General features: G+C 65.8%; 55 protein-coding genes (2 of these 55 cut by a window edge). 31 read left to right on the top strand and 24 right to left on the bottom strand.

The features are described from left to right. Positions 1 to 742, bottom strand: partial view of a transketolase gene (gene tkt, locus B059_RS0109930; protein WP_018078100.1) — the 5' end (the start) only. It extends 1,310 nt beyond the left edge of the window; the window shows 742 of its 2,052 coding nt (coding positions 1–742); it begins with the start codon at positions 740 to 742; the stop codon falls past the left edge of the window. 330 nt (positions 743 to 1,072) lie between these two features. Here tkt and glyQ point away from each other — a divergent pair, with 330 nt between their 5' ends. Genes glyQ through gloA form a run of 6 tightly spaced genes read left to right on the top strand, consistent with a single transcriptional unit; the run spans position 1,073 to position 6,514 of the window. Then, positions 1,073 to 1,996 (top strand): glycine--tRNA ligase subunit alpha, encoded by a 924-nt coding sequence (glyQ, locus tag B059_RS0109925; protein WP_018078099.1) that lies wholly within the window; start codon positions 1,073 to 1,075, stop codon positions 1,994 to 1,996. Continuing rightward, positions 1,993 to 4,116: a glycine--tRNA ligase subunit beta gene (gene glyS / locus B059_RS0109920; protein WP_018078098.1), complete on the top strand. Its 2,124-nt coding sequence runs from the start codon at positions 1,993 to 1,995 to the stop codon at positions 4,114 to 4,116. The genes glyQ and glyS overlap by 4 nt, the downstream gene beginning before the upstream one ends. Before the next feature lie 30 nt (positions 4,117 to 4,146). Beyond that, positions 4,147 to 4,689 carry a D-glycero-beta-D-manno-heptose 1,7-bisphosphate 7-phosphatase gene (gene gmhB, locus B059_RS0109915; protein ID WP_018078097.1) on the top strand — a complete coding sequence of 181 codons (543 nt, stop codon included), beginning with the start codon at positions 4,147 to 4,149 and terminating at the stop codon, positions 4,687 to 4,689. Continuing rightward, positions 4,686 to 5,408 (top strand): lysophospholipid acyltransferase family protein, encoded by a 723-nt coding sequence (locus B059_RS0109910; protein ID WP_018078096.1) that lies wholly within the window; start codon positions 4,686 to 4,688, stop codon positions 5,406 to 5,408. Before gmhB ends, B059_RS0109910 begins: the two co-directional genes overlap by 4 nt. A gap of 4 nt (positions 5,409 to 5,412) precedes the next feature. Continuing rightward, the gene (locus tag B059_RS0109905; RefSeq protein WP_018078095.1) at positions 5,413 to 6,096 is read left to right on the top strand and encodes a M48 family metallopeptidase; all 684 of its coding nucleotides are present in this window, start codon (positions 5,413 to 5,415) and stop codon (positions 6,094 to 6,096) included. A gap of 4 nt (positions 6,097 to 6,100) precedes the next feature. After that, positions 6,101 to 6,514 carry a lactoylglutathione lyase gene (gene gloA / locus B059_RS0109900; RefSeq protein WP_018078094.1) on the top strand — a complete coding sequence of 138 codons (414 nt, stop codon included), beginning with the start codon at positions 6,101 to 6,103 and terminating at the stop codon, positions 6,512 to 6,514. Between the two features lie 22 nt (positions 6,515 to 6,536). Here gloA and B059_RS0109895 read toward each other — a convergent pair whose 3' ends face one another. Then, a complete protein-coding gene (locus B059_RS0109895) occupies positions 6,537 to 7,130 on the bottom strand; it encodes a DUF4202 domain-containing protein (RefSeq protein ID WP_018078093.1) in 594 nt (197 codons plus the stop codon). Positions 7,131 to 7,373: 243 nt separating this feature from the next. Here B059_RS0109895 and B059_RS0109890 point away from each other — a divergent pair, with 243 nt between their 5' ends. Then, positions 7,374 to 8,453 carry an alkene reductase gene (locus B059_RS0109890; protein WP_018078092.1) on the top strand — a complete coding sequence of 360 codons (1,080 nt, stop codon included), beginning with the start codon at positions 7,374 to 7,376 and terminating at the stop codon, positions 8,451 to 8,453. Between the two features lie 40 nt (positions 8,454 to 8,493). Here the strand turns inward: B059_RS0109890 and B059_RS18920 are convergent, their stop codons facing one another. The 5 genes from B059_RS18920 to B059_RS0109865 form a co-directional block, all read right to left on the bottom strand. Then, complete coding sequence (locus B059_RS18920; protein WP_081601607.1) at positions 8,494 to 10,236, bottom strand: putative bifunctional diguanylate cyclase/phosphodiesterase; 1,743 nt, start codon at positions 10,234 to 10,236, stop codon at positions 8,494 to 8,496. A gap of 98 nt (positions 10,237 to 10,334) precedes the next feature. Continuing rightward, complete coding sequence (rsmA, locus tag B059_RS0109880) at positions 10,335 to 11,114, bottom strand: 16S rRNA (adenine(1518)-N(6)/adenine(1519)-N(6))-dimethyltransferase RsmA (RefSeq protein ID WP_018078090.1); 780 nt, start codon at positions 11,112 to 11,114, stop codon at positions 10,335 to 10,337. 2 nt (positions 11,115 to 11,116) lie between these two features. After that, a complete protein-coding gene (gene pdxA / locus B059_RS0109875; protein ID WP_018078089.1) occupies positions 11,117 to 12,184 on the bottom strand; it encodes a 4-hydroxythreonine-4-phosphate dehydrogenase PdxA in 1,068 nt (355 codons plus the stop codon). Between the two features lie 16 nt (positions 12,185 to 12,200). Then, entirely contained in the window at positions 12,201 to 13,511 is a 1,311-nt protein-coding gene (locus B059_RS0109870; RefSeq protein ID WP_018078088.1) for a peptidylprolyl isomerase, read from the bottom strand. After that, on the bottom strand, positions 13,489 to 15,681 hold the full coding sequence (locus B059_RS0109865) for an LPS-assembly protein LptD (protein WP_018078087.1): 2,193 nt from the start codon (positions 15,679 to 15,681) through the stop codon (positions 13,489 to 13,491). Before B059_RS0109865 ends, B059_RS0109870 begins: the two co-directional genes overlap by 23 nt. Positions 15,682 to 15,724: 43 nt before the next feature. Between B059_RS0109865 and B059_RS0109860 the strand changes: the two genes are divergently transcribed. From B059_RS0109860 to B059_RS0109835, 6 genes are all read left to right on the top strand, one after another. Continuing rightward, on the top strand, positions 15,725 to 16,732 hold the full coding sequence (locus B059_RS0109860) for an aminoglycoside phosphotransferase family protein (protein WP_018078086.1): 1,008 nt from the start codon (positions 15,725 to 15,727) through the stop codon (positions 16,730 to 16,732). A 144-nt stretch (positions 16,733 to 16,876) separates the two neighbouring features. Then, the gene (gene murU, locus B059_RS0109855) at positions 16,877 to 17,563 is read left to right on the top strand and encodes an N-acetylmuramate alpha-1-phosphate uridylyltransferase MurU (protein ID WP_026177428.1); all 687 of its coding nucleotides are present in this window, start codon (positions 16,877 to 16,879) and stop codon (positions 17,561 to 17,563) included. Further along, a complete protein-coding gene (locus B059_RS0109850; RefSeq protein WP_018078084.1) occupies positions 17,556 to 18,854 on the top strand; it encodes an aminopeptidase P N-terminal domain-containing protein in 1,299 nt (432 codons plus the stop codon). Before murU ends, B059_RS0109850 begins: the two co-directional genes overlap by 8 nt. Then, entirely contained in the window at positions 18,839 to 20,041 is a 1,203-nt protein-coding gene (locus tag B059_RS0109845; RefSeq protein WP_018078083.1) for an FAD-dependent monooxygenase, read from the top strand. Before B059_RS0109850 ends, B059_RS0109845 begins: the two co-directional genes overlap by 16 nt. Further along, positions 20,038 to 21,195: a UbiH/UbiF family hydroxylase gene (locus tag B059_RS0109840; protein ID WP_018078082.1), complete on the top strand. Its 1,158-nt coding sequence runs from the start codon at positions 20,038 to 20,040 to the stop codon at positions 21,193 to 21,195. The genes B059_RS0109845 and B059_RS0109840 overlap by 4 nt, the downstream gene beginning before the upstream one ends. 24 nt (positions 21,196 to 21,219) lie before the next feature. Next, positions 21,220 to 21,930: a DsbC family protein gene (locus B059_RS0109835; RefSeq protein ID WP_018078081.1), complete on the top strand. Its 711-nt coding sequence runs from the start codon at positions 21,220 to 21,222 to the stop codon at positions 21,928 to 21,930. 107 nt (positions 21,931 to 22,037) lie between these two features. Here B059_RS0109835 and B059_RS0109830 read toward each other — a convergent pair whose 3' ends face one another. Continuing rightward, positions 22,038 to 22,880: a LysR family transcriptional regulator gene (locus tag B059_RS0109830; protein WP_018078080.1), complete on the bottom strand. Its 843-nt coding sequence runs from the start codon at positions 22,878 to 22,880 to the stop codon at positions 22,038 to 22,040. Positions 22,881 to 22,982: 102 nt separating this feature from the next. On the opposite strand from B059_RS0109830, the gene B059_RS0109825 reads away from it, so the two are divergent. From B059_RS0109825 to B059_RS0109815, 3 genes are all read left to right on the top strand, one after another. Beyond that, a complete protein-coding gene (locus B059_RS0109825; protein WP_018078079.1) occupies positions 22,983 to 23,330 on the top strand; it encodes a TusE/DsrC/DsvC family sulfur relay protein in 348 nt (115 codons plus the stop codon). Between the two features lie 18 nt (positions 23,331 to 23,348). Beyond that, positions 23,349 to 24,152: an HPP family protein gene (locus B059_RS0109820; protein ID WP_157273666.1), complete on the top strand. Its 804-nt coding sequence runs from the start codon at positions 23,349 to 23,351 to the stop codon at positions 24,150 to 24,152. A gap of 93 nt (positions 24,153 to 24,245) precedes the next feature. Next, a complete protein-coding gene (locus B059_RS0109815) occupies positions 24,246 to 26,615 on the top strand; it encodes a glycoside hydrolase family 15 protein (RefSeq protein ID WP_081601606.1) in 2,370 nt (789 codons plus the stop codon). An 11-nt stretch (positions 26,616 to 26,626) separates the two neighbouring features. On the opposite strand, the gene B059_RS0109810 is transcribed toward B059_RS0109815, so the two are convergent. From B059_RS0109810 to B059_RS20795, 3 genes are read right to left on the bottom strand one after another with little or no spacing between them, the layout of a single operon-like run. Continuing rightward, positions 26,627 to 27,184, bottom strand: a complete 558-nt coding sequence (locus B059_RS0109810) for a ferritin-like domain-containing protein (protein WP_018078076.1) — start codon at positions 27,182 to 27,184, stop codon at positions 26,627 to 26,629. 28 nt (positions 27,185 to 27,212) lie between these two features. Further along, positions 27,213 to 28,130 carry a ZIP family metal transporter gene (locus B059_RS0109805; protein ID WP_018078075.1) on the bottom strand — a complete coding sequence of 306 codons (918 nt, stop codon included), beginning with the start codon at positions 28,128 to 28,130 and terminating at the stop codon, positions 27,213 to 27,215. Further along, the gene (locus tag B059_RS20795; RefSeq protein WP_157273665.1) at positions 28,127 to 28,423 is read right to left on the bottom strand and encodes a hypothetical protein; all 297 of its coding nucleotides are present in this window, start codon (positions 28,421 to 28,423) and stop codon (positions 28,127 to 28,129) included. The genes B059_RS0109805 and B059_RS20795 overlap by 4 nt, the downstream gene beginning before the upstream one ends. A 119-nt stretch (positions 28,424 to 28,542) precedes the next feature. On the opposite strand from B059_RS20795, the gene B059_RS0109800 reads away from it, so the two are divergent. After that, on the top strand, positions 28,543 to 29,457 hold the full coding sequence (locus B059_RS0109800) for a hydrogen peroxide-inducible genes activator (RefSeq protein ID WP_018078074.1): 915 nt from the start codon (positions 28,543 to 28,545) through the stop codon (positions 29,455 to 29,457). Positions 29,458 to 29,459: 2 nt separating this feature from the next. Continuing rightward, entirely contained in the window at positions 29,460 to 29,825 is a 366-nt protein-coding gene (locus B059_RS0109795; RefSeq protein WP_018078073.1) for a YidH family protein, read from the top strand. Between the two features lie 12 nt (positions 29,826 to 29,837). On the opposite strand, the gene modC is transcribed toward B059_RS0109795, so the two are convergent. The 5 genes from modC to B059_RS0109770 all read right to left on the bottom strand — a co-directional run bounded on the left by modC (position 29,838) and on the right by B059_RS0109770 (position 33,825). Next, the gene (gene modC, locus B059_RS0109790) at positions 29,838 to 30,902 is read right to left on the bottom strand and encodes a molybdenum ABC transporter ATP-binding protein (protein ID WP_018078072.1); all 1,065 of its coding nucleotides are present in this window, start codon (positions 30,900 to 30,902) and stop codon (positions 29,838 to 29,840) included. Beyond that, complete coding sequence (modB, locus tag B059_RS0109785) at positions 30,899 to 31,582, bottom strand: molybdate ABC transporter permease subunit (protein WP_018078071.1); 684 nt, start codon at positions 31,580 to 31,582, stop codon at positions 30,899 to 30,901. Before modB ends, modC begins: the two co-directional genes overlap by 4 nt. A 3-nt stretch (positions 31,583 to 31,585) precedes the next feature. Continuing rightward, positions 31,586 to 32,338 (bottom strand): molybdate ABC transporter substrate-binding protein, encoded by a 753-nt coding sequence (gene modA / locus B059_RS0109780; protein WP_018078070.1) that lies wholly within the window; start codon positions 32,336 to 32,338, stop codon positions 31,586 to 31,588. 207 nt (positions 32,339 to 32,545) lie between these two features. Then, positions 32,546 to 32,893, bottom strand: a complete 348-nt coding sequence (locus B059_RS0109775; RefSeq protein WP_018078069.1) for a winged helix-turn-helix domain-containing protein — start codon at positions 32,891 to 32,893, stop codon at positions 32,546 to 32,548. Beyond that, the gene (locus B059_RS0109770) at positions 32,890 to 33,825 is read right to left on the bottom strand and encodes a LysR family transcriptional regulator (protein ID WP_026177424.1); all 936 of its coding nucleotides are present in this window, start codon (positions 33,823 to 33,825) and stop codon (positions 32,890 to 32,892) included. Before B059_RS0109770 ends, B059_RS0109775 begins: the two co-directional genes overlap by 4 nt. An 80-nt stretch (positions 33,826 to 33,905) precedes the next feature. On the opposite strand from B059_RS0109770, the gene metE reads away from it, so the two are divergent. From metE to B059_RS0109750, 4 genes are all read left to right on the top strand, one after another. After that, positions 33,906 to 36,188 carry a 5-methyltetrahydropteroyltriglutamate--homocysteine S-methyltransferase gene (gene metE, locus B059_RS0109765; RefSeq protein WP_018078067.1) on the top strand — a complete coding sequence of 761 codons (2,283 nt, stop codon included), beginning with the start codon at positions 33,906 to 33,908 and terminating at the stop codon, positions 36,186 to 36,188. Positions 36,189 to 36,506: 318 nt separating this feature from the next. Further along, positions 36,507 to 37,907: a TolC family protein gene (locus tag B059_RS0109760; RefSeq protein ID WP_245538771.1), complete on the top strand. Its 1,401-nt coding sequence runs from the start codon at positions 36,507 to 36,509 to the stop codon at positions 37,905 to 37,907. Then, positions 37,904 to 39,016, top strand: a complete 1,113-nt coding sequence (locus B059_RS0109755; protein WP_018078065.1) for an efflux RND transporter periplasmic adaptor subunit — start codon at positions 37,904 to 37,906, stop codon at positions 39,014 to 39,016. Before B059_RS0109760 ends, B059_RS0109755 begins: the two co-directional genes overlap by 4 nt. Beyond that, positions 39,013 to 42,084, top strand: a complete 3,072-nt coding sequence (locus tag B059_RS0109750; protein WP_018078064.1) for an efflux RND transporter permease subunit — start codon at positions 39,013 to 39,015, stop codon at positions 42,082 to 42,084. Before B059_RS0109755 ends, B059_RS0109750 begins: the two co-directional genes overlap by 4 nt. Here the strand turns inward: B059_RS0109750 and B059_RS0109745 are convergent, their stop codons facing one another. Next, positions 42,085 to 42,489, bottom strand: a complete 405-nt coding sequence (locus B059_RS0109745; RefSeq protein ID WP_018078063.1) for a YqaA family protein — start codon at positions 42,487 to 42,489, stop codon at positions 42,085 to 42,087. It lies immediately after the preceding gene. 244 nt (positions 42,490 to 42,733) lie between these two features. Here B059_RS0109745 and B059_RS0109740 point away from each other — a divergent pair, with 244 nt between their 5' ends. The 3 genes from B059_RS0109740 to B059_RS0109730 are packed head-to-tail and all read left to right on the top strand — an operon-like array spanning position 42,734 to position 44,618. Continuing rightward, positions 42,734 to 43,207, top strand: a complete 474-nt coding sequence (locus B059_RS0109740; RefSeq protein WP_018078062.1) for a rubrerythrin family protein — start codon at positions 42,734 to 42,736, stop codon at positions 43,205 to 43,207. Between the two features lie 41 nt (positions 43,208 to 43,248). Then, a complete protein-coding gene (locus B059_RS0109735) occupies positions 43,249 to 43,422 on the top strand; it encodes a rubredoxin (RefSeq protein ID WP_018078061.1) in 174 nt (57 codons plus the stop codon). A gap of 59 nt (positions 43,423 to 43,481) precedes the next feature. After that, entirely contained in the window at positions 43,482 to 44,618 is a 1,137-nt protein-coding gene (locus tag B059_RS0109730) for an FAD-dependent oxidoreductase (RefSeq protein WP_018078060.1), read from the top strand. A gap of 67 nt (positions 44,619 to 44,685) precedes the next feature. Here the strand turns inward: B059_RS0109730 and B059_RS18915 are convergent, their stop codons facing one another. Beyond that, positions 44,686 to 45,045 (bottom strand): MerR family transcriptional regulator, encoded by a 360-nt coding sequence (locus B059_RS18915; RefSeq protein ID WP_462724073.1) that lies wholly within the window; start codon positions 45,043 to 45,045, stop codon positions 44,686 to 44,688. Positions 45,046 to 45,168: 123 nt separating this feature from the next. Here B059_RS18915 and B059_RS21440 point away from each other — a divergent pair, with 123 nt between their 5' ends. Further along, positions 45,169 to 45,432, top strand: a complete 264-nt coding sequence (locus B059_RS21440; protein WP_081601605.1) for a GDCCVxC domain-containing (seleno)protein — start codon at positions 45,169 to 45,171, stop codon at positions 45,430 to 45,432. A gap of 31 nt (positions 45,433 to 45,463) precedes the next feature. Next, positions 45,464 to 45,817, top strand: a complete 354-nt coding sequence (gene queD, locus B059_RS0109720) for a 6-carboxytetrahydropterin synthase QueD (RefSeq protein ID WP_018078059.1) — start codon at positions 45,464 to 45,466, stop codon at positions 45,815 to 45,817. Positions 45,818 to 45,881: 64 nt separating this feature from the next. On the opposite strand, the gene B059_RS0109715 is transcribed toward queD, so the two are convergent. The 5 genes from B059_RS0109715 to B059_RS0109695 are packed head-to-tail and all read right to left on the bottom strand — an operon-like array spanning position 45,882 to position 50,553. Further along, on the bottom strand, positions 45,882 to 47,285 hold the full coding sequence (locus B059_RS0109715) for a 4Fe-4S binding protein (protein WP_018078058.1): 1,404 nt from the start codon (positions 47,283 to 47,285) through the stop codon (positions 45,882 to 45,884). Continuing rightward, on the bottom strand, positions 47,282 to 48,097 hold the full coding sequence (locus tag B059_RS0109710; protein WP_018078057.1) for an FTR1 family iron permease: 816 nt from the start codon (positions 48,095 to 48,097) through the stop codon (positions 47,282 to 47,284). The genes B059_RS0109715 and B059_RS0109710 overlap by 4 nt, the downstream gene beginning before the upstream one ends. Before the next feature lie 13 nt (positions 48,098 to 48,110). Next, on the bottom strand, positions 48,111 to 48,464 hold the full coding sequence (locus tag B059_RS0109705) for a cupredoxin domain-containing protein (protein WP_018078056.1): 354 nt from the start codon (positions 48,462 to 48,464) through the stop codon (positions 48,111 to 48,113). Positions 48,465 to 48,471: 7 nt separating this feature from the next. Beyond that, positions 48,472 to 50,004 carry a carbohydrate porin gene (locus B059_RS0109700; RefSeq protein ID WP_018078055.1) on the bottom strand — a complete coding sequence of 511 codons (1,533 nt, stop codon included), beginning with the start codon at positions 50,002 to 50,004 and terminating at the stop codon, positions 48,472 to 48,474. Between the two features lie 3 nt (positions 50,005 to 50,007). After that, a complete protein-coding gene (locus B059_RS0109695) occupies positions 50,008 to 50,553 on the bottom strand; it encodes an iron transporter (protein ID WP_018078054.1) in 546 nt (181 codons plus the stop codon). A gap of 346 nt (positions 50,554 to 50,899) precedes the next feature. On the opposite strand from B059_RS0109695, the gene B059_RS0109690 reads away from it, so the two are divergent. The 4 genes from B059_RS0109690 to B059_RS0109675 all read left to right on the top strand — a co-directional run bounded on the left by B059_RS0109690 (position 50,900) and on the right by B059_RS0109675 (position 54,979). After that, a complete protein-coding gene (locus B059_RS0109690) occupies positions 50,900 to 51,556 on the top strand; it encodes an ArsR/SmtB family transcription factor (RefSeq protein WP_018078053.1) in 657 nt (218 codons plus the stop codon). Positions 51,557 to 51,616: 60 nt separating this feature from the next. Then, a complete protein-coding gene (locus B059_RS0109685) occupies positions 51,617 to 52,363 on the top strand; it encodes an MBL fold metallo-hydrolase (RefSeq protein ID WP_018078052.1) in 747 nt (248 codons plus the stop codon). 2 nt (positions 52,364 to 52,365) lie between these two features. Beyond that, the gene (locus tag B059_RS0109680) at positions 52,366 to 53,673 is read left to right on the top strand and encodes an MFS transporter (protein WP_018078051.1); all 1,308 of its coding nucleotides are present in this window, start codon (positions 52,366 to 52,368) and stop codon (positions 53,671 to 53,673) included. Between the two features lie 73 nt (positions 53,674 to 53,746). Then, positions 53,747 to 54,979: an MFS transporter gene (locus B059_RS0109675; RefSeq protein WP_018078050.1), complete on the top strand. Its 1,233-nt coding sequence runs from the start codon at positions 53,747 to 53,749 to the stop codon at positions 54,977 to 54,979. A gap of 31 nt (positions 54,980 to 55,010) precedes the next feature. On the opposite strand, the gene B059_RS0109670 is transcribed toward B059_RS0109675, so the two are convergent. Beyond that, positions 55,011 to 55,324 carry the 3' end of a hemolysin family protein gene (locus B059_RS0109670; RefSeq protein ID WP_018078049.1) on the bottom strand. 1,018 nt of this gene lie beyond the right edge of the window, so the window shows 314 of its 1,332 coding nt (coding positions 1,019–1,332); its start codon lies off the right edge, out of view — the gene reads right to left on this strand; the stop codon is at positions 55,011 to 55,013.

Below are 55,324 nucleotides of genomic sequence, written 5' to 3'. Positions count from 1 at the left end.
GGGTGCGTACCAGGATCAGCGATGGCCGCGCGGTGTCGGCACGGGCGGTGTCGAGCGCCGCATTGATCGCGGCGACGTCGTTGCCGTCGGCCACGTGGAGGATCTGCCAGCCATAGGCGTCGAAGCGTTGGGCGCAATCTTCCGAAAACGTGATGTCGGTAGCGGCCGACAGCGTGACGCTGTTGTCGTCGTAGAGGCAGATCAGCTTGCCGAGTTGCAGGTGCCCGGCCAGCGAGGCGGCCTCGGAGGCGATCCCTTCCATCAGGTCGCCGTCGCTGACGATGGCCCAGGTATGGTGGTCGATCACCGTGTGGCCGTCGCGGTTATAGCGCGCCGCCAGATGGGCTTCGCCGATCGCCAGGCCGACTGCATTCGCCAACCCTTGCCCGAGTGGGCCGGTGGTCACCTCGACGCCGGGCGTGTGGCCGCGCTCGGGGTGCCCCGGCGCCTTGCTTCCCCATTGGCGAAACTGCCGGATGTCATCCAGCGACAGGTCGTAGCCAGTCAGATGCAGCAGGCTGTAGAGGAGCGCGGAGCCGTGTCCGGCCGACAGCACGAAGCGGTCGCGGTCGGCCCAGAGCGGATTGGCCGGGTGGTGCTTGAGCTGGCGCGTCCACAGCGCGTAGGCCATCGGCGCGGCGCCGAGCGGCAGGCCCGGATGGCCGCTATTGGCGTGCTGCACCATGTCCACCGCGAGGAAGCGCAGCGTATCGATGCATAGCGAGTCGAGCTGATCGGACATGAAGACCCCTCTATTCAATCAAGGATGGATGGACGTCACGACCACGACGCCTGGCGTTTCTTCAGGATAGTTTGCATTTGGCCGATTTCGTTTCCCTCAAACCTGCCAGATCGTTCCGTTGTGGCGGGCTTTCATCGCCGGATTCGTTGCAATCCCGGCGGTATTTGAAACTCCGGACCCGTTCGAGAATCTTGTCGGCAAGGATTCGGGATGCGGATTAACCCGGGATTGGCGGTCTGGGAGGCGAGCCGGCTCCCGCCCATCGGGCACTGCCGAAACCCCCGCCAACCACGCTAAAATGCCGCTTTGCCGAAAAGCCGCTGACCCGCCGTGAACCCCACCTTCCAGGACATCATCCTCACCCTGCAACGCTACTGGGCCGAGCGCGGCTGTGCGCTGCTGCAGCCCTACGACATGGAAGTCGGTGCGGGCACCTCGCACACCGCGACCTTTCTGCGCTCGCTCGGTCCCGAGCCGTGGAAAGCGGCCTACGTGCAGCCGAGCCGCCGGCCGAAGGATGGCCGTTACGGCGACAACCCCAACCGGCTGCAGCACTACTATCAGTTTCAGGTGGTGTTGAAACCGGCGCCGGCCGACATTCTGGAGCTGTATCTCGGTTCACTCGAAGCGCTGGGGTTCGACCTCAAGAAGAACGACGTGCGCTTCGTCGAGGACGACTGGGAAAACCCGACGCTCGGCGCCTGGGGGCTGGGCTGGGAGGTGTGGCTGAACGGCATGGAAGTCACCCAGTTCACCTATTTCCAGCAGGTCGGCGGCATCGACTGCAAGCCGATTACCGGCGAGATCACCTACGGCCTGGAGCGGCTGGCCATGTATCTGCAGGGCGTCGAGAGCGTGTTCGACCTGGTGTGGACCGAGGGGCTCACCTACCGCGACGTCTACCACCAGAACGAAGTCGAGCAGAGCGCCTACAATTTCGAGCATAGCGACGTCGATTTTCTGCTCACCGCGTTTGCCGCGCACGAGAAGAAGGCGCAGGAACTGATGGCGGCGCAGCTCGCACTGCCGGCCTATGAACAGGTGCTGAAAGCCGCGCACACCTTCAACCTGCTCGACGCGCGCGGTGCGATCTCGGTGACCGAGCGCGCTGCCTACATCGGCCGCATCCGCAACCTGGCGCGGACGGTGGCCAGAAGCTACCTCGACAGCCGCGCGCGGCTCGGCTTTCCGATGGCGCCGAGGGCGTGGGCGGACGAAGTCATCGCACAATTCGACAAGAAGGCGGCAGCATGAGCGCGCGGAATCTGCTGGTTGAACTGTTCGTCGAAGAACTGCCGCCCAAGGCGCTGAAAAAACTGGGCGAGACGTTTGCCGCTGTGTTGGCCGAAAACCTGGTGACGCAAGGGCTGGTCGATGCGAATACTCTGAAGGACACACGTGCCACCGTCACGCATTTCGCTTCGCCGCGCCGACTTGGCGCGCATGTCGCAAATGTGCTGGCGTGTGCCGCCGACAAGCCGGTGTCGACCAAGCTCATGCCTGTCAATGTGGGTCTGGATGCGGCGGGTAACGCAACACCCGCGCTACTGAAGCGGCTGGCCGCGCTGGGTGCGGACGAGTCCGCGGTCAACCGGCTGCGCCGTGCCGCCGACGGCAAGAACGAAGTCCTGTTCCACGACAGCATCGCGCCCGGTACGCTCTTGGCTGATGGCCTGCAGCGTGCGCTCGAAGCCGCACTGGAAAAACTGCCCATTCCCAAGGTCATGACCTATCCCGATCCGTCAGGCGAAGGCTGGGAAACAGTCAATTTCGTGCGCCCCGCACATGGCTTGATTGCGCTGCACGGCGCGGAAGTCGTGCCGGTTTCGGTGCTCGGCCTTGAGGCCGGCCGGGAAACGCAGGGCCATCGCTTCGAGGCGCGCGTCAGTCCGGTGTCGATCACCAACGCCGACTGCTATGCCCCGCAGATGGCTGACGAGGGTGCGGTGATCGCGAGCTTCGCCGAGCGCCGCGTCGAGATCGCCCGCCAGTTGCAGGCCGCCGCCGCGCCGCTTGGCCTGAAGCCGATCGAGGATGATGCCCTGCTGGACGAAGTCACCGCGCTGGTCGAACGCCCCAATGTACTGGTCGGCATGTTCGAGGAGGCTTTCCTCGAAGTGCCGCAGGAATGCCTGATCCTCACCATGAAGGCGAACCAGAAATACTTCCCGTTGTTGGACACGGCGGGCAAGCTGACCAACCAGTTCCTCATCGTTTCCAACATCTCGCCCGACGATGCGTCTTCCGTGATCCAGGGCAATGAACGCGTGGTGCGTCCGCGGCTGGCCGATGCCAAGTTCTTCTTCGACCAGGATCGCAAGAAAAAACTGGCAGACCGTGTGCCGGGGTTGGCGAAGGTGGTGTATCACAATAAATTGGGTAGCCAGGGCGAGCGCAGTAACAAGGTCGAGCTGATTGCAGTCGGAATTGCAGCGATGCTCGGAATCGAGAAACTCGAATCATCGGTCAGCAACGCTGCGAAGCTGGCCAAAGCTGATCTACTTACTGACATGGTAGGTGAGTTTCCTGAACTGCAGGGCAGCATGGGGCGTTATTACGCGCAACACGATGGCCTGTCGGACGATATCGCCTTTGCCATCGAAGACCACTACAAGCCGCGTTTTGCCGGCGATGAATTGCCGCGCAGTGATGTTGGCGTGTGCGTGGCGCTGGCCGACAAACTCGAAACGCTGGTTGGACTGTTTGGCATCGGTGAAAAGCCGACTGGGGACAAGGATCCGTTCGCACTGCGTCGTCATGCGTTGGGTGTGATCCGTATGCTGATCGAGCGCGATCTGCCATTGAACCTTGATGCGCTGCTTTTCGTGGCGGCCGGTATTCGCGGCTTCTCCGAAGATGTCGCGGGCCAAGTCGAGACCTTTATGTTCGAGCGCCTGTCCGGGATGTTGCGTGAACAAGGTTACTCAGCACAGGAAGTCGATGCAGTCGTTGGCCTAAAACCTCAACGCCTGGGCGAAATACCCAAGCGACTCGCTGCGGTGCGGGCCTTTGCCGGGTTGCCCGAAGCCCCCGCGCTCGCCGCCGCCAACAAGCGCGTCGGCAACATCCTGAAGAAGGCCGAAGGCGGCGTCGGTGCCGTGGCCGACTCCGCCCACTTTGTCGAGGCGGCGGAAAAGGCGCTCTTCGCCGCTCTGGGCGAGATTGGGCCGCGTGCCGACGCCGCCTTCGCCGCCGGCGACTACACCGCCTCGCTGCAGGCGCTGGCTGCGCTCAAAATCCCGGTCGATGCCTTCTTCGATGGCGTGATGGTCAACGCCGACGATCCCGCACTCAAGGCCAACCGCCTGGCGCTGCTGAACCAGCTGCACCGGACCATGAACCGGGTTGCGGACTTGTCGCGTCTGGCGGCGTAATATAAGCCCGGTAAAGGTAGGGGTTGGACCATGAAGCTCATCATTCTCGACCGCGACGGCGTCATCAATTTCGGCTCCGCCCAGTTCATCAAGTCTCCGGAAGAGTGGAAGCCCATTCCCGGCAGCCTGGAAGCGATCGCGCGGCTGACGCGCGAGGGCTGGCGAGTGGTGGTGGCCACCAATCAATCCGGGCTGGCTCGCGGGCTATTCGAAATGGCCACGCTGAATGCCATCCATGCCAAGATGCACAAGGCAGTGGCGCAGGTGGGGGGACGCATCGAGGCGGTGTTTTACTGCCCGCATTCGGCTGACATGGAGTGCAGTTGCCGCAAGCCCAAGCCGGGGCTGTTCGACGAGATCGCCGCACGCTACGGCCAGGATCTGCAGGATGTGCCCGCCATCGGCGATTCGCTGCGCGACCTGCTGGCGGCGGCCAGCGTGGGCGCCCGTCCGTTGCTGGTGCGAACCGGCAAGGGCGAAAAAACCCTGGCGGCAGGCAACCTGCCCGAGAACACGCCGGTATTTGCCAACCTGAGCGAGGTCGTCGATTACCTGCTCAAGGTGGCGGCATGAATTTGCTCCGTTCGCTGATTTTCATGGTTCTGCAAACCGTGCTGACGGTTTTCTTCAGCCTGGTTGCCTTGCTCAGTTTTCCGTTTTCGGCGCATACGCGTTACCGGATGATTACCGGCTACAACCGCATCGTGATCTGGCTGGCGCGCTGGGTGCTCGGCATCCGCTATGTGGTGAAGGGGGCTGAAAACCTGCCGGAACAGCCTGCCGTCATTCTCGCCAAGCACCAGTCGGCGTGGGAAACCGTGGCGTTTCTGTTCCTGTTTCCGCCGGTCTCGCCGGTCATCAAGCAGGAGCTGCTGAACGTGCCGTTTTTTGGCTGGGCATTCCGGATGCTTTCTCCCATCGCCATCGACCGCGGTGCCGGGCGCGAAGCGCTCAAGCAGATCGTCGCCCGAGGCAAGGAAAAAATCGCGCAGGGATTCTGGGTGCTGGTGTTTCCCGAAGGCACGCGCGTCGCTCCCGGTGAAAAAGGCCGCTATGGCATAGGCGGCGGCTGGCTGGCGGCGGAAAGCGGCGCCCCCATCGTGCCGGTGGCGCACAACGCGGGCGAGGTGTGGCCAAAAAATGCCTTCATCAAATGTCCCGGCACCATCACCGTCAGCATCGGCCCGGCCATTGCCACGGCGGGCAAAAGTGCGGCCGAACTCACCCGCGCGGTCGAGGCCTGGATCGAGGCCGAAATGGCGAGGCTGCCCCCTGCTGCCGCACGCCAATAACGGGGTGTTGCAGCTCGGCGGCATCGCGGTGCCGTTTGCGCTCAAGCGCTCGCGCCGCCGCCGCACGCTCGGCCTGACGGTGACTTCGTGCGAAGTGCGCATTCATGCGCCGAGCTGGACGCCGCGCGCCGAGATCGAGCGTTATGTCACGCTGCAACACGGCTGGCTCGCCCGCGCCTGGGCACGGATGCAGGCGCGCGCATCGCAACCCGGGACGCTCGCCGCGAACGAAGTGCGTTACCTGGGGCGCGTCCTTGCACTCGATATCCGGCCTTCATTGTTCAGCGAGGTGCGCCGCCATGGTGGCACGCTGCGCATCCATGCGCCGTACGATGCCGACGCCGGAACCTTGATCCGCGACTGGCTGCAACTTCGCGCCGAGCGTCTGCTGGCCTGGCGGCTCGCGCGTATCGCCCGCAAACTGGGACGCGCACCCCGCCGTTTTGCCCTGTCCGACGCGCAAACCCAATGGGGCAGCTGCACCCGGAACGGCCACATCCGCCTCAACTGGCGACTGGTGCAGGCACCGCTCGCCCATATCGACTACGTTGCGGCGCATGAACTCGCCCACCTCGTCCACCTCGACCATTCGCCGCGCTTCTGGGCGCAGGTCGCGGCGCTCTGCCCGGACGCGCTTGCGCGGCGCGCCGAGTTGCGCACAATGGGAGCTTCTCTTTTTCGGGTCTGAAACCATGCGAATCCTGCACACCATGCTGCGCGTCGGCGACCTCGACCGTTCGATCGATTTCTACACCAGCGTGCTCGGCATGAAACTGCTGCGCCGCAAGGATTATCCGGGCGGAAAGTTCACGCTCGCCTTCGTCGGCTACGACACGGAAGACCGCACGGCAGTGCTTGAGCTGACCTACAACTGGGGCGTCGACAAATACGAAGCCGGCAGCGGCTACGGCCACATCGCCATCGAGGTCGACGACACCTACGCCGCGTGCGACGCCGTCGCAGCCAGGGGCGGCAAGGTGCTGCGCCCGGCCGGGCCGATGTCGCATGGCACCACGGTGATCGCGTTCATCGAAGATCCCGACGGCTACCCGATCGAATTCATCCAGAAGGGAACCGCCGGGTGGGTGAAGGAATGGGCGGAGTAACCGGCCCAGGCCGCAGCGCTTGCTAACCGATTGCCTTGGTGATCAGCGGTAACAGCGGCTCGGGCAGCTTGATTTTTCCGGACAGTGCGAAGGCCTGGGCGGCCTTCGACATCTTCTGCCATGTCTTGCGGATGATATCCAGCCATTTCGCCTCGTCGTAGTCGGGCTTGCTCTGGGCGAAGGCCAGTATGTAATGCTCGATGAAGACAAGATCGGCGATGTCTTCCAGCAGTTGCGTTTCCGGATTGCTCTTGATGCCGCGCTTGCTCACCGCCTTCTTGACGCGTTCGATCATTGCGTCGTCGTAGCCGGCCTGGCGCATCAGCTCGCCCGCCGTATCGGCGTGAAACGTGTAAAGCCCGGTGCGCCACGCGTGATAGCCCTCCTTGTTCATCGGATAACTGCTGCGCGGCACCTTCCAGCGCTGGATGTGCTGGGCGCGCACGGCCAGTTGCGCCACTTCGGAGGCTTCCGGTGCAAAGCGGGCGATCATGTCCGACATGCGACGGCCGTAAAGCAGTTCCTTGGGCTGGCCTTCATCCTGATTGGGGTCTTCCGCATTGGCGGCATCAAACAGTGCCACCGCTCGGCTGAAGCGTTCCTGATTCTCGATCATGATTCAATTCCTAGGTTTGGAGTAGGCTATTCCATGGCCCTTTCCTGGATGTGCCGGGATGGTTTCCGCAAGCAGCACGACCAGTATCGGGCTCCATTTCCAATTATCTCAAACATCCGCGCCATCGACCCTGCTATCCCATCGATCGACGCCAGCGAAGCTTGCATTTCCGGATCTGACCCCAAGGTACGTTGAATGTGTTTCATCAACCCTGCCTGCAACTAGACCCAGAGGAATCCCGACGTGACCGATCTCTTTTCACCTGCCCGCTTCGGCGCCATCGAGCTTGCCAACCGCGTGGTGATGTCGTCGCTGACGCGCAACCGCGCCGGCACGGGCAACGTGCCGACGCTGCGGGTGGCCGAATACTATCGCCAGCGCGCCTCGGCCGGGCTCATCCTGACCGAGGCTTCGCCGATCTGCGCGGCGGGCCACGGCTATCCCCGCACACCCGGCATCCATACGCCCGAACAGATCGCGGGCTGGAAGCAGGTAACCGATGCGGTGCATGGCGCCGGCGGGAAGATCGCGTTGCAACTGTGGCATGTGGGGCGGATTTCGCATCCCGATCTGCAGCCGGGCGGCGCGTTGCCGGTCGCACCGTCGGCGATCCGTCCGTCCGGCCAGGTGTTCACCGGGCAGGGGATGAAGGATTTCGTCACGCCGCGCGCGCTCGACCTTGCGGAAATCCCCGCCCTGGTCGCTGATTTCGGGCAGGCCGCGCGCAATGCCATCGACGCGGGTTTCGACGGCGTGGAAATCCACGCCGGCAATGGTTATCTACTGGATCAGTTCCTGCGCTCGTCCACCAACCGGCGCACCGATGCCTACGGCGGCAGCAAGGAAAACCGGGCGCGTCTGCTGCTGGAAGTGATGGATGCCGTGTGCAGGGAAATCGGCAGCGACCGCACCGGCCTGCGGCTGTCTCCCGTGACGCCATTCAACGACATCAGCGACGACGATCCGCAGGATACGTTCGATTACGTTGTCGGACAGCTCAATCCGCTGCAACTCGCTTTCCTGGACGTGTTGCAGGGAGCCGGTGGCGCGCCCCGGGGACAGTGGCCGCCATTCGATTACGACAGGCTGCGTGCGCTGTATTCGGGCAATCTGATCCTCAACAACGGCTACGACTTCGCAACCGCGCAGGCTGCAGTGACGTCGGGCGCCGCCGATGCGATTGCGTTCGGCCGCCTGCTGCTGGCCAACCCCGATCTGGTGGAACGGTTCCGCCGCGGCGTGGCCTTGAATCCGCCCGATTACGCAACGTTCTACACCGGGGAAGAGAAAGGGTATACCGACTACCCCTTTATGCCGGACTGAACTGCCCCCGCTTGTCGCGGTGGAGCGTACGGTTGCGGCTTCAGGCGGGACCCGATTCGCCGAACAATGGCTGGGGACGGTGGATGGCGTAGCCCTGGGCATAGTCGACGCCGATTTCGCGTAGCCGCCGCAGCGCCGCCTCGCTCTCGACGAACTCGGCGATCGTCTTCAGCCCGAGCGCAGCGCCGACGCGGTTGATGGCCTCGACCATGGCGAAATCGGCGGCATCCTCGACGATATGCCGCACCAGGGTGCCGTCGATCTTGAGATAGTCCACCGGCAGGTTCTTCAGGTAGCTGAACGAAGACATGCCGCTGCCAAAGTCATCCAGTGCGAACCGGCAGCCGAACTGCTTGATGGCGTGCATCACTTCGCGGGTGCGTCCGAAATGGGTCACCGCCACGGTCTCGGTGATTTCGAAACACAACCGATCTCCCGCCAGCGTTGTGCGGCGCAGCGCGTCTTCCAGGAAGGCCATGAACATGTCGTCATTGAGACTGGCGCCGGACAGGTTGATGGCGCAATGCGTGGCCGAGGTGCGCGCCATTTCCGCCTGCAGCCCCCCGTGTTGCTCGTCCAGCAGCAGATGCTGGACGACCCAGCGGTCGATGGCAGGCATCAGCCCGTAGCGTTCGGCCGCCGGGAAAAACCGGTCTGGCGCGACGATCGCTCCGTCCTCGCCGATCAGGCGCAGCAGCATTTCGACATGCCCGGCGCCCTCCCCTGGAGCGCGTCTCAGGTCGAGAATCTGCTGCTGCCATATCTGAAAGCGGTTTTCGTCCAGCGCCTTCTGCAGGCGTGCCACCCATTGCATTTCCTGGCGCCTGCCGGTGCAGGCGGTACCGCCGAGATACAACTGGACGCGGTTGCGCCCCTGATCCTTGGCAACATAGCAGGCGGCATCGGCCGCGCTCAACGCGTCTTCCGCGGAAACCGTGTCGTCGCCGACGGCACACAGGCCGACGCTGGCCGTCACCTCGAAGCTGCGTCCATCCCAGGCGAAGCGATAGCCGGCCATGGCGGTGCGCAAGGCTTCTGCCACCCGCATGCCTTCTTCAATCGGCCGGTCGTATAGCAGTAGCCCGAATTCATCGCCTCCGAGGCGAGCGACCACGTCGCGCCGGTTCGTCAGCTGCTTCAGCTGCTGCCCCAGCAGGCGCAGCAGCTCGTCGCCGGCCAGGTGGCCGCAGGTGTCGTTGACCAGCTTGAACTGGTCGAGGTCGATATAGGCCAGGACATGCGATCCGCGGTTGGTTTTCACGCTGTCGACCAGCGCCTGCAGGCGTTGCTGGAATTCGCGCCGGTTGACCAGTCCAGTCAGATCGTCGTGGCTTACATGGTGCTGCAACGTGGTTTGCAGCATCCTGCGCTCGGTGACGTCGCGCAGGATGCCGATCACCAGTTCGCCGTTATTCAGGCGTACGCGGTTCATGCTGATTTCAACCCAGCGCGGTTCGCCGCGCGGCGGATTGATCTCCATTTCGAAACGCGTTGCCCGTCCCTCAAGCGCGGTGCGGAAATGTTCGCGGAACAGGGCCTCGGTCTCGGTCGGGCCCAGTAGCTCGGTGATCGGCATGCGCTGCCCATGCGCGGTCAGCTCGGTTTCGCTGATCCCGATCCAGGTGGCCATGAGCGGATTGGCGACATGGAATTTCATCTCGTCGCAGACGACAAAAATGCCGTCGTTGGCGCTGTCGATATAGGCGCGTAGCAACTCCCGCTCGATTTCGGGCTCCAGGCTCGGCGGAGAAGCTGAGAGTGGGTACGGGGTGTGGGTGTCCATAAGGTTCGGGCAGGCGACTACCTGAGTATCGGACTTCGGCTATCAAGCTTGAGCCGCCAGTCCGTTTCGCTCGTCTTGCCCTGCCTGGAGGTGGGGTTTTACGCCGCGCGGTCTTGTCCGGCCAGATGCCGGGTGATGGCTTCGTAGTCGGCGACGGCGAGATTTTCCGCACGCTTGCCGGCGTCGATTCCGAGCGCGGCCAAGTCGCCGGACTTGAGCAGGCTGCCGAGCGTGTTCTTCAGGGTCTTGCGCCGCTGCGAAAACGCGGCAGCGACGACGCGCGCAAACAGCGCCTCATCGAGCGGGACGATTTCAGCCGGTGTTTTGGGGATCAGGCGGACGACCGCGGAATCGACCTTGGGCGGCGGATTGAAGGCGGCAGGCGGGACGTCGAGCAGCCATTCCAGGTGAAAGCGGCGCTGCAGCATGATCGACAGGCGCCCGTAATCGGGGGTCGAAGGCGCGGCGACCATGCGTTCGACGACCTCCTTCTGCAGCATGAAGGTCATGTCGCGGATGTGCTCGGCGAACGCCATCAAGTGAAACAGCAGCGGCGTGGAAATGTTGTAGGGCAGGTTGCCGACGATGCGCAGATCATGGCCCAGCGCGCTGAAATCGAATTTCAGCGCGTCGCCGCCGTGCACGCTGAGCCGCTCGGCCGGCCAGGTTCTTTGCAGGCGCGCGACGATGTCGCGGTCGAGCTCGACGGCATGCAGATGCGGCAGGCGTTCGAGCAGGGGCCGCGTCAGCGCGCCGAGGCCGGGGCCGATCTCGACCACGATGTCGGACGCCTGCGGGTGGATGGCGTTGACGATGGCATGGACGATGCTGTCGTCGACGAGGAAATTCTGGCCGAAGCGTTTGCGGGGGGTATGCATGGCTAGGGGCTGGAGGCTGGGGGCTCGTTAAATTTCGCGGCCTTCGGTTGCTCATCCCCTAAATCCTGGTCCCCGCATCCTGTCCCCTTTGCCTTCAGCATCTCCAGCGCCACTTCGATCGCGGCGATCAGGCTGCCCACTTCCGCGCGTCCCGTGCCGGCGAGGTCGAGCGCGGTGCCGTGGTCGACCGAGGTGCGGATGAACGGCAGACCGAGCGTGATGTTCACGCCGGCGCCGAAGCTGGCGTATTTGAGCACCGGCAGGCCCTGGTCGTGATACATCGCCAGCACGGCGTCGCAGCGGTCGTGGCGGATGCGCGAGAACAGCGTGTCGGCGGGCAGCGGGCCGACGAGCGTCATGCCTTCGCCACGCAGGCGATCGAGCGTGGGCTCGATGACGTCGATCTCCTCGCGCCCGAGGTGGCCGGATTCGCCGGCATGCGGATTGAGCCCGGCCACCAGGATGTGCGGCCGGGCGATGCCGAACTTGCTTTGCAGGTCGGCGTGCAGGATGCGGATCACCGCATCGAGCAGCGCAGGGGTAATGGCGTCGGCCACCTCGCGCAAAGGCAGATGGGTGGTGGCGAGCGCGACGCGCAGGCCGCCGCCGGCAAGCATCATCACGACTTTTTCGGTGCCGCTGCGGTCGGCCAGGTATTCGGTGTGGCCGGTGAAGGCAAAGCCGGCATCGTTGATGATGCCCTTGTGTACCGGCGCGGTGACGACGGCGCCATAGCTGCCGTTCATGCAGCCGGCGACGGCGGCGTCGAGCAGGGCGAGCACGTGGGCGCTGTTGGCGGGGTCGAGCACGCCTGCGGCGACCGGGGCCGCAACCGGAATGTGGCGCACATGCAGACGGCCCTGCCGGTGCGCGGGAACGGCGTCGCCGCTGACGAAATCGGGCGCGATGCCGAGCCGGGCGGCGCGCGCGCGCAGCACCCCGATATCGCCCAGCACCGAGAGGCGGCATGGCAGCGCCTGCTGCGACAGCGCGATGCAGAGGTCGGGCCCGATTCCGGCGGGTTCGCCGGCAGTGAGGGCGAGAACGGGCAGATTCGCGGCTTCGCTCACCCTCGGGATACCCGGATCAATTGAGCGGGCGCAGTTCGACGTAGGCCGAGTCGCGAATCTGCCGCACCCAGTCCTGGAAGGCTTCTTCCGCCTTGCGTTCGCGGATGGCCTGGCGCGCCAGCAGTTTCTGGCGTTCCTGCGTGACGTCCTGCTCGCGGCGCTCCAGCACCTGGATCAAGTGCCAGCCGAAGGGCGACTGGATCGGCGCGCTGACCTCACCGGGTTGCAGGGCGTTCATCGCTTTCTCGAAATCGGGCACGGTGTCGCCGGGATTGATCCAGCCGAGGTCGCCACCCTTGGAAGCGCTGGCGTCCTCGGAGTGCAGGCGTGCGAGCTCGTCGAATTTCACGCCGTTGTCGATACGCTCTTTCAGTTGCAGCAGGCGGTTGCGGGCATCCGATTCCGAGGTGAGCTCGTTGGTCTTGATGAGGATGTGGCGGGCGTGCGTCTGCGTGACGTTGAGTGCCACGTCCAGCCCGCGCTTGTCGTTGAGCTTGAGGATGTGAAAGCCGTTGCTGCTTTTCAGCAGCGGGGCGATCTGGCCCGGTTGCAGCGGTTTCAGCGCATCGGCGAACAGGGCCGGCATCTTGCCGCTGGCGCGCCAGCCGAAAGCGCCGCCCTGCAGCGCGTTGGGGGCGTCGGAATGGCTGGCCGACAGCTGGGCGAAGTCGGCGCCCCTGGCGAGCTGGGCGAGGATGTCCTCGGCGCGGTCGCGGCGCGCCTGGATTTGTTCGGGAGACGCGTTCTCCGGCACGGTAACGAGAATGTGGGCGAAGTTGTATTCCGTCTCCACGCCCTGCTGTGCCTGGGTTTGCAGATAGCCTTCGATCTCGGCGTCGCTGACGGCGATGCGGTTGTCGACGTCGCGTTCGCGGGCGCGTGCAATAAGGATTTCATTGCGGATGGTGGTGCGCATGTGGTCGAGGCTCTGGCCGTCCTTTTCCAGTGCGGCCTGCAATCCGGCCATGTCGAGCTTGTTCTGCGCGGCGATGCGCTGCAGGGCGCGCTCGACCTGCGTCGGGTCGACCCGCACGCCGGTGCTGCGGGCGTGCTGCTGCAAGGCGAGTTCGGTGACCATGCGCTCGAGCAGCTGTTTTTCCAGTATCTCGCGCGACGGCAGCGGGGTGTTCTGCCGCGACAGGTTGCGCACGACTTCGTCGTAACGCTTGACGAGCTCCTGATGGGTAATGACTTCGTCGTTGACGACGGCAACGATATGATCGAGCGGCTGAACCGCGGCGTGGGCCGGCAGCAGGGTCGAGGCGGCGATCAGCAGCACCAGTACCCAGTGCGGGCGGTGCCATTCAGGGCGTTTGAAGAATTTCATTGCTTGGCCTGTATCCGGGAACACTTTGTTTCAAAACGTCGAGCGGGTTGGCGCCCAGGCGCCCCATGCCGCTCAACTCGAGCTGGAAGAACAGTGCATCGGTGGACTGGTCTTCCTTGGTGGCCAGACGCTGGAACACCGCGCGCACCGCCCAGCAACCGCCATTGTATTCAAGCCCGGCCAGCCCTTCGACCAGCTTGTCGTCCTGGAACGAATAGTTGTAGCGGAACATGCCGTACCAGCGCCTGGCCAGCGGCCATTGCGCGGACAGATCGACCTGCTCGGTGGTTTGGTCGATGAAACGGTAGCCAAAGTTCAATGCGCGACCGGGGCCGGGACGATAGGAGGCGCCGAGGTTCTGGCGGATGGTGGTGCCATTCTGGGTATCGAACTGCCAGGCAGTATCGATGCGCCAGTCGCGCGTGATCTGCCCGCTGACGGCGGCGAGCAGGTCGGTGGCGCTGCTGGTGCGCGGGGGCACGCCGGGCAGGCGGACCTGCTGCGCGCTGAAGTAATAGCGCTGGCCAAGGGTGACCTGCAGCCGTTCCAGGCCGCTTTCGGCCTCGATGAAGCGGCTGGTGACGGCGAGCGTCAGCTGGTTGGCGTCGTTGACGCGGTCGCCGCCGATGAACTGGTTCTCGGTGAACATCTGTGCGTAGCTGAAATCGAGCAGCGCGGTGTCGAACACCGGGATTGCATCCTGATTGCGATACGGCGCGTATACGTAGTAGGCGCGCGGTTCCAGCGTCTGCTCGAAATCGTGGCCGGCAAAGCGGAACGGGCGGTCGAAGGTAACGCCGCTGTCGAGGCTGAGGATGGGCACATTGCGCGAGATGCGCTGTTTGTCCACGCTGTCGTCCAGGTCGTAATAGCTGCTGTGCCAGCCGATCTGCGGAGTAAAAAAGCCGAACGAGTTGGCCAGCGGCAAGCGCAGCGTCGGGTAGGCCAGCGCGCGGGTGCCTTCGGTCTGCGTGGGGTGGGCAAAGCGGGTGGCTTCGCTGTCCAGCCTGAACTCAAGCCCGTTCTCGAAGGTTTTCGTCATGCCCAGGCGGGCCTGTGGCAGCCGTGCGTAAGGTTCGAGAATGTGGATGGTCGAGGTGGAGTCCTGCAACGTCTGGTAGCTTTGCGCGCGCAATTCGGCACGCCAGTTGGCGTGTTGCGTGGTCAGCCAGGCCTCGCGATTGAGATGGGTAAGCGAGGTGATGGAAATGAGATTGGACAGGTCGCGGAAATAATCGTCGTCGGACACGCGATTGAACACCATGCCGGCCTGGGTGTTCGCGTTCAGGATGGTTTCGTTCTTCAGCGCCACGCTCCAGCGCGAGCGCTCGGCCTCGCTGTCGTTCGGCAGGTATTCGAGGCGATTCTCGCCGCGGGCGCCTGCCAGCAGGTAGCGGAATTCACCGCCCAGCTGCACCCCGCGCTTGGACAGCAGGCGCGGGTAGAGTGTGGCGTCGTAGTTGGGTGCGAGATTGAGGTAATACGGCAACAGGATATCGAGGCCGCTGCGCTCGGTGGTGCCGAAAGTGGGCGCCAGCATGCCGGTCTTGCGTGCATCGCTGAGCGGGAAATCCACCCACGGCGTGTACAGGATGGGCACACCGAGAAACTGCAGGGAAGCGTGGCGCGCCGTGCCCACGCTGCGGGTCCTGTCGATGTCGAGGTCGCCCACCTTGAGGAACCAGTCGTCGTTGTCCACCGAACAGGTGGTATAGGTGGCGTCCTGCAGCTTGAAATGGTTTTCGTCGATGAACTCGATGCGGTCGGCGTTGCCGCGCCCCTGCTGCGCCGGGAACCGGTATACCGGCTGGGTGAGCTCGCCGCTGTAGTCATCGAGGTTGAATTTGAGGGTGTCTCCGGCTACCTGCAGCGTGGTCTGCTCCAGCCGTACCTGGCCGCGTGCTTCCACCTGGCTCAGCGTGGTGTCGTAGCGCAGCCAGTTGGCGAAGAAGTTCTGCCCGGCCTGGCGGGCTTCCACATGGCCGCTGGCTTCGATGACGTTGGCGGTGGTCGATTCGATGCGATCGGCCGTCACGAACAGCGGCCCCGCCTTGCCTGCCGCAGCCGAGCCGGCGAGCTCGACGTCTTTTTTCAGTGCGAGCCCGTTCGCCGCCGCCGGAACAGCGGTCAGCAACAACACGACAAGCGCAAAGCCGGGCAGGGTGGACAAGCGATGTAAAATCCGGAAGTTCGTTATTCGGAGCAGTGTGGCTGTGGAACGTTTGCAAGCATTACAAGGCTGGGCCGCCCGTCAATTGGGGGGGGATGCGCTGGACATCGCCCCGGCGTCGGCGGACGCCAGCTTTCGCCGTTATTTTCGCGTGACTGCCAAAGGCCGCGATTATATCGTGATGGACGCGCCGCCGGCGCACGAGGATTGCCGCCCGTTCGTCGCGGTGGCGCGGCTGTTCGGCGATGCCGGCGTGCACGTGCCGCAGGTGCTGGCGCAGGATCTGGAACAGGGTTTTCTGCTGCTGACCGATCTGGGCAACGTCACCTACCTGTCGGCGCTCGACGAAGCCGCACTCGATCGGGATGTGGCGCGCGAGCTGTATCTGGCGTCGAACGATGCGCTGATCCGCATCCAGCATGCGAGCCGCCCGGGGGTGCTGCCGGAATACGACCGCGCGCTGCTGATCCGCGAGCTGATGCTGTTCCCCGAGTGGTATGTGGCGAAACATCTCGGCGTCGCCATGAAGGGCGAACAGAAAACCATCCTCGACACCGTGTTCGAGCGCCTGCTCGCCAACAACCTGGCGCAGCCGCAGGTGTACGTGCACCGCGACTGGCATTCGCGCAACCTGATGGTGAGCGACCCCAACCCCGGCATCCTCGACTTCCAGGACGCGGTGTACGGCCCCATCACCTACGACCTCGCCTCGATCTACCGCGATGCCTACATCCAGTGGGACGAGGAGCAGCAGCTCGACTGGGTGATCCGCTACTGGGAAAAGGCGCGCGCGGCCCGCCTGCCGGTGCGCGAGGACTTCGGCGAATTCTGGCGCGATTTCGAATGGATGGGCGCGCAGCGCCAGATCAAGGTACTCGGCATTTTTGCCCGCCTGTACCACCGCGACGGCAAGGACGGTTATCTGAAGGACATGCCGCGGGTGATGCATTACCTGCGCAAGACCTGCGAGCGCTACGACGAGCTGAAGCCGCTGCTGTTCCTGCTCGATGCGCTGCAGGACAGGGCGCCGCAGGTGGGGTATACGTTTTAGGTTCAAGGTTCAAGGTTCAAGGTTCAAGGTTCAAGGTTCAAGGTTCAAGGTTCAAGGTTCAAGGTTCAAGGTTCAAGGTTCAAGGTTCAAGGTTCAAGGTTCAAGGAGCAAGCGGGTGGGCAAGGGGTGAATACGAGTACGGCGATGATCCTGGCGGCCGGCCGCGGCGAGCGCATGCGCCCGCTTACCGACCACACACCGAAGCCCTTGCTGCCGGTTGGCGGCAAGCCGCTCGTCATATGGCACATCGAGCGCCTGCGTGCGGCGGGGTTCGGCCGCATCGTCATCAATCACGCCCATCTCGGCCAGCAGATCGAGGCCGCGCTGGGGAACGGCGCGGCGCTCGGCGTGGTGATCGAGTATTCGCGCGAGGCCAGCGCGCTGGAGACCGCGGGCGGCATCGCCACCGCGCTGCCTTTGATCGAAAGCGAGGTCTTCCCGGTGGTGAATGGCGACATCTACTGCGAATACGATTTTTCCCGCCTGGCCGAACCGCTGGCGCGGCTCGCCGCCGGCCACGACCGGGCGCACCTGGTGCTGGTCGATAATCCGCCGCATCATCCGCAGGGTGATTTCGTGCTCGACGACGGGCGGGTGCAGAACGCTGATTCCCCGCACGCCTTGCGCCTCACTTTCTGCGGCATCGGCGTCTATCACCGTGCGCTGTTCGCCCGCACGCCCGCCGGCGAGAAAGCGCCGCTGGCGCCGCTGCTGCGGCAGGCGATCGACGCCCGACGCGTCTCCGGTGAACATTTCGTCGGCCGCTGGGTCGATGTGGGAACACCCGAACGCTTGCACCAACTCGACCAAAGCCTGCACACCCATGTTTGACGCCTCCATTTACGCCAACCGCCGCGCGCGGCTGGCCGCCGCCCTCGGCGACGGCATCGCCATCGCCACCACCGCCCCCGAGGTGGCGCGCAACCGCGACACCCACTATCCCTACCGGCATGACAGCTATTTCTACTGGCTGACCGGCTTCGCCGAGCCCGAGGCAGTGGTGGTGCTGGTCGGCGGCGCGGAGCCGCAATCGATCCTGTTCTGCCGCGACAAGGACGAGACACGCGAGATCTGGGACGGCTTCCGCCACGGCCCGGCGGCGGCGCGGGAACAGTTCGGTTTCGATGCAGCCTGGTCGGTCACTGAACTCGATGCCAGGCTGCCCGAGCTGATGGGCAACCGCGCGCGCCTCGCCTACGCGGTGGGGCAGGATCCGGCATGGGATGCGCGCGTGATCGGCTGGCTCAACGCGGTGCGCGCAAAGACGCGGCAGGGCATCGTCGCACCGGGCGAGATCGTCGACGTGCGGCATGCGCTCGACGAGATGCGCCTCATCAAGGATGCCCACGAACTGGCCCTGATGCGCCGTGCCGCCGAGATATCCACCCGTGCACATGGCATCGCCATGCGCGCGACCCGGCCGGGCCGCCACGAATACGAGATCGAGGCCGAGCTGCTCTGCGCCTTCCGCAGCGGCGGCGCCGAGGCGCCGGCCTATACCTCCATCGTCGCCAGCGGCGCCAACGCCTGCGTGCTGCACTACGTCTTCAACAACCAGCCGCTCGCCGATGGCGATCTGCTGCTGATCGACGCCGCAGCCGAGTTCGGTAGCTATGCCGCCGACATCACCCGAACCTTCCCGGTCAATGGCCGCTTCTCGGCGGCGCAGAAGGACGCCTACGAACTGGTTCTGGCGGCGCAAGCGGCGGCCATCGGCGAGGTCCGTCCGGGCAGCCCCTGGAACGCCCCACACGAGGCGGCGGTGCGCGTGCTGACGCAGGGAATGGTCGATCTCGGCCTGCTCGCCGGCAGCGTCGACGGCCTGATCGAGTCGAATGCCTACAACCGCTTCTACATGCACCGCACCGGCCATTGGCTGGGCATGGACGTGCACGATGCCGGCGAATACAAGCTGCATGGCGAATGGCGGCCGCTGGTGCCGGGCATGACCCTGACCGTCGAACCGGGCCTGTATATCCGCCCGGCGGACGACGTGCCCGAAGCCTTCTGGAACATCGGCATCCGCATCGAGGACGATGTGGCGGTGACCACGAGCGGCTGCGAGGTGATGACTTCGCCGCCGAAGACGATCGCGGAGATCGAGGCATGGATGAAGGCTTGAACGACATCCTCATCGTCGGCGCCGGTCCGGTCGGCGCGGTGTGCGCACTGGCGCTGCAGCAGCAGGGCGTCGTCGCCCGGGTGCTCGAAGCGCAGGGTGCGGATGTCCGTGCCGACACCCGCACCCTGGCGCTGTCGCATGGCGCGCGGCAGATCCTCGACCGCCTTGGCGTGTGGGCGCGGCTCGATGGCGTCACCCCGATCACCCGCATCCATATCTCGCAGCGCGGCGCACTCGGCGTGGCGCGGCTGTCGGCCGACGAACTCGGCGTGCCGGCGCTGGGCTATGTGCTGCCCTACGCCGTGCTGACCGCCGTGCTGCAGCAGGCACTGGCTGAATCGTGCATCGACGTCGAATACGGCGCGGCGGTGGCGCGTATCGAGCCCGGCGTTGCGTGCGCCACCGTGCATACGGCGGGGGGCCGTGCATTGACCGCACCGCTGGTGGTGGTGGCCGACGGCGGACGTGGCGACACGGCCCCTGTACCCAGATTCGAGCGCGACTACGACCAGACGGCGGTGGTGTGCGAGGTACAGACCGAACTGCCGCACGCCAACCAGGCATTCGAGCGTTTCACGCCGGAAGGCCCCGCCGCGCTGCTGCCGAAAGGCGGCCGTTATGCCCCACAAGGGGACTCCGACTTTCTACGGGCTGAAGCCCGTGAAAGATCGTATGCCCTGGTATGGACTGCGCGCAACGTCGACGCCCAGCGCATTGCCGCGTTGCCCGACGACGCATTCCTCGCGGCCTTGTACCGTCACTTCGGCGGGCGCCAGGGGCTGTTTCTGCACGCCGGCCCGCGCAAGACCTTCCCGCTGAAACTCGCCTGGACCGGCAGCGAGGCCGCCGCCCGCGTGGTGCGCATCGGCAACGCGGCGCAGACGCTGCACCCGGTCGCGGGCCAGGGCTTCAATATCGGCCTGCGCGACGCCTGGGAGCTGGCAAGCCTGTGCGGCGACACCCTCGCGGACGAGATTGGCGATACAGCGATGCTGGCCGCCTACGCGCGCGGGCGGCGTCTGGACGTGCTGGGCGGAGCCGGGTTCACCGATTTCCTGGTGCGCGTGTTCTCCAACGACAGCGCACCGCTGCGCCAAGCGCGCGGACTGGGGCTGCTGGCGCTGGAAGCCTTGCCGCCGCTGAAAGCCTTCGTCGCCCGGCGGATGATGTTCGGGGCACGCGGATGAGCGGTGAGCGCTACCAGGTCGTCATCGTTGGCGCCGGCCTGGTGGGCGCCGCCGCCGCGCTGGCGCTCGGCCGGCAGGGGATGCGGGTGGCGCTGGTCGAGCGCCAGCCGCCGTCGCCGCCGGACGATGCCTGGGATGCCCGCATCTACGCCGTCAGCCCTGCCAGCCAGCGTTTCCTCGAACGTATCGGCGCCTGGCACCGCCTCGATGACGGACGCCTCCAGCCGGTTTTCCGCATGGATGTGGCCGGCGACGGCAGCGGCGCGATCCGCCTCGACGCTTACGAGGCGGGTGTCTCGCGCCTCGCGACCATCCTCGAAAGCGGGCGTCTGCAATCCGCCTTGTGGCAGGCGATCGAGGCCGACGGCAATGTGGCGCTGCACTGCCCGGCGACGATCGAATCTCTCGTCAGGAACGGCACCTCCACGCAGCTGACGCTGGCCGACGGCACGGCCCTTGAGGCCGAGCTCATCGTCGGCGCCGACGGCGCCGCCTCGCGTATCCGCGATTGGGCGGGGCTCGCCGCGACGCGGGTGCCCTACGGCCAGAGCGGAGTGGTGGCGAATTTCGAATGCGAACGCGCGCATCGCGGAACGGCGTTCCAGTGGTTTTTCGACAGCGACATCCTGGCCTGGCTGCCGTTGAGCGGGAACTGCATGTCGATGGTCTGGTCAACCCGGTCGGCGCATGCCGACGCGTTGCTCATGCTGGAGCCCGCAGCACTCGCCGGGAAGGTACGGGCGGCCGGCCACGACCGGCTGGGGGAATTGCGCCTGCTGACGCCCGCGGCCGCGTTTCCGCTGCGTCTGATCCGGGTGGCGGCTGCCGTTGCCCCCGGCGTGGCGCTGATCGGCGATGCCGCCCATGGCGTGCATCCGCTGGCGGGACAGGGTGTCAATCTGGGATTCGGCGATGCCGAAACGCTGGCCACCGTGCTGGCGCAGCAGCGCCGGGGCAATTGCGGCGATGTGCGCGTATTGCAGCGCTATGCGCGTGAGCGCGCCGAGCCGGTGCAGCGCATGCAGGCTGTCACACATGGCCTGCATCATCTGTTTTCCGACGACCGCGCAGCCTGGCTGCGCAACAGCGGGATGAAACTCGTCGACCGCCTGCCGCCGCTGAAAGCGATGCTGGTGCGCGAGGCGATGTCCTGACTTTTTTTATTTTTGGAGCAACGTATGAAATTCACTTCCCTGGCGCTGGCCGCAGCCCTGTTGTTCGCGGGGTCCGCGCAGGCAAACGAGTCGCTCATCCGCAAGACGCTGACGCAGCAGTTTCCGGGCGCGTCCATCAGCTCGGTGCAAAAAACGCCCTACAGCGGGCTGTTCGAGGTCTATCTCGACGGCCAGCTGATTTACGTGGATGCCAAGGCGCAGTATGTGTTTGCCGGCAAGGTGATCGAGCTGAAGAGCGGCAGCAACCTGACCCAGGCACGGCTGAATCAGTTGCAGGCCGTGAAATGGGACAGCCTGCCGCTCGGCAACGCGCTCAAGACGGTGAAGGGTAACGGCGCGCGCAAACTGGCGGTGTTCTCCGACGTCGATTGCCCCTACTGCCGCAAGTTCGAGGCCGAACTCGCCAAGGTCGACAACATCACCGTCTACACGTTTCTCTACCCGATCGAAGGCCTCCACCCCAAGGCGGTGCAGATCTCGAAGCAGATCTGGTGCGCATCCGACCGCAACAAGGCGTGGGATGAATACATCGCCAATGGCAGCGTGCCCAAGAATGACGGCAAGTGCAGCAATCCGGTGGATGCCACCATTGCGCTGGGCAGCAAGCTGAGAGTGGAAGGCACGCCCACGATCTTCTTCGAAAACGGCCAGCGGGTGCCCGGAATGGTGCCGGCGGCGCAACTGGAACGCCTGTTCGCCGCCAACGCCAAATAGTCAGGGCACCCGTTTCTGGAGCGGGCGCCGCGCCAGCCGGGACTGCGGTTATCCGTCGCGACACCCGGAACCGGGCCCTGAATGACGTTCAGTCCGGGGTGCGGCGACTACTCTTCGCGCGCAAGGGTGCGCAAACCTTCGAGGGCGGTTTTGAGCGTGGCACTCTCGCTGTCGCGCGGAAACACCATGTAGGCCGTCAATTTGAACTGCGGGCTCTGCGGGACGCGCCATAGCTGTCCGGCTTCGAGGTGATGCCGTACCAGCCGCAGCGGGAAATATCCGCTGCCGCCATAAGTGAGCAGTTGTTGCACGCCTAGCCAGCCGATGTTGGCAACCAGTGTGGGGGCGCCCATCTCGGGATAGTGCTCGCTGAACAAGGCGTGGAATTCCGACCCCCAGTCGATGTGGATATAGTCGGGGTTCGGCCAGGGGCGCGTGGGGTCGTTGGTCACCAGCAGCAGGGTTTCATCGAACAGCGGCTCCACCACCAGCCCGGGGCGCGAGGTTGGCGTGTACATTACGCCGATATCCACCGTGCCCTCGATCAGTCCCTGCATGATGTCGGGCTCGAAGCCGATTTCCAGGCGCAGCGACACGTCCGGTGCCGCTGCGCGCATCCACGCCACCCAGTGCGGCAGAAACCCCTCCCATACTGCGATCCGTCCGCTCAGCGTGAGTACATCGTGAAAACCTTCGGGCAATCCCACATCGTGGCGCGCCTGTTCCACCGTGCGTACCAGATGCTTGGCATGGCGCAGGAAACGCTTGCCTGCGGGCGTCAATTCCGCACCGTTGCGCCCGCGCTGGAACAGGCGCACGCCGAGTGCGGTTTCCAGTGTGTGGATGCGTGCGCTCACGGTCGACTGGGTGATGTGCAGGCGGCTGGCGGCGGCGACGAAGTTGCCGTTGGCGGCAACCATGAGAAAAGTACGGGCGAGTTCGGTGTCCATTTTTCAGATATCGGTTTTTTCGATATTAGATACCAAAATTTATCGTTAGATGGATATATAAGAGATCTCTAAACTAGGCCCCTCTTAAACCGGGAGCCTGCAATGAACAGTCGTGCCGACCTTGCCGTCCTGATGCCCGAACGCGACAACGAGGGCTTTTTGCTGAACCCCGCCGAGTGGAGCCGGGCACTTGCGCCGTTGCTGGCGGCCGAGGATGGCCTGACGTTGAGCGCAGCCCATTGGCAGGTGCTCGATTTCATCCGCGCCTGGTACGTCGAGAACGAGAGCGTGCCCGAGGCGCGCCGGGTAATTCAGCATCTGGCTGCGCGGGGCAGCGACAAACGCGCCGCCAAGCAGGCCTTGTACGAACTGTTTCCGCATGGCTATGGGCAGCAGGCCTGCCGCATCGCCGGCATGCGCAAGCCGTTGAAACTGATGCTCGATGTGTAAAGCGGAGAGATCGACACGATGAAGACGGCTTACAGGATGTCGGAGCGCGCGCTCAGAAGAAAGGTCAGCCTCATGCGGGGCTGGAGCGGACTGAAGATCGCCTACACGGTTTCGGAGCGCGAGCATTGGGTGTCGGCTGCCGGCGGTTTGCTGGGCCTGCTCGCGGTGCTGTGGGCCGGCAACTACTGGGTGGCCGAGCATGGCAATGCGGGCGTGCTGACCATTGCGTCGATGGGGGCCTCGGCCGTACTGCTGTTCGCCGCCCCGCACGGTGCGATGTCGCAGCCATGGTCGGTGTTCGGCGGCCATCTGGTGTCGGCGCTGATCGGCGTCACCTGCGCACGCTGGTTGTCCGACCCCATGCTGGCCGCATCGCTGGCGGTGGCCTTGTCGATCGCGGCCATGTACAGCCTGCGCTGCCTGCATCCCCCGGGCGGGGCCACCGCGCTGAATGCCGTGCTGGGAGGCGAAGCCATGCATGCACTGGGCTACGGTTACGTGCTCAGCCCGGTGCTGCTGAACGTTGTCGTACTGCTGATCGTGGCGGTGGCGTTCAACTACCCGTTTGCCTGGCGGCGTTATCCGCAGGCGTGGTGGCGCCAGCCGGCGGTGTGCGCGCCAGCGGCGGCGAATTCTGCCGGTTCGGAGGAAAAATGCATGATCCCGCACAGCGATCTGGTTTACGCGTTGAGCCAGATCGATACGTTCGTCGACGTCAGCGAAGAGGATTTGCAGAAGATTTATGCGCTGGCGCTGGGGCACCAGCATCTGGCGCCCGAGACACCGGCACCGGCCGCGGTGCCGGCCGTCGAATCGACATGATCCCGCTGCCCGGCGCCCCCGGGCGGCACTGCGGTGGAGGATATTTGCAGTAAAGTGAAGGTGTCGTCATGACGCCGCCACGAAGGGGCCGGAATGGATACGTCCTGGATTTCTCCCCCACCTGCCGCAGCCGGGCATGCCCCTGGCGCGCCCGGGATCGCACCCAGCTGGACCTCGTCCGCCAAGGATTTGGTCGGCACCGCGATCGGCTCGTCGCGGCTGTGGTTTACCCTGGGCCATGGCATCGTCAACGAGGTCTATTGCCCGCGCATCGACATTCCGCAGATTCGCGACCTCGGCTTCATCGTCGCAGACGATGCCGGTTTCTGGGTCGAGGTCAAGCGCAGCGCCGATTACACGCTGGCCGTGCCCGCGCCGGGACTGCCGCTGCCGACCGTCGTGCACCGCCACCCACGCTTCACCCTCAGCCTGCGCTTCTGTCCGGATGCGGCACGCGATGTGCTCCTGATCGATCTGGCGCTCGACGGTGAGGCGGGCTTGCGTGTCTATGCCCTGCTCGCGCCGCACCTGGGCGGCACCGGCAGGAACAATTGCGCATGGGCGGCGACCCACCTGGGGCAAGGGGTGCTGTGGGCGGAGCAGGGGCCGTTCGGGGTGGCGCTGCTGGCGCGCATGGCGGATGGCGAGGATGCGCTGGGCGCGGCGTCGGCGGGCTACGTCGGCGTTTCCGACGGCTGGCAGGATTTCGCCGCCAATGGCCGCATGGCCTGGCATTACGCCGCAGCCGGGCCGGGCAATGTGGCGCTGATGGCGGAAGTCGCGCCGCGCGCAACGCTGGCGCTGGGATTGGCGACATCGAGGCAGGCCGCCGCCGCACTGGCACGCGCGGCGTTGATGCAACCTTTTTCCCGCATGCTGGAGTTGCAGCAAGCGGCCTGGACGGTATGGCACCAGGGGTGCCATACCGCAGCCCTGGCGGCCGGCTTGCCGGATGAACTGCAGGCGCAGCTCGCCTGTTCGGCGCAGGTGCTCAAAACTCACAGCGACAAGACCTTTCTCGGAGCGATGGTGGCGAGCCTGTCGGTGCCGTGGGGCAATCATGGCGAAGAGCGCGGCGGCTACCATCTGGTATGGCCGCGCGATCTGGTCGAGTCGGCGCAGGCGCTGCTGGCGCTCGGCAGCGTGGGCGAAGCGCAGGCGGTGCTGGGCTATCTACTGGCAACGCAGAATGCCGACGGCCACTGGAACCAGAATCAGTGGCTCGGCGGCAAGCCATACTGGGCGGGGATCCAGCTCGACGAGACGGCCTTCCCCGTGCTGCTCGCCGCGAGCCTGGCCGAACGCGATGCGCTGGGCGACATGATGGTGGCGGCCAGCGTGCGCCGCGCGTTGGCATTCCTGGTGCAGGCAGGGCCCGCCAGTCCGCAGGATCGCTGGGAGGAGGACGCCGGCGTCAGCCCGTTTACGCTCGCGGTGTGCATTGCCGCGCTGGTGGCCGGTGCCGATTTGCTGCCCGAGGCCGAACGCGGTTTGCCGCTGGCGGTCGCTGATTTCTGGAATGCACGGCTGGAAGACTGGTGTGTGGCACGCGGTACCGCCTTGGGCGCGCACCACGGCGTGCCTGCGTATTACGTGCGCGAAGCGCCGCCGGACATTCTGTGCGACGACTATGCCATGCAGCGTGTATTGCCGATCAAGAATCAGGGTGACGACCTGCGGCTTGCAGCCGACGCGCAGATCGCCACCGATTTCCTGCAATTGGTGCGGCTGGGCCTGCGCTGTGCCGATGACGCCTTGATCGTCGATACCCTGGCGCTCGCCGATGCGCTGCTGAAAACCGGGACACCGCTGGGGCCGGTATGGCACCGTTACAACGGCGACGGCTACGGCGAACATGGCGATGGCCGCGCATTCGACGGCGCTGGACGCGGGCGTGGCTGGCCGCTGCTCAGCGGCGAGCGCGGCCACTACGAGCTCGCCGCCGGCCGCGACGCGTTGCCGTATCTGGCGGCGATGAATGCCATGGCCAGCCATGGCCTGATACCCGAACAGGTATGGGATGCCCCGGCACTCGGCCGGTTCCGGCCGGGGCGGCCGACTGGCAGCGCCATGCCGCTGGCGTGGGCGCACGCCGAGTTCATTAAGCTTGCCGCCTCGCGCGTCCAGGGATACCCCTTCGATCGCCCGGCTGCGGTGTGGCGGCGCTACGGTGGCGAGCGACCCAGTGCGGCGGCCGCCATCTGGACCCCCGGCGCCCCGCTGCGCCGGGTAGCGCAAGGCCAGGCGCTGTGGATCGTGCTGCCGGAGGCGGCGGCGGTCCGGCTGTGGCTGGATGAGGCAAGCACGCCGGCCGATCAGGCAACCGTTCCTTGCGGCCTAGGCCTGCACGGGGTATGGCTGGACGCAGCCCGGCTGGCGGGGCGCACCCGCCTGCAATTCGACTGGCAGGGGCAGCGCGGCAAGGCGATGCAGGAAGTGGCCCGCATCGCCTTGCCGGGTTGATCCTGCGCAGCTCAGCGGTTGAGGTCTTCCAGCAGGCTCGACAAATCGTTGGCGTGCTCCTCTTCCATCGCCAGGATGGTCTCCAGCATCCGTCCGGTGGTGATGTCCTTGTTGCCGATGTAACGGATCATCTCGCCGTAGCTCTCGATCGCGATGCGTTCGGCGACCAGGTCTTCCTTGATCATCTCGATCAGGCTGCCGCCTTCGACGTACTCGGCGTGCGAGCGCATTGCCAGCCCGTCGGGGCTGAAGTCGGGCTCGCCGTTCAGCTGCACGATGCGCGTGGCGATCAGGTCGGCATGGCCCTGTTCTTCGGTGGCATGCTGGAGGAATTCCTGCGCCACCGTGTCGGCATTGATGCCGCCGGCCATGAAGTAATGCCGCTTGTAACGCAGGATGCAGATCAGCTCGGTGGCCAGCGCCTCGTTCAGCAGCTTGATCACGACGGCGCGGTCGGCCTGGTAGCCGGTGGTGACCGCGCCGTCCTCGATATGCTTGCGCGCGCGGGCGCGCAGGGCCTTGATGTCGGTCAGGAACGGTTGTTGGGTTGCGGATGAGGTCTTGGCCATGGTGGATTCCTTTCGGTTCGTTGAGTACTTACCCCAGAGTAGTGTCGAGCAGCATCATGACAACGAAGCCGCCGATGATTCCCAGCGTGGCGGCCTGCTCGTGCCCCTTGCGATGGGTTTCCGGAATGATTTCGTGCGATACCACCCAGATCATCGCGCCGGCGGCAAAACCCAGGCCAGCCGGATAAAGCGGGGCGAAGCCGGAGGTCAAAGCGACGCCGACGATGGCGCCGAGCGGTTCGGCCAGCCCGGTCAACGCGGCCGCGCCGGCGGCCTTCCAGGGCGTATATGCCACGGTGCGCAGCGCTACCGCCACCACCAGGCCTTCCGGAATATCCTGAATGGCAATCGCCGCGGTCAGCGGGATGCCCACCGAGGCGTCGCCTCCGGCGAAGCCGACGCCGATCGCCATCCCCTCGGGGAAGTTGTGCAGGGCAATGGCGAACACCATCAGCCAGACGCGACGCAACTGCACCCAGTCGGGGCCGTGGCGGCCGGCGCCGGGATGTTCGTGCGGCACCGCCTTGTCGGTCAGCAGCAGGAACAGCGCGCCCAGAACCAGCCCCGCGGCAACGATCGCCGCGCCGGCCGGCTTGCTGCCGAAAATGCCGGCACCGGCGGCGACCCCCGGAAGGATCAGCGAGAAACACGAGGCGGCCGCCATCACGCCCGCCCCGAAGCCGAGCATGATGTCTTCCCAGCGTGCCGAGATGTGGCGAATGAACAGGGCGGGCATGGCGCCCACGGCGGTGGCGAGCGCCGCTATTGCCGAGCCGGCCAGCGCCTGGCCCATTGGGGTGCCGATGCGGGTGCCGCCCTGCACCACGGCCACCCACGCCAGCCCGCCCAACAGGGCAATAGCCAGCATGCCGCTGCTGCGCCGCGCCGCGCGGGCATGGCGCGGGTCGGCGAGGAAAGCCTGCAGGCTGCGGGCGGCGGAATTCATGCGTTCACGCCTGGCCGCGCGGGTGCGGGCAGGCCCATGTCCTGCGTTTCGTCATCATCGATCATGGCCATGCCGCCTGATGCAGGGATTCGGGCGACAGACTGCGGAAATCCCACTGCTGGTACTGTCGCGCATGCCGCTGCGCGGGTCGCGCGGCGCCGGCGCTGCCACGTTCGCCCGCCACCGTCGAGAAACGGGCAATCCTGCATCAGTACCGGGCCGCGCAGATCTGCCGTCATCGAGTTCTGGTTGTCGGCAACCGTGTTACGGTGGCGGGGGGCATATAAAGGCATTGCGACATGGGTGACTCCTTCGCTTGATTGGCACTTGGACAGCAGGTGGATTGCATTTAAGACCATAAAAGCCAAGTTGTCCCCTGAATAGTCTAGAATGACTCGATTGATAAAATCGAATGATCAGCATGACCCTGCAGGAGCTCAGGTATCTGGTAGCGCTGGCCGATCACGGCCACTTCGGACGTGCGGCCGAGTCCTGTTTCATTACCCAGTCGACGTTGTCGACCCAGATCAAGAAGCTGGAAGACTTTCTCGGCGTGACCCTGTTCGACCGCAGCCTCAAGCGCGTCACGCCGACGCCGATCGGCCGCGAGATCCTGCAGGCGGCGCGCAACATCGTCGAGGAGTCGGAGCGGATCAAGGAACTGGCCAGACACGCGCAGGATCCGATGGCGCGCACCCTCCATCTTGGCGTGATCCCCACTTTGGGGCCGTATTACCTGCCGCATGCGCTGACCCTGGTGCACAGGAAATACCCCGGCCTGCGGCTGCTGCTGCGCGAGGAAATGACGCAGCACATCCTGGAGCGCCTCAACGTGGGCACGCTCGACGCAGGCTTGCTGGCGCTACCGGTCGCCGACGACGGCCTGCGCGTCGAGCCGCTGTTTTACGAGCCTTTTTTTGCCGCCCTGCCGGCGGGCCACCCGCTGGCCAAACGCGATGTCCTGAAAGTGAACGACATCATGGCCGAGAAACTGCTGCTGCTGGATGAGGGCCACTGCCTGCGCGACCAGGCGCTCGATGTCTGCGGCGGCGGGTCGCGCGGCCGCGAGGAAGTGCGCGCCACCAGCCTGGAAACCCTGCGTCAGATGGTGGGCATGGGGCTGGGCTTGACGCTGCTGCCGGCACTGGCGGTGGACGCCGCGCCGCGCGCAAGCAAAAAGGCGGTCGAGATCCGCCCGTTCAGGGCGCCGCCGCCTGGCCGCACGATTGGCCTGGTGTGGCGCCGCCGCGCGCCGTTTCCCGAAACCTTCGAACGTCTGGCCCTGCTGCTGAAAAGCGCACTGCCCGGCGGCGTGGAGTCCGTCTGAGCATGTCCGGCCCCGGCGATCCGCGCGTATTCTTTGCCGCCGAGCGCACGCTGCTGGCGTGGAACCGCACCGGCCTCACGCTGATGGCATTCGGCTTCGTGCTTGAGCGCTTCGGCCTGTTCCTGCACATGCTGCGCCACGATCCCGGCCATGCCGGACGCGACCTGTCGTTCTGGATCGGCATCGCCTTCATCAGCCTGGCCTTGCTGGCGATCGGCTTTTCCATCGTGCAGTTCTGGCGCGTTCTGCAGGCGCTGAAGCCGATCGATATCCCCGTGCGCTACCGCATCTGGTCGGGCATTGCGATGAACCTGGCGGTGGTAGTGCTGGGGGTCGCGCTGCTGGCATACCTCTTTTCCGAGCTGTAGGCGCGCGGCTGGTCAGGCCACGGCCACGCTTTTCACCTGGGCCACCACCGGCGTACCCGGCTGCAGGCCCAGAAGCTGTGCCGATTTCCGGGTGATGCGTGCGAGCAGCACGGTATCGTCCAGTGCCAGCCGTACCAGCACCTGGCCCGGCGCATCGTCGGCCAGCTCAGCCACCCTGGCGGGCAGCAGGTTGAGGATGCTGGTCTGCTGCGGCATGGCCAGCGCCAGGCTGACGTCGCGCGCGGCGACGCGCACCCTGAGCGGCGCGCCGGGCAAACCGTGCAGACCGGGCAATTCCAGCGCGACGGCGCCGCGGACGACGTGGGTGAGCTGGAGCGCCTCGTCGTGCGTCGCCACCGTGGCGTCGATGATGGTGGCGGCAGTGTCGCGGTGTGCCAGGGGCAGGTCGAGGCGGGTCAGGCCTGCAGCCAGGGGGCCCTGGTAGACGATACGGCCGGCCTCGATCAGCAGCAGGGTGTCGGCCAGGCGCGCCACTTCGTCAAGCGCGTGGCTGACGTAGAGCAGGGGCAGTTCGAGTTCCCGATGCAGGCGTTCCAGGTATGGCAGGATGTCGGCGCGCGCGCCGGCATCGAGTGCGGCCATCGGTTCGTCCATCAGCAACAGGCGCGGGCACGACAGCAGGGCGCGGCCGATCGCCACGCGCTGGCGCTGCCCGCCCGACAGCTGGTGCGGCTGCAATGCGATCAGCGGCGCCAGTTCCAGCCAGTCGATCACTTCGTCACGGCGGATGGTGCGTTCCCCGGGCGGCACGCGCTGCCAGCCGTATTCCAGGTTGGCGCGTACCGACAGGTGCGGAAACAGGCTGGCCTCCTGGAAGACGTAGCCGAGCGCGCGCCGCTGCGTGGGAACGAAGACGGTGTCGTCCTGCCAGACCTCGCCGCCGACGACGAGGCGTCCGGGTGCGCGGGAGAGTCCGGCGATCAGCCGCAGCAGCGTCGTCTTGCCCGAGCCGGACTGGCCGAACAGGGCCGTCACGCCGTGCGACGGCAGGCTGAAATCCGCGTCGAGCGAAAAATCGCCAAGCGTGGTGCGGAACCACCCCTCGATCCGGCTCATGTCGGGGTCCGCTGCCAATGCCCGCTGTAACGGCCCAGCATCAACAGCACCAGGAATGAAAAAGCGACCAGCCCGGCCGCCAACAGGTGCGCGTCGGCGTATTCGAGCGCCTCGACATGGTCGTAGATCGCCACCGACAAGACCCGCGTCTGGCCCGGAATATTGCCGCCCAGCATCAGCACCACGCCGAACTCGCCCACGGTATGGGCGAATGTGAGTACCGCCGCAGTGATGAAGCCGGGGCGGGCCAGGGGGACGGCGACGCTGGCGAAACGGTCCCATGGCGAGGCACGCAAGGTCGCGGCCACTTCGAGCGGCCGCATGCCGATGGCGGCAAAAGCATTGGCGATCGGCTGCACCGCGAACGGCAGCGAGAAAATGACCGATCCCACCACCAGTCCGCCAAAAGTGAAGGGCAGGGTCGACAACCCGAGCTGCTGCATCCATTGGCCGACGGCGCCCTGTGGCCCCAGCAGCACCAGCAGGTAAAAACCCAGTACGGTCGGCGGCAGCACCAGCGGCAGCGATACCAGTGCGGTGACCGCCGCACGCAGGCGAACGTGGGTGTGGGTCAACCACCATGCCAGCGGCGTGGCGATCAGCATCAATAGCACGGTCGTGACCGACGCCAGCTTCAGCGTCAGCACGATGGCCGAAGTGTCGGCTGGCGTCAGTGGCATGGCTTACAAGTCGTAGCCGTAGCTGCGGATGACGGCCTGCGCGTCAGGTGTCCCCAGGAAGTCCAGCAGCGCGCGTGCCGCAGCATTGCCGACGCCGCGCTTCAGCAGGGCGGCATCCTGGCGGATCGGCGAGTAAAAGCGGGCGGGAACCTGCCACATCGAGCCTGCGCTCAGCTTGCCTTCCTGCATGATCTGCGACAGCGCCACGAAACCGAGTTCGGCATTGCCGCTGGCGGCGAATTGATAGGTTTGCCCGATATTCTCGCCGATCACGAGCTTGCTCGAGACCGCGTCGAAAAGCCCCATCCGGGTCAGGGCTTCCTGGGCAGCCGTGCCATAGGGCGCGAGTTTCGGGTTGGCGATGGCGAGTTTGCCGAAGCGGCTCTGCTTCAGCACGGCATCGGTGCCGTCGATCAGCGTGGGGTTGGCGCTCCACAGCGCGAGCTTGCCGATGGCGTAATTCCGGGTGGCGACGGCATCGCCTTCCTGCACGAGACGGGCCGGAGTTTTATCGTCGGCGGCCAGCAGCACATCGAAGGGCGCGCCATTCTTGACTTGTGCATAGAACTTGCCGGTCGAGCCGGACGACAAGGTGAGCGTGTGACCGCTCGCCTGTTCGAAACGGGCAGCCAGCACCTTCATCGGCGTGATGAAGTTGGCGGCAACGGCGACATGGGCCGTGTCTGCAGCGGCTGGCAGGCTGGCGAATGCGGACAGCATCAGGATGGCTGTCCGCTTCTTGAATACGCGTGTCATGACGTTCTCCCTGGAAAAACGTACGTTTCGTTATATTCAGTGTGTCATATCGAATGGAAAGATAACAAGGGGTGTCCTGTCCGCGGGATTTCAGGTTCGTCATGCCCGGGGTGGCGGTGCTCGGCGTTCGCGTGCCGTCCATATCGCCGCCAGGGGCCCTGCTGCAGCTGAGCCTGCTGCGCGTCGGCCTGCGACACAGCGGAGGGCTCAGGCATCCGGCCGAAGATGCCGGGTGAGGGCGGTCATGTCCGTCTGGGTGGCCGTGCGGGCGCGGGCTTCGAGCTGGCGGTACAGGGCGATCACCTCGCCGGCCAGCGGGGTCAGATGTGCGCCGCCGCCGTGCGCGCCACCCTTGCTGGTTTCGACCAGCGGGCTAGCGAAGCAGCGGTTCATGGTGTCGACCAGATGCCAGGCGCGTTTGTAGCTCATGCCCATGGCGCGCCCGGCGGCGGCGATGGAGCCGGTGTCCTGGATGGTTTCGAGCAGCTGCACCTTGCCGGGACCGAGTGCGATGTCGTCGCCGAGGATGAGGCGGAAGACGAGACGTGGCTTCATGGTGCGATGATAGCCGGGCGGATGCCTGGCAGGCGGGCAAAACTGTCGTGCTTCACGGTTTCGATGAAATCGGCGACATAGGCGCGTGCAGCGTCGGCTGCGCGCACCGCGGCGTAAAGCTCGGCCCACAAGCCGTGTTTGCCGATGCGGCGCGCGGCGACGTAGCCGCGCTCGAGATAGGGCGCGACCGCCCAGGCGGGCAGCGCGGCCAGTCCGCGGCGGCTGGCGACCAGTTGCAATATCGCCACCGTCAGCTGCGCCTCGCGCCGTGGTGGCTTGATCCCGGCGGGGGCGAGCACGCGGCGGATCAGGTCGAGCCGGTCTTCCGGCACCGGATAGGTGATCAGGGTGTGGCCGGCGAAGTCGCCCGGGAGCAGCCATTTCCTGGTGGCCAGCGGATGGGCCGGCGGCAGCAGCGCCAGCATCTCGAAGCCGAACAGCGGCGCATGGAAAATACCCGGGCGCGGCGTGGCTTCGGAGGTGATGACGAGGTCGGCACGGCCGTCCAGCAGCAGCCCCACCGGGTCGGCCTGAAAGCCGCCCAGGAGGTCGAGTTCCACCCCCGGCCAGACGTCGCGGTAACGGTCCATCGCCGGCATCAGCCAGTCGTAGCAGGTATGGCATTCCACCGCGATGCGCAGTTCGCCGGCGTCGCCGTCTTTCAGCTTGGCGAGGTCGCGCAGCGCTGCGTCCGTCTGCGGCAGCACGGCATGCGCCAGTGCCAGCAGACGCCGCCCGGCGGCGGTGAGCTGCAGCGGTCGCATGGCACGTTCGACCAGCGGCAGTCCCAGCGCATCTTCCAGCGCTTTCAGCTGGTGCGACACCGCCGATTGCGTGAGATAGAGGCGCTCGGCGGCGGCAGTCAGCCCGCCGGCTTCCGCCACTGCCTGCAGCAGCCGCAGGTGGCGCAGTTCAATATGATATTTGTTCATGAATACAATGAAAAACATTCGTTTGTCTCATGTTATCCGCGCCGGCATCATGGCGTCCAGCATTCATTGGGAGAACACACATGGCACTGGCACACGTACTGGGGGTTCCGCGCATCGGTGCAAACCGGGAACTGAAATTTTCACAGGAAGCCTTCTGGCGCGGTGAAATCGACGCAGCTGCGCTCAAAGCGGTGGGCAGCGGGATCCGCCAGGCCAACTGGCAGCGGCAGCATGCGGCTGGGCTGGATTTCGTCACGGTGGGGGATTTTGCGTTTTACGACCAGATGCTGAACCACGTCGCCCTGCTGGGCTGCGCGCCGGCGCGCTTCGGTTTCGGCGAGACGCTCGAACTGGCGCAATATTTCCAGCTGGCGCGCGGCAATGCCGCCTGCCATGCGATGGAGATGACCAAGTGGTTCGACACCAACTACCACTACCTGGTGCCCGAGCTCAAACCGGACTCCCGATTCTCGCTGGGCGCCCAGTGGCTGTTCGACGAAGTGGCGGAAGCGCAGACCGCCGGGTTCAACGTCAAGCCCGTGCTGATCGGGCCGCTCAGTTTCCTGTGGCTGGCCAAGGAAAAGGCCGCCGGCTTCGATCGCCTCGACCTGCTCGACCGGTTGTTGCCAGTCTATGCGCAGATTCTGGCGCGGTTGAAGACACAAGGGGTGGAATGGGTGCAGATCGACGAGCCGATTCTGAGCCTGGATTTGCCGTCCGGCTGGCGCGCCGCGTTCGAGCGCGCTTACCACCATCTGAACGCGGCGGGCGTGAAGCTACTGCTCGCCAGCTATTTCGGGCCGCTGCGCGAGAACCTGCTGACGGCGCTGAAACTGCCGGTGGCGGGGGTGCACGTTGATTGCGTGCGCGGCGGCGACGAACTGGCCCAGGTGATCGACTGGCTGCCCGCCACCAAGGTGCTGTCGGCGGGCGTGATCGACGGCCGCAATATCTGGAAGAGCGATCTGAATGCCGTGTTCGAGCGCCTTGAAGGCCTGCATCTGCGGCTCGCCGACCGGCTCTGGCTTGCCCCCTCATGCTCGCTGCTGCACGTGCCGGCGAGCCTGGCAGGGGAAGCCGGGCTGGATGCGGAACTGAAGAGCTGGCTGGCATTCGCCGATGAAAAAATCGCCGCGCTGGCCACGCTTAAAACCGGATTCAACGAGGGCCGTCCGGCGGTGGCCGCGGCGCTGTCCGACAATGCCCGGGCGCTGGCTTCGCGCCATGCCTCGCAGCGGGTGCACGATGAAGCGGTGGCGGCGCGGCTGGCGGCGCTGACGTCCCTGCACGACGCGCGCAACAAGCCGTTCACGGCGCGCCAGGCGCTGCAGCGCGAGCGTTTCAGGCTGCCACTCTTTCCCACCACGACCATCGGCTCGTTCCCGCAGACGGCGGCGATCCGCAGCGCCCGCGCGCGCTTCAAGAAGGGCGAAATTGGCGCCGCCGGCTACGCGGCCGCGATGCAGCGCGAGATCCGCCACGCCGTCGAAAAGCAGGAGGCCCTGGGGCTCGACGTCCTGGTGCACGGCGAAGCCGAGCGCAACGACATGGTCGAATATTTCGGCGAACAGCTGACCGGCTTTGCATTTTCGCAGAACGGCTGGGTGCAGTCCTACGGCAGCCGCTGCGTGAAACCGCCGATCGTCTACGGCGACGTGTCGCGTCCGCAGCCGATGACGGTGGACTGGGCGCGCTATGCCCAGTCGCTTACCGGGAAACCGATGAAGGGCATGCTGACCGGCCCGGTGACGATGCTGCAATGGTCGTTCGTGCGCGACGACCAGCCGCGCGCGGCCACCGCTCTGCAGATTGCGCTGGCGATCCGCGACGAGGCGGTCGATCTCGAGGCGGCCGGCATCGGCATCATCCAGATCGACGAGCCCGCCTACCGCGAAGGCCTGCCGCTTCGGCGCGCCGACTGGCCGCCCTATCTCGAGTGGGCGAGTCGCGCATTCCGCATCAGCGCATCCGGGGTGAACGACGCCACCCAGATCCACACCCACATGTGCTATTCGGAGTTCAATGACATCCTGCCGGCGATTGCGGCGATGGATGCGGACGTCATCACCATCGAAACCAGCCGTTCGGACATGGAACTGTTGCGCGGCTTCGGCGATTTCGACTATCCCAACGAAATCGGCCCCGGCGTCTACGACATTCACAGCCCGCGCATTCCCGATGCTGAGGAAATGGTCCGACTGCTGGAGAAGGCCGCGCAGGTGATCGCGCCCGAGAAGCTCTGGGTCAACCCCGACTGCGGCCTGAAAACGCGCGGCTGGGCCGAAACCGAGGCGGCGCTTTCGCAGATGGTGGCGGCGGCCCGAAGCTTGCGGCAGGCGTGCCAGAGGGCGGTGGCGCGATAAAAAGCCCCCGGGCTTGCGCCTGCGGGGCTGCTCCAGCAGCCACCGGACGGCTCATTCAGACCTTGCGTGGCCTTTGTCGGGGCCACGGCGAGTTGCGCTTCCCTTGATCGTCGAATAAAGGTGTACCGGCACTGGTCTGATGCGGCACGCTGGTGCCTGGAGCGCTCGATCCGTCGCCTGAAACCTGCGCCCGCTCGATGCAGCCTCCGGGCATCCTGTTGAACCGGTGTGTCATGCCTGTTTCTCCGGCCCGCGCGGCGCGGAACTTGTGTCACCCTTTCGCAGTCCGGGTCGAGACTCGTTTAGAATCGTGCCACCTTGAAACCCGTTGCGTATTGCCTCTTGCTGTGCGCGTCGCTTGCGCTGCTGCCGTCGTGGGGCCATGCCGCCGAACTCGATTTGCCCGCGCGCGCCGGCGCCTTCTGGCGGCAGCCCGGCGCGCTGCCCGCTCCGGTTCCGGCCGCGCAAACCGATACCGTGCGCTTTGCCAGCCTGGCCGCGCTGACCGAGTATGCGCTGCGTGAGCGCACGGAGTCGCGCGCCGCCTGGTTCGGCATCCAGGCCGAAGCGGCGCGGCTGGATGCCGCCGCGGCCGCCAACTGGCCTGCGCTCACCGGCCAATTCAATTTCACCCAGAGCCGCGCGCTGTCCAGTTCGGGGGCGTCGGTGCCCACGCTCCATCGCTACGGCCCCAGCCTCAGTCTGGCTTACGTGCTGTATGACTTTGGCGCGCGCGCCGCCGGCATCGACGCCCAGCGTTACCAGCTCATCGCCAGCCTGCTGAACAGCAACCGCACCTTGCAGGACACCGTCGCCGAGGTCGAGGCCGCCTATTTTGCGGTGCTTGCCGCGCGCGCGCAGGAGGCCGCACAGGCACAGCAGGAGGCCGCCCTGCGCGCCAGTCTCGATGCGGTCGAGATCAGATTGCGCGGCGGCCTGGCGGCACGTGCCGACCAGTTGCGTGCGCGTGCCGCCCTGAGCGAGGCGCAACTCGCGCGCCAGACGGCCGAGCGCGATCACGCCAAGGCCATGGCCGTATTGAAGCAGGCCGCCGGCATTGCGCAGACGCAAACGCTGGAACTGGACTGGGAAACCGCGCTGCCCGATACGCTGGCCGCCGGCATCCTGCTGGCCGATCTGCTGCACGAGGCGCAGCGCAATCGCCCCGATCTGCAAGCTCTGCAGGCCGCCGCGGCCAGTGCGCGTGCCGAGGCCGAACGTGCGCGCGCGGCGCGCTGGCCGAGCCTGTCGCTGGCCGCCAGCAGCGGGCGCACCTTTTTCCTCGAAGACGAGCGGACGCCGTCGACCACCTATAGCGTCGGCCTGAATCTGTCCGTGCCCCTGTTCGACGGCGGACGGCTGGCGGCGCAGGCGCGTGCCGCCGAGCGCGATGCCGAGCGGCTGCAGGCCGAGGCCGACGGCCAGCGCAATCAGGTGGCGCTGAGCGTGACCGAGGCGTACCACGATGTGCGTCACGCGCAGGGCCGGCGCGACGGCGTGGCGGTGCAGTTCGACAGCGCCAGCGAATCGGCGCGTGCCGCCGAGGCGCGCTACAGCGCCGGGGTCGGCAGCCTGCTCGAACTGCTGACCGCGCAGGCCGACCTGGCGCGCGCCCGGCAAGGTGCCGCCCAGGCCGACGCCGACTGGCTGGCGGCCTTTTCCCGTTTGAACCATGCCCTGGGCCGCCTGCCCGGCGCCTCTACTGCGAACCCGCCATGAAGCTCCGTATTCTTGTCATCCTTGTCGTGCTGGCGCTGATTGCGGGCGTGGCGTACCGCATCCAGAACCAGGCGGGCAGCGACCGCCAGGCCGGCGGGGATCGCGCGCTCAGCGTGAAAACCGTGCCGGTGGCGGTGCGCGATTTCCCCCGCGTGATCGACCTGCCCGGCACGCTGGAAGCTGCCCATCAGGTGGCCATCGTTGCCCAGGCCAGCGGCAGTGTGCTGCGGCAGCATGTACAGGAAGGCGACAGCGTGCGTGCCGGACAGGTTCTGTTCAGCCTGGATGCGCGGCCGGCGCAGGCGCGCATTGCGCAGAGCCAGGCGACGCTGACGGGGGCGCGCGCCGAAACCGCCGAGGCGGAAAAAAAGCGCGAGCGCTTGAGCCCCTTGCTGCAGTCGGGCTACATCAGCCGCCAGGAGTTCGACGATGCGCAGCTGGCGCTGGACGCCGCCCGCGCCCGCGCCGGCAGCGCCCGCGCCGAACTGGAATCGGCGCGGCTGGACGTCGCATATGCGCAGATCCGCGCGCCGATTGCCGGGCGTGTCGGCCGCATCATGGTGCGGCCGGGCAGCCTGGTGCAGGCGGGGGGCGAGCCGCTCACCACACTTCTGGCCCCGGGAATGCTCGACGTGCGTGCCAGCGTCGCGCAGCAGGACTGGCCCGAACTGGCGGCGGCGCGCGCGCAGGGCAAGGTGATGGCCAGGATCGCGCTCGCCGCGGACGCGTCGGTGCAGGCGCAGGGCGAGCTCGTCTTCGTCGATGCACAGGTCGACGCCGCCACCGGTGCAGTGCCAGTCAAGGTGCGGCTGGCCACGACGCCGCCCGCGCTGCTGTCGGGGCAGGGAGTGCGGGTGCGCCTGCTGCTGGGTGTTGAGCCGAACGCCAAGGTGGTGCCGGAGGCGGCGCTGCAGCATGCGCAGGAAGGCAGCTATGTCTATGTGGTGCGCGGCGGCAAGGCGGTGGTGCAGCCGGTGAAGCTGATCCGCAGCCTGGATGGCGAACATGTGGTGGCGGGCGAACTCGCCGCCGGCGAGCCGGTGCTGACCGAGATTCCGCAGCGGCTCAAGGCGGGCGGCATGGTCAGGCTCGAAGGCGCCGGCGGATGAACCTGTCGCGGCTGTTCATCGAACGTCCGGTCGCCACCCTGATGCTGGTGCTGGCGCTGGCGCTGTTCGGCGCGCTTGCCTACAGGATGCTGCCGGTGAACGACCTGCCGCAGGTCGACTTTCCGACGTTGCGCATCACGGCGTCGCTGCCGGGTGCCAATCCGGAGACCATGGCCAACACCGTCGCGATGCCGCTGGAGCGGCAACTGGCAACGGTGGCGGGAATCGAATCGATGAGCTCGCAGTCGAGCCAGGGGTCGACCAGAATCACCCTGCAGTTCGAACTCAATCGCGACATCGACGCCGCCGCGCAGGACGTGCAGACCGCGATCGCGCAGGCGGCACGCAATCTGCCGCAGGGCATGGATCCGCCGCAGCTGCGCAAGATCAACCCGGCCGATTCGCCGATTCTGTATCTGGCGCTGTCGGCCGAACGGCTGCCGCTGACCGAGCTCGATGCCATCGCCGATTCGCGGGTGGCGCAGCGCTTGTCCAGTCTGAGCGGCGTGGCGCAGGTGCTGGTATTCGGTTCGCAGAAATACGCGCTATGGCTGTATCTCGATCCCGCCAAGCTGCTGCAGCGCGGTCTGACATTTGCCGATGTTATCGCCGCCGTGCAGGGCGCCAATGCCAACCTGCCGTCCGGCACCCTCGATGGCGCCACCCGCGCCTACACGGTGAAGGCACCGGTGGCGCTTGCCAATGCGGCGGACTTCGGGGACATCGTGGTGGCCTATCACGACGGCACCGCGCTGCGGGTGAAAGACCTTGGGCGCGCGGTCGACAGCGTGGAAAACGACAAGGCGCGCACCTGGTACAACGGCACCCGCGCCATCGTGCTGGCGGTACAGCGCCAGCCGGGGGCGAACACGGTCGAGGTCGCCGACCGCATCCGCGCGATGCTGCCGCAGATCGAGGCCGAGTTGCCCGACGGCGTGCGCCTGCAGGTGCATTTCGACCGCTCGCGCTTCGTCAACGACTCGCTGCACGAGGTCAACTTCACCCTGATTCTCGCGCTGGTGCTGGTGATCCTGGTCATCTTCGCCTTCCTGCACAATCTGCGCGCCACCCTGATCGCCGCGCTGGTGCTGCCGAGTTCGCTGCTCGGTACCTTCGCTTTCATGCATCTGCTTGGCTACAGCCTCAACAACCTCTCCCTGATGGCGATCACGCTGGCGATCGGTTTCGTGGTCGACGACGCGGTGGTGGTGATCGAGAATATCGCGCGCCATCTGGAGATGGGGAAATCGCGCATGCAGGCCGCGCTCGACGGCGCGCAGGAGATCGGCTTCACCGTGCTGTCGATGACGATCTCGCTCGCCGCGGTGTTCCTGCCGATCCTGTTCATGGGCGGCATGATCGGCCGGCTGTTCCAGGAATTCGCGGTCAGCATCGGCGTCGCCGTGCTGCTGTCCGGCGTGGTGGCGCTGACGCTCACACCGATGCTGTGCGCGCGCGGGCTGGTGCACGCGCCGCTCAGCAATCCGTTGTCGCGCATGTTCGATGCCGGCTTCAACCGCTTCCGCGATTTTTACGGCGCCACCCTGCGCGCCAGCATGCGCCATCGCGGCGCGATGCTGCTGTTGTCGCTGGCGGTGCTGGGCGCGATGCTGTGGCTGGCCGGGCAGGTCAAGCAGGGTTTCATTCCACGGGTCGACTCGGGAATGATTTTCGCCAGCATCCAGTACCCCGAGGGCATCCCGTTCGAGGAGCTGAGCGCACGCCAGCAGGCCATCGCCGCCATCGTGCAGCAGCACCCGGCGGTCGAAGGCATGATGTCCTCGGCCGGGCAGGCCGGCGGCGGCGTGACCGGCGGCAACGTCGGACGGCTGGTGATCCGGCTGACGCCGCGCGGCGGCCGTGCCGGCGCGGATCAGGTGATCGAGGAACTGCGCGCGCAGACCCGCAAGGTGAGCGGCGTCAACGTCACGCTGCAAAACCCGGCCTCGATCAACGTCGGCGCGCTGGCGTCGAGCAGCGATTATCAGCTGACCCTGACCTCGGGCGATTTCGAGGCGCTGAAAACCGCCTCCGCCGCGGTCGAAAAGCGGCTGGATGCGCTGCCGCAGATCGAGGATGTCAACAGCGATCTGGAGCTGCGCAACCCGGAGCTGCGCGTCAGCCTCGATCAGATCGAGGCCGCGCGCCTCGGCGTGACCACGCAACAGGTCCAGCAAACCCTGTACGACGCACTGGGGGGGCGTCGCATCAGCGAAATCTACGGCACCAGCGACCAGTACGTGGTGAGCGTCAAGGCGCTGCCGGAAGCCCAGCTGAATCCGGCGATCATCGGCCAGCTGCCGCTGAAAACCGCGGCAGGCACGCTCACCCGGCTCGATGCGGTGGCGCGGGTGGAAGCCGGGGTCGGGCCGATCGCAGTACATCACTACGGCCAGCAGCCCGCGGTCACGCTGTCGTTCAACCTCGCGCCGGGCGTCTCGCTGGACGCTGCGCTGGCGGCCGCATACGAGGCGGCAAGGGACGCCGTGCCGGCCGAGGTGGCGCTGGAATTCACCGGTGCCGCGCAGAAATTCCAGGAATCGACGGTGCAGCTGCCGCTGCTGCTGCTGTTCACCGTCGTCGTCATCTACATGGTGCTGGCGGTACTGTATGAACACCTCGGGCATCCGCTTACCATCCTCACCGCGCTGCCGCTCGCCGGTTTCGGTGCGCTCCTGGTGCTGCTGCTGATGGACGAGGAACTCAACATCTTCAGCTTCGTCGGCATCATCCTGCTGGTCGGCCTGGTGAAGAAGAACGGCATCATGATGATCGACTTCGCGCTGATGCGTCAGCGTGCCGGCATGAGTGCGGAAGATGCCATCGTCGAGGCCTGCCTGGTACGTTTGCGGCCGATCATGATGACCACCTTCGCCGCCATCTTCGCCACGCTGCCGATCGCGATCGGTTTCGGCGCCGGCGGCGAGGCGCGCCGCCCGCTCGGCATCGCGGTGGTCGGCGGACTGGTGTTCTCGCAGTTCCTCACGCTCTACATCACCCCCACCTTCTACGTCAGCATGGCGCGGCTGCAGGCGGCCTTGACCCGCTGGCGCGCCCGCTTCGCCTGATCACATCAACCAGGCCAGCGCGGCATAGCGCGTCAGCTTGCCCAGCGCCATCAGCAACAGAAAACTGCCCACCCCGACACGCAATATCCCGGCGACCAGGCACAGCGGGTCGCCGATCAGAGGCAGCCACGCCAGCAGCAGGCTGGGCCGGCCGTAGCGAAGGAACCAGCGTTCGGCCCGGGCCATGCGGCGTACGGTTTTTTCGCTGCCGTGCGGCACGATGCGCCGGCCAAAACGTCCCATGCCGTAGGTAACGAGGCTGCCGAGCACATTGCCGGCAGTGGCGGCCGCCACGCTGGCAAGCGGGTCGGCTCCCTGGTGCAGGCGATACAGCAGCAGCGCTTCGGAACCCCCGGGGAACAGGGTGGACGACAGCAGCGCCGAACCGAACAGCGTCCAGTCCATCAGCGGCCGACCGCCTGACGCGCAGGTGCGGCAGTGGATTGGATCGGGAGCGGCGGATGATGCATGGCGGGTTACGCTGAATGGCGGAGCGACAAGTGTGGCACAGCCGATGCATGGAAAGATAACAACGATTGATGTTTTCAATCGTTGTTATCCAGATTATCCGTTGGATCGATTTATCGATAACCCCTAACATCGTTCCTGTCTTGATTGACAACGCAAATCAACCAAACAGGAGCGCATCATGCAGAACACGAAGTCCCCGACCATCCAGAACCTCGAAGCCGCCTTCGCCGGCGAGTCGATGGCCCACATCAAGTACCTGTGGTTCGCGCGCCAGTGCCGCAAGGCCGGCGACGAAGCGACCGCCAGAGTGTTCGAGGACACCGCCGCGCAGGAAATGCTGCACGCTTTCGGCCACGCCGAGCTGCTGTTCGCCGACGAGACGATGACCCCGGCCAAGTGCCTGCAGTACGCGATCGAGGGCGAGACCTACGAATACGCCGAGATGTACCCGAAGTTCCGCCACGAGGCGATGGTCGAGGGCAATACCGCTGCGGTGGCCGAGATGGACGAGCAGATCGTCGAGTCGAAAGAGCATGCCGAGATGTTCAAGCGCGTACTGGACAAGGCCGCCAAGCGTTTCGCCGCGCTGGCCAGGGTGGAAGAGAAGCACGCGAAGCACTACCAGGCGCAAAAGGACGCGATCACGGCCTGAGTGGATGACTGAAGACTATTTATAAATTGAAAGGACACATCATGAAAACCTGGCAATGCATTGTTTGCGGTTATGTTTACGAGGAATCCAATGGCGATCCGGAGCACGGCATCGCTCCCGGCACGCGCTGGGAGGATGTACCCGAGGACTGGGAATGTCCGGACTGCGGGGTCGCCAAGGCCGATTTCGAGATGATCGAAGTCGCCGTCGCCTGAGCATCGCCACCCTCTCAGGGGCCGCACTGGATGCGGCCCCGTTATCCCAGGAGAATCCCATGCCCCCTATTGTTATCGCCGGTTCCGGCCTGGCCGGCTACACCCTGCTGAAGGAAATCCGCAAACGCGATGCGACCGTGCCGGTCACCCTCGTCACGGCGGACGACGGCACCTTCTATGCCAAGCCCAACCTGTCGAATGCGCTCGCCGCGGGCAGGACGGCGGCGGCGCTGGCCGGCGCCAGCGCGCAGGAAATGGCGGCCGGGCAGAACGCGACGGTGCTGCCGTACACCCGCATCACGGCAATCGACACGCAAAGGCAGCGCATCCACAGTGACGGCGGCGAACTGGAATATCGCCAGCTGGTTCTTGCCCTCGGTGCCGACCCGATTCCGCACGGGCTTGCCGGCAGCGGCGCGGCGGACGTGCTGACGGTGAACGACCTCGCCGATTATGCGGCTTTTCGCGGCGCCATCGATGGCAAGAAGCGCATCACCGTTTTGGGCGGCGGCCTGATCGGCTGCGAGTTCGCCAACGATCTGGCCCATGCCGGCTTTGCGGTCGACGTGGTGCATCTGGGCGGCTGGCCGCTGGAGCGCCTGCTGCCGGTTGAAGCCGGCCAACGGCTGGCCGACAGCCTGACCGTGCTGGGGGTGCGCTGGCATTTCGGGCGCACCGGGAAAAGCGTCGATGCGGTCGCGGACGGCTATCGGGTCGTGCTCGACAACGGTGAAGTCATCGAAGCCGATGTCGTGCTGTCGGCGATCGGCCTGCGGCCGCGCATCCGGCTGGCGCAGGCGGCAGGCATTCCGGTGGGGCGCGGCATCCAGACCGATCGCCTGTTGCAAACCGGTGCGGCCAACGTGTACGCAATGGGCGACTGCGCCGACATCGAAGGGCTCAATCTGCCCTATGTGCAGCCGCTGATGATGCAGGCGCGTGCGCTCGCCGCCACGCTGACGGGTACCCCGACCCCGGTGGTGTACCCGGCGATGCCGGTGATGGTGAAAACCCCGGTGCATCCGGTCGCCGTGCTGCCCCCCAGGATCGACGCGCCAGGCGGTTGGAAGGTCGAATGCAGCGACACGGGCGTGTGCGCACTGCACACGGACGCCACCGGCCGCCTGCAGGGCTTCGTGCTCACCGGCAGCGAAACCGGCCGCCGCAATGCGCTGGTGAAAGAACTGGCAGTCTGAGTGTGCCCGGCCGGCTACGCCTGCTCAGGCGCAGCCGGTGGTTGCAGTGCGGCGATCAGGGGGCAGCTCAGCTTGCCCCGCCGCGTGGCGCAGCGGTCGACGAGCTGTGCCAGTTCGGACTCGATACGCTGCAGGTCGCCCAGCCGCCTGCGGACATCGGCGAGCTTGCGCTCGGCGATGTCCGGGCTTCCGAACACCGCGTGCCGTCGTCCAGTTGCAATAATTGCGCAACCTCGTCCAGCGTGAATCCGATGCGCTGCGCCGCCTTGATGAACAGCACGCGCGCCACGTCCGCCCGGTCGTAGCGACGGATGCCGCGCGGCGGTTTATCCGGCTCGGCCAGGAGGCCGCGGCGCTGATAGAAACGGATGGTCTCGACATTGACGCCCGCCGCCAGCGCCAGTTTTGAAATGGGTAGGAGCTGCATCTTGACTCCGTACATGGGTACGGACTTTATCCTACGTCCAGCCGGTTTTTTGGCAAAGAAAGGCACGCGGGCATCCCCGCCACGCCAGCCCGCACAGCGATGGTCCTCTGAAAGGGGCGCTCGATGCATGACGTGATTCTTGAATCCAGCCTGACGTGCCCCGCATGCGGCCATGTCAAAACCGAGACCATGGCCACCGACGCCTGCCAGTGGTTCTATGAATGCGCGGCGTGTCACACGATATTGAAACCGAAGCCGGGAGACTGCTGCGTCTTCTGCTCGTACGGCAGCGTGCCCTGTCCGCCCATCCAGGCGCAGCGCGGGCAGACTGCAACTGGCCCTGTGCGAAGCGATCCGCCGGGGGAGCCGCCCGCAGGGACAGCGTAGCCAGTACGGGTCACATGGGCGAAAATGCCGCATGGACATTTTCCGCATCTTTCATCTGCAATGCGCGCGCCGTCTTCCCGCGCTGCCCGGGTCCCACCCCTGTTCCCGCTTGCACGGGCATTCGTTCAAGGTCGAACTCGTCGTCACCGGAGACCTTGATCCCGTGCTCGGCTGGGTGCTCGATTTCGCCGATGTCGAGGCGGCCTGGCAGCCCATCCACGCTGCGCTGGATCATCGTTGCCTCAACGACATCGACGGGCTGGACAATCCCACCAGCGAAAATCTGGCGGTGTGGCTGTGGCGCGAGCTCAAGCCGGCGCTGTCCGGCCTGAGTGCCGTCACGGTCATGGAAGCCCATGATTCGGGCTGTACCTATCGCGGCTAGCCGGATTCACGGCTGGCGGACCTCACGCGTCTGGCGGCCATTGTGCAGGCCGCCCACGGCTTGGCTACCACACGAAAAACTGCGTACCCCAGGCGGCAAGCGGAACGGCCGTCGCCGCCAATATCCCCAATGCGGCCGCGGCGCGGTTACGCCCGGCCAGACGCCATGCAAGCGTCGTGCTCCAGAGGGCGGCGAGCGCCAGCAGCGCGATGCGTGCATCGTTGGCCCACGGCAGGACGAGCCTTTCGCCCGCCAGCTGGGAAGTCGTAAGCAGGCTCAGGCCGACGAAAACGCTGATTCCGGCGAAAGGAATGAGGGTCTGGGACAGACGCCGCCAGGGCAGCCCGGTCAGCATGCCGGCCAGCCGCAGCCAGCCCCATATCCACCCGCCGACGACGAGCGTTTCGGCGGCGATGTAGGCGAGCAGCAATCCGCCGTCCAGCCAGGTGAAGACGTCGTTCACCTCCGGATAATACGTAAACAGCCACCAGTGACCTGTCTCGTTGAGCGGCCACCAGATATCGCGGTCCACCAGCCATCCTGCCGCAGCCTGTTTCGCGGCCACGAGCCAGGGCGAGGCGCTCCATTGGAACGCCCCGAGCGCCACGCCCAGCATGCCGAAGACCAGCAGGCGGGCAGGCCAGGCGTTCGTTTCTTCGGCCGCGTTTTCAGGCGCGCCAGACGGGCGGAGTATCTCGGCATCGGGTGAACGCAGGGCGAGCTGCACGGCGTTCCGTTCTCCGGCGCAGCGTCCGCAGGCGTGGCAGGCCGAGGCGCTCTCCATGCGCCGGATGTTGATCAGGGGGGCGCAGTTGATGCCGTGCTCCCGGCTGGTGCGATGTCCGGCGGGCGCCGCGTCCCAGGCGGATCGGTCGACCCTGAAATGCACGGGAGCGACCTTGGCGAGGAGGCCGAACACGCCGGAGACCGGGCACAGATGCTTGCACCAGACCCGTTTTTCGCGTCCCCAGACCAGCCCCACGGCAATCGCCGCGACGGTCGATCCGCCGAGGATGAGCAAGGCAGGTTTCGGGTAGTCGTACACGCTGGTCATCTGCCCGAACACGGTGGTCATGACGAAGGCCACGAACGGCCATCCCCCCCACGTCATCCAGCGCGGAATGCCGCGCCCCAGGCCGAATCGCGAAACCCATTCGGTGAGCGCGCCTTCCGGGCACAATACGCCGCACCACACCCGACCCAGTACCATGATGGAAAGGATGACGAAGGGCCACCAGATGCCCCAGAACGCGAACTGGGCAAAACGGGTGAGGTTGCTCCATAGGTGTGCCTGGTCGGGCGGAAGGGGCAGAAAGGCCGGCACCGCCACCAGCACGAGGTAGCTCGCCACGACCAGCCATTGTGCGGCGATGATGGCGTTGCGATGGCGTCGCATGGCGAGCCCCAGGCGGGCGAGCCGGCTGGTGTCGGGAGGTGACGCCGTGATCTGCCCTGTCGCGGTATTCATCCCTTGCGCCTCATGGGTTTCAGTTTGAGCAGCACGCCAAGGGCAAGCGTCCAGTAGACCGCGAGCAGCGTGTAGGCCATGCCCGATGGCGCCGCCCGATAACCGGTGAAGGCGGCGACGAGCCCGCCCGTCCGCGTGCTGTCGTCGAGCAGGAATCCCATGTTCCACAACGGGTCCGCCAGCGGCGGCAGCGCTTCCAGGCCGACGAGTTTTTCCGCACCGTCCACCAGCAGTGCCCCGCCCAGCAGCAGGAGCATCACTTCCGTGACACGGAAAAAGGCGCGCCATGAAACAAACCGGGTGCCGCGGGAAAGCAGCCAGTAGGCGGCCAGCGCGAGCAGGAAACCGGCCGCGCTGCCGAGGGCGATATCGCCATTCGCGCTGCCCTTGACCGAGCCGTAGAGGAACACCACCGTCTCGGCGCCTTCCCGTCCCACCGCCACTGCCGCCAGGACTGCAATGGCCAGCCAGTTTGCCCGATCGGCGGCGCTCGCCATGCCGGCTTCCAGTTCCTTTTTAAGACCGGCACCGTGGCGGCGCATCCACCAGACCATCTGAAAAATCAGCGCGCAGGCCGCCAGCGGCATGATGGCCTGGAACCATTCCAGCGCACTCGCCGAAACCCATGTCTGGACATTCATGATCGTCACGGCGAGGAACACGGCCAGCCCGAGGCCTGCCGCGATCCCGCCCCAAAGCCAGGGGAAGCCGGCGCGGGCGTCGGGGCGGGCACTGAGCCAGCCGTGCAGAATGCCGATCACCAGCATCGCTTCGATGGTTTCCCGCCAGACAATGAAGAGCGCGTTGCCCATGTGTCATCCTTTTTTATTTCACGACGATGCGGGTGCGTCCGGTGTTCGGGTGAAATTCGTCGAAGAACTCGTATTCGCCGGGCTTGAGCGGGGCGATCACTATGAATGACGCCGCACCCGGTGCGAGCACCTTCTCTTTGCGGAGCTGCAGGCTTTCGAATTCGATGGCGTCGCGCCCCTCGTTGCGTATCACGATCTTGAAACGTACGCCGGCCGGCACGTTCAGCGTGTCGGGGATGAACCGTCCGGCCCTCGCCACCACGCTGTAGGTGAGCAGGTCGGCGCCCTGCGCGACAGTGGGCAGGAGAAATACCGCCGCCGCGAAGACAGCGGCGAGCTGGTCGAGGATGAACCTGTTCGTGTTCATGGCAACCTCAATAGTGCAATTGCGCGCGCAGCCCGAGCACGCTGACATTTTTGGCGCCGGGGTTGCCACCCATTCTCCAGATATGCTGGAAGTCGGGGGACAACTCGAATTGCGGGCTGATGCGATAGCGATAGTAGAGTTCCGCCACTTTCTCCGCGCCGTCGGGCATGAAAGTGAAATCGGGCGTGCCGTCGCTGTCCAGGTCGCCCGAGCCGCCGGCCGCGCGGTAATCGCCGCTCGCCTGCAGCCAGCCGCCCGCCAGGCCGATGGCGTCCGCACCCCGGTTCCAGTAGGCGCCATTGAACTCGGCGCCAAGAGTGAGCGCGCGATCGAAAGGCACCTTGCCCTTGGCCATCTGGCCATAGCGGCCGAACAGGGTCACGCCGTCGCCTACCCGCTGGTCTGCGGAAATGCCCCAGCCCACTTGCTTGGCGCTGGAACCGTCGAGCTGGGTGCCTTGCCCCTGGTTCCACGCGTAGAACCGGTAATTGCCGGCGAGGCCGTAAAACCTGAGCGAGGTCTCGGCCTGGGCCATGACCAGGGGGGCCGAGAAGAAACGCTGGTAATTGGCACCCTCGCCGGTGCCGAACACGCCGAGAGAAAGCCGCCAGGTTTCCGGTTTGCGGGTTTCGTTGAGATAGGAGGCCACGAAGCCCGGCTGGAATCCGTTGGCATCCACCCCGATCTGGCCGCCGGCGTCAAGAAGCGGGCTGTGCGTGAAGATGGAATTGAGGAACTGGACGGACTCATCCCCCGCGGCGGCGTTCTGGTCGAAGAAGCCGAAGATGTCCATCTTGCCGAAGGTAAGCTCCAGGGTTTCGCGCGAGCGGGGCTTGAAGCCGCCGAAGGGCAGGGGAATGGAAGCCTGGTACCAGGCCTGCCCCAGGATCGCCACCGAGTCGTCGGGGCTTGCGCCACTGGCTCGGAAGGCCACGGCATTGGGGGCGCTGGCGAACGCGCCCAGGTTGGCGAAGGGACTGTTCAGCCCCAGGCCCTGGCCCATCCGGAAATGCGCGAAGAGCTTGTGATCGACGTTGCCGATCGGCTCCAGCGGAAGCTCGGCCGTGACATCGGCACGGTAGTTGAGCTGGCTGTTGCCGTCGGCGGTGCGCTTGGGCAGCCCGGAGGGCATCTGCGCCACCGTGGTCAGACTGATCCCGGCTTTCAGCCCTTCCAGGCTGTCGATTGTCTTTGCCGATTTCTTCATGTCCAGCACGTCGGTTTCCACCGCCTTCAGGCGCGAGGTGAGCTCGGGTTCGTACTGGCTGACGTTGTCGCTCTCCAGGCCTTTCGTCACATCCGTCTGCGCCTGCTCGAGGGAGGCGACGCGCTTTTCGAGCTCGGCCGGCGACGATGCTGTCGCGCCGTTGCTCCGGATTTGCCGTTCCAGTTCGGTGTTGCGTTTTTCGAGCTGGTCCACGCGTTCGCTGAGCTTCCGGATCAGGTCCGTCAGTGCCGTTTCGGAGGCCGCCGCGGGGGCTGGCAGCGCGACCAGCAGGGCGGCGGCGAGTGCCAGCGGTCGCGTGGGAATTCGGGCCATGGCTCAATACCCGCCTTTCTTGCCGATGCCGACGTAGGTGAAATCGTATTCGACGGCAAAAGGCTTGAACCAGGGACGCACGCCGGTGAGGCGGTCGGTATGGCGGCCGAAGTGGGTCGCGGCGGAAGGCGGATGGATGGTGTACTTGACGTGGTACTTGCCGGGCCCCATGAGCGTCACGTTGTCGCCGTAGTGCGGGCCGTCGTTCGCCACCATGGCCATGAAGTCGCCGGCGATCTTTTCGCTGGCGCCCTGCTTGGTGACCTCGTATTTGATCGTCAGATAGGGTATCCAGGCGCCTTCGTCGAAGCCGTTGGGATTGTTGGCCAGCGCGTGGATGTCGGCTTCCATGTGCACGTCGGAATCCTTGGCCGCGCGCATCATGCCGGCCGGCTCCATCTCGACGGGCTGCAGGTAGACAGCGGCGATTTCCATGCCGTTGCGTTGCTGTGGCGAGCCGATTGGGTATTCGACGGCGAACGCTGTTGTGGCCAGGCTTGCCGACAATGCCGCCACGGCGACGGGGGGGATGAAATTGCGAAGAACCACGGGCCTCTCCTTGTTTGGGATCGATGACGATTGGCTGGCTATAAGAACGCAGAGGTCCGTTGGCTGGCTTGGAATTCGAGTTGTTCCGACAGCGTCGGCTTGCCGTTATGCCTGCCGCAATACGCTAGCGGTACCGCTCCATCACGTGACTTAGCCTCGTTTCCCGGCGTCGCACGGCCCGGGCTTGGCCGGACTTTGCCGTCGTCGGTCAAGTCGAGCGCCTGGCACGCAGCAATATTAATGATAATCAGAACTGTTAGCAATAACGTTTTTGTCCCATGCGGCTGGAAGGTGGGTGGTTGAAATATGCCTTGCATCATTCTAATAATCGCGAGAATATTGGTTCATGGACAAGCGCCACACCAAAGACCTTCTCTACGAAGCCGTCGCCCGCATCGGCAAGGCGGTTTCCAGCCCCAAGCGGCTGGAGTTGCTGGAATTGCTGGCGCAGGGCGAAAAAACCGTGGACGCCCTGGCTGCCGAAGCCGGAATAGGCATCAAGCTCGCCAGCGCGCATCTCAAGGTGCTGAAGGCTACGCGGCTGGTCGAAGCGCGGCGCGATGGACGCTTCATCGCCTATCGCCTGTCGGGCGAGGACGTCAGCGCGTTGTGGGTCAATCTGCGCACCGTCGCGGAAGAGCACCTGGTCGAACTCAAGGTGGAAATGGAGCGCATTTTTGCCGCGCCGGAAAAGCTCGACGCCGAAACGCGGCGCTCGCTGATGGAAAAAGCGCGGCGCGGCGACGTGGTGGTGATCGATGTGCGTCCGTCCGCCGAATATGCCAGTGGCCATCTGCCGTTCGCGCGCTCACTGCCGCTGTCCGAACTCAAACAGCGGCTGGCTGAACTGCCTGCCGACCGCGACATCGTCGCCTACTGCCGCGGGCCGTTCTGCATGATGTCCGCCGAAGCCGTCGCGTTGCTGAAGGAACACGGCTACCGCGCACGCAAGATCGCCGACGGCATCCCCGAATGGCAAGCAGCGGGTTTGCCGCTGGCTTGAGTTTGATGTGATCCCGCCCCGGCTTTCCGTTCGCTCCGAATACCCATCAAGGAGATAGCCATGTTTTTCCGCCAGTTGCTGGCCAAGGATGCCACCCTGTCCTATTTCTTCGGCTGCGGTTCCTGCCACGTCGGCGTCGCCGTCGACCCCGTGCTCGGCGACGAGCAGAGGTTCATCGACGAAGCCGCGAAACAGGACGTGAAGATCACGCATGTGATCGACACCCATGTCCATGCCGACCACTTTTCGGGCGGCCGCAGCCTGGCCGAGCTGGCCGGCGCGGCCTACTGCCTGCATGAATCCAATAAAAGCCGGGTGAAGTATCCGTTCGAAGCGCTCAAGGACGGCCAGCGCATCGACGTCGGCAACGTCGTCATCGACGTGCTGCACACCCCCGGCCACACGCCCGACTCGATCTGCCTGCTGGTCACCGACAAGCGCCGCGCCCCGGCTGGCGAAAATGCGACGCCGTGGTTCGTCCTCACCGGCGACACCCTGTTCGTCGGCAGCGCCGGGCGGCCCGATCTCGCCGGCAGGGAAGCCGAGATGGCAGGGCAGATTCATGACACCCTGCACCAGCGCCTGCTGACGCTGCCGGCCGAGGTCGAGCTGTATCCCGGCCACACCTCGGGCAGCGTCTGCGGCGCCGGCATGTCGGGCAAGCCGATGTCGACCATCGGCTTCGAGAAGCGCTGGAACCCGATGCTGGCGATGAGCCGGGACGAATTCGTCGCCACGCTGACGCAGTCGATCCCGCCGCGCCCCGCGGAAATGGACCGCATGGTCGGTTTCAACCTCGGCAACTGAATATGCCACTCGTTCACGACGTGGCGGAATACCGCTACGGTATCCGCCACAACGTCGCCCAGTTTTCGCACCAGCTGGTGCAGGTGTTCTTTGTCGGACTGACTATCGGCATGTTTCGCACCGTGGTGCCGGCGCTGGCCGAAACCGAGTTCGGCGTGGCCCGCGGCTCGTTCATGATGCTGATGGCCTTCGTCACCGCCTTCGGCTTCGTCAAGGGCACGCTCAACTTCGTCGCAGGGCGGCTGTCCGAGCGCATCGGCCGCAAGAAGGTGCTGTTCCTTGGCTGGCTCGCTGCCGTCCCGATGCCCTTCATGATCTTTTATGCGCCGAACTGGAACTGGATCGTGGCCGCGACGGTGCTGCTGGGGATCAACCAGGGCCTTGCCTGGTCGATGACGCAGACGTCCAAGCTCGATCTCACCACAGCCAACCAGCGCGGGCTGACCATCGGGCTGAACGAATTCTCCGGCTACTTCGGCGTCGCAGTGGCAGGCATCGTCACCGGCTACCTCGCCACCGCCTATGGGCCGCGCGAGGGGCTGATGCTGTTCGGTCTCAGCGTCATCCTGCTGGCCGGCTTCCTGACGCTGCTGTGGGTCAAGGACACCCTGCCATGGGCGCAGGCCGAAGGCAGGAAGCACGCCGCCGGCCAGATGACCGGGCCGAAACCGCGTTATCCCGTCAACATTTCGGACACGCCCGGCACCTGGGACGTGTTCACCCTGATGTCGTGGCGCGATGCGCGCATGGCGTCGATCAGCCAGGCCGGCCTCACGGAAAAATTCGTCGATGCGCTGGTGTGGGTGTTCTTTCCAGTCTACCTCTATCAGCGCGGCTTGAGCCTCGCCGGGGTCGGCTGGGTGGTGGGGGTGTACGGCTTCGTCTGGGGCATCTCGCAATTCTTCACCGGCCACTGGTCCGACCGCGTCGGCCGCAAGAAGCCCATCGTCGCGGGCATGTGGCTGTGCGGTGTCGGCGTCGCGCTGGTGCTGCTGGGCGAGGGCGAGCTGTGGTGGTCGTTTGCTGCCGCGGTGATGGGCTTCGGCATGGCGTTGTTGTACCCGACATTGTCCGCCGCCGTCTCCGACATCGCGCATCCCAACTGGCGCGGCTCGGCGATCGGCATATACCGCTTCTGGCGCGACCTCGGCTACGGCATCGGCGCGCTGCTGCTGGGCGCGGTGGCGGCGCTCGCTGGCGGCATCGAGGCGGGATTCTGGTTCACCGCTGGCGCCATGTTCGTTTCCGGCGCCATCGTGCTGCTGGCGTGCGAGGAAACCCACCCGCGCCTCAATCCGGATGCCAGCTGAAGAGAACCCTTTTGGAACGCATGCGGGAAGGGGCGTAAGCTCCGCCGATCATGCAGCCGAACCGGAACCCGCCGTGGACTTCGCCGAACCTGACGGACGCAGCCCGATGACCGCCTCGTCCCGCGGCAACATCCTGATCCTGGCGCTGAGCCAGGCCTTGACGCTTTCCGCGGTTGTCCTGTCCATGACGCTCGCCGCGATTCTCGGAAGCATGCTTGCGCCCGACCAGGGGTGGGCGACGCTGCCGGTGGCGGCCATGGTGATCGGCACCGCCATCGCCTCGCTACCGGCGGCCATGCTGATGCGCCGGCATGGCCGCAGGCCGGGGTTCCTGCTGGGCGCGCTGCTGGGCGTCGGCGGCAGCCTGCTGTGCGCGCTCGCGCTCCGGCAGGGCAGCTTTGCCGGTTTTGTCGTCGGCCATTTCCTGCTTGGCAGCTATCAGGGATTCGCCAATTACTACCGCTTCGCCGCCGTCGAGGCGGCCGGGCCGCAGCGTGCAGGCAAGGCCGTTTCCCTGGTGGTGGCCGGCGGCGTGGCCGCGGCCTTCCTTGGCCCCCAGCTCGGCCAATGGGGACGCGACTGGATCGGCGGGCACCTCTTCGTCGGTTCCTATCTGGCGCAGGGCGTCCTGAGCCTCGTCGCACTGGTGCTGCTTTCCCGCCTGCGGCTCCCCGGGATCGTCGTTGCCCATGTCAGCGCCGTCCGCCCGCTGCGCGAAATCCTGGGCCAGCCCGCGCTGCGCGTTGCGATCTTCGGCACGGCCATCGGCTATGCGGTCATGATCATGGTGATGACGGCGACGCCGTTGGCGATTTTGGGCTGCGGCCTGCCGGAAACGAGCGTGACGCCGGTGATCCAGTGGCACGTGGTGGGAATGTTCGCGCCTTCCTTCTTCACCGGCTCGCTGATCCAGCGCTACGGCGCGCCGCGCATCATGCAGGTCGGGTTTGCCCTGCTGCTGGGCCACGTCGTGCTGGCCCTGTCCGGCGTCGACTTCCTGCATTTCCTGTCGGCGCTGGTGTTGCTCGGCGTCGGCTGGAATTTCGCCTTCATCGGCGGCACCACGCTGCTGACCCAGACTTACCGGCCGGCCGAACAACTGAAAGTGCAGGCGGTGAACGAGTTCACCGTCTTCGGTCTGGTGGCGCTGACTACCCTGTCGGCGGGATGGCTCTACGACCGCTTCGGCTGGATCGCGCTGAATCTCGCGGTGGCGCCGCTGCTGGCCGCTGCGCTGATCGCGGTTATCGGCATCGAGCGCCGGTTGCGCCGGCCGGCGATGGCAGCGGTCGGCGAGAAGGTCTGATCGCTGCGGTTGCGAGGATGCCCGCCAGGCGTCAAGCCGGCTCGGCTGGCGTGTCGGGCGTGTCGGGCGACGTGTCTTGCGCGGGCGAAATCGGCGTGGCGAGGATCTTGTCGATGCGCTTGCCGTCGAGGTCGACCACTTCCAGCCGCCAGTTTTCCCAGACCAGGATGTCGCCGGTCTGCGGCAGCCGTCCGGACAGCCACATCACCAGTCCGCTCAGCGTGTGGTAGCGGCCGCGGTCTTCCTCCGGCACGCTTTTCAGTTCCAGCCTGTCCTTCAGTTCGGGGATCGGGATCAAGCCGTCGAGCAGCCAGGAGCCGTCCTCGCGCTGCACCGCCCACGCCT

This window comes from Thiobacillus denitrificans DSM 12475, assembly GCF_000376425.1.
GTDB lineage: Bacteria > Pseudomonadota > Gammaproteobacteria > Burkholderiales > Thiobacillaceae > Thiobacillus > Thiobacillus denitrificans.
This window is presented reverse-complemented; position numbering and strand designations above follow the sequence as displayed.

Excerpts from the sequence above, each read along its gene's own strand:
- glyS (WP_018078098.1), top strand. The coding sequence starts at position 1,993 with ATGAGCGCGCGGAATCTGCTGGTTGAACTGTTCGTCGAAGAACTGCCG.
- gmhB (WP_018078097.1), top strand. The coding sequence starts at position 4,147 with ATGAAGCTCATCATTCTCGACCGCGACGGCGTCATCAATTTCGGCTCC.
- B059_RS0109910 (WP_018078096.1), top strand. The coding sequence starts at position 4,686 with ATGAATTTGCTCCGTTCGCTGATTTTCATGGTTCTGCAAACCGTGCTG.
- gloA (WP_018078094.1), top strand. The coding sequence starts at position 6,101 with ATGCGAATCCTGCACACCATGCTGCGCGTCGGCGACCTCGACCGTTCG.
- B059_RS0109895 (WP_018078093.1), bottom strand. The coding sequence starts at position 7,130 with ATGATCGAGAATCAGGAACGCTTCAGCCGAGCGGTGGCACTGTTTGAT.
- B059_RS18920 (WP_081601607.1), bottom strand. The coding sequence starts at position 10,236 with ATGGACACCCACACCCCGTACCCACTCTCAGCTTCTCCGCCGAGCCTG.
- rsmA (WP_018078090.1), bottom strand. The coding sequence starts at position 11,114 with ATGCATACCCCCCGCAAACGCTTCGGCCAGAATTTCCTCGTCGACGAC.
- B059_RS0109870 (WP_018078088.1), bottom strand. The coding sequence starts at position 13,511 with ATGAAATTCTTCAAACGCCCTGAATGGCACCGCCCGCACTGGGTACTG.
- murU (WP_026177428.1), top strand. The coding sequence starts at position 16,877 with ATGATCCTGGCGGCCGGCCGCGGCGAGCGCATGCGCCCGCTTACCGAC.
- B059_RS0109850 (WP_018078084.1), top strand. The coding sequence starts at position 17,556 with ATGTTTGACGCCTCCATTTACGCCAACCGCCGCGCGCGGCTGGCCGCC.
- B059_RS0109845 (WP_018078083.1), top strand. The coding sequence starts at position 18,839 with ATGGATGAAGGCTTGAACGACATCCTCATCGTCGGCGCCGGTCCGGTC.
- B059_RS0109840 (WP_018078082.1), top strand. The coding sequence starts at position 20,038 with ATGAGCGGTGAGCGCTACCAGGTCGTCATCGTTGGCGCCGGCCTGGTG.
- B059_RS0109835 (WP_018078081.1), top strand. The coding sequence starts at position 21,220 with ATGAAATTCACTTCCCTGGCGCTGGCCGCAGCCCTGTTGTTCGCGGGG.
- B059_RS0109830 (WP_018078080.1), bottom strand. The coding sequence starts at position 22,880 with ATGGACACCGAACTCGCCCGTACTTTTCTCATGGTTGCCGCCAACGGC.
- B059_RS0109825 (WP_018078079.1), top strand. The coding sequence starts at position 22,983 with ATGAACAGTCGTGCCGACCTTGCCGTCCTGATGCCCGAACGCGACAAC.
- B059_RS0109820 (WP_157273666.1), top strand. The coding sequence starts at position 23,349 with ATGAAGACGGCTTACAGGATGTCGGAGCGCGCGCTCAGAAGAAAGGTC.
- B059_RS0109815 (WP_081601606.1), top strand. The coding sequence starts at position 24,246 with ATGGATACGTCCTGGATTTCTCCCCCACCTGCCGCAGCCGGGCATGCC.
- B059_RS0109810 (WP_018078076.1), bottom strand. The coding sequence starts at position 27,184 with ATGGCCAAGACCTCATCCGCAACCCAACAACCGTTCCTGACCGACATC.
- B059_RS0109805 (WP_018078075.1), bottom strand. The coding sequence starts at position 28,130 with ATGAATTCCGCCGCCCGCAGCCTGCAGGCTTTCCTCGCCGACCCGCGC.
- B059_RS20795 (WP_157273665.1), bottom strand. The coding sequence starts at position 28,423 with ATGCCTTTATATGCCCCCCGCCACCGTAACACGGTTGCCGACAACCAG.
- B059_RS0109800 (WP_018078074.1), top strand. The coding sequence starts at position 28,543 with ATGATCAGCATGACCCTGCAGGAGCTCAGGTATCTGGTAGCGCTGGCC.
- B059_RS0109795 (WP_018078073.1), top strand. The coding sequence starts at position 29,460 with ATGTCCGGCCCCGGCGATCCGCGCGTATTCTTTGCCGCCGAGCGCACG.
- modC (WP_018078072.1), bottom strand. The coding sequence starts at position 30,902 with ATGAGCCGGATCGAGGGGTGGTTCCGCACCACGCTTGGCGATTTTTCG.
- modB (WP_018078071.1), bottom strand. The coding sequence starts at position 31,582 with ATGCCACTGACGCCAGCCGACACTTCGGCCATCGTGCTGACGCTGAAG.
- modA (WP_018078070.1), bottom strand. The coding sequence starts at position 32,338 with ATGACACGCGTATTCAAGAAGCGGACAGCCATCCTGATGCTGTCCGCA.
- B059_RS0109775 (WP_018078069.1), bottom strand. The coding sequence starts at position 32,893 with ATGAAGCCACGTCTCGTCTTCCGCCTCATCCTCGGCGACGACATCGCA.
- B059_RS0109770 (WP_026177424.1), bottom strand. The coding sequence starts at position 33,825 with ATGAACAAATATCATATTGAACTGCGCCACCTGCGGCTGCTGCAGGCA.
- metE (WP_018078067.1), top strand. The coding sequence starts at position 33,906 with ATGGCACTGGCACACGTACTGGGGGTTCCGCGCATCGGTGCAAACCGG.
- B059_RS0109755 (WP_018078065.1), top strand. The coding sequence starts at position 37,904 with ATGAAGCTCCGTATTCTTGTCATCCTTGTCGTGCTGGCGCTGATTGCG.
- B059_RS0109750 (WP_018078064.1), top strand. The coding sequence starts at position 39,013 with ATGAACCTGTCGCGGCTGTTCATCGAACGTCCGGTCGCCACCCTGATG.
- B059_RS0109745 (WP_018078063.1), bottom strand. The coding sequence starts at position 42,489 with ATGGACTGGACGCTGTTCGGTTCGGCGCTGCTGTCGTCCACCCTGTTC.
- B059_RS0109740 (WP_018078062.1), top strand. The coding sequence starts at position 42,734 with ATGCAGAACACGAAGTCCCCGACCATCCAGAACCTCGAAGCCGCCTTC.
- B059_RS0109735 (WP_018078061.1), top strand. The coding sequence starts at position 43,249 with ATGAAAACCTGGCAATGCATTGTTTGCGGTTATGTTTACGAGGAATCC.
- B059_RS0109730 (WP_018078060.1), top strand. The coding sequence starts at position 43,482 with ATGCCCCCTATTGTTATCGCCGGTTCCGGCCTGGCCGGCTACACCCTG.
- B059_RS18915 (WP_462724073.1), bottom strand. The coding sequence starts at position 45,045 with ATGCAGCTCCTACCCATTTCAAAACTGGCGCTGGCGGCGGGCGTCAAT.
- B059_RS21440 (WP_081601605.1), top strand. The coding sequence starts at position 45,169 with ATGCATGACGTGATTCTTGAATCCAGCCTGACGTGCCCCGCATGCGGC.
- queD (WP_018078059.1), top strand. The coding sequence starts at position 45,464 with ATGGACATTTTCCGCATCTTTCATCTGCAATGCGCGCGCCGTCTTCCC.
- B059_RS0109715 (WP_018078058.1), bottom strand. The coding sequence starts at position 47,285 with ATGAATACCGCGACAGGGCAGATCACGGCGTCACCTCCCGACACCAGC.
- B059_RS0109710 (WP_018078057.1), bottom strand. The coding sequence starts at position 48,097 with ATGGGCAACGCGCTCTTCATTGTCTGGCGGGAAACCATCGAAGCGATG.
- B059_RS0109705 (WP_018078056.1), bottom strand. The coding sequence starts at position 48,464 with ATGAACACGAACAGGTTCATCCTCGACCAGCTCGCCGCTGTCTTCGCG.
- B059_RS0109700 (WP_018078055.1), bottom strand. The coding sequence starts at position 50,004 with ATGGCCCGAATTCCCACGCGACCGCTGGCACTCGCCGCCGCCCTGCTG.
- B059_RS0109690 (WP_018078053.1), top strand. The coding sequence starts at position 50,900 with ATGGACAAGCGCCACACCAAAGACCTTCTCTACGAAGCCGTCGCCCGC.
- B059_RS0109685 (WP_018078052.1), top strand. The coding sequence starts at position 51,617 with ATGTTTTTCCGCCAGTTGCTGGCCAAGGATGCCACCCTGTCCTATTTC.
- B059_RS0109680 (WP_018078051.1), top strand. The coding sequence starts at position 52,366 with ATGCCACTCGTTCACGACGTGGCGGAATACCGCTACGGTATCCGCCAC.